The following is a 51,074-nucleotide window of genomic DNA, read 5'->3' as shown; positions in this document are numbered from 1 at the left end:
GTCTATGGTGTAATCCAGAGTCGAAAACCATATGATATGAACCATATTTGTAATGACCCAAGACAATTGAATTGAAATACTCAGGATTTTATTTGGTTTTTAATAGAGTATATAAACGGCAGAGGGAAAAGAAGTGGCTTTATGCCGTCCCTTTTCCGAGAAATATTTTGCGACGTTTAGCTTTCGGGAATATTGTATGAATATATACCATTCTCTTTTTCATAGTAGTACAGAATATTCACACTTAAACTATTTTCAAATGGTCGAATTCTGTTGCCTTGTATTCCAATTTCTTTCTTGAACGCTTAAGTTTTTCCTTCAATTGGGCCATGTCCTTGCTGATTTTCTTTTCAATGACCCTGGCATATTTTTGGGTCGTTGATAATTTTGTGTGGCCTAACATTTTTGAGACCGTTTCTATGGGAACATCGTTCAAAAGGGCTATCGTAGTGGCAAAGGTATGTCGCGCTACATGGAAAGTTAGGTTTTTCTCTATCTTACAGAGCTTGGCTATTTTCTTTAGGTATTGATTGATTTTTTGGTCACTGAATACCCGTAAAAGCGAATGGCCGTTTTCTTCACATGGATAATCGGCATATTTCTCCAGAATTTCCTTGGCTTCATCCAATAAAGGCAACTTTACGGGGGTATTGGACTTTTGCCTTCTGACCATTATCCATTGTTCCCCATCTACACCTGTAACAATATCATTTTTACTTAGGTTCTTTACTTCTATATAGCATAGCCCTGTATAGCATGAAAAAATGAATATATCCCTTACCAAGCGCATACTTTCAAGTGATATCGATAGATTGGTCATTGTGTCGAGTTCGTCCCGCTCTAAAAAGGGGCAATCAAATTCCTCGTACTTCAATTGGTACAGGGCGAATGGGTCGGCTTTAAGCCAGCCGTGTTTCAACGCCAATGTTGTAAACTTCTGTAAACGCTCCAAATGCTTCATGATACCGTTGTTGTTCAATGGCTGGGATTTTCTCAAAGGTGGGCAACAGCGGAGGTAGTCCTCGAAATTGACTATAAAGGAATAATCCATTTGCGCTAAGTAAACATCGTCAACCTTGAATTCCTTTTTAATAAAGCGGTCAACATATTTCTCCGTAGCACGATAGTTTTTGGCGGTTCCAGGAGCCAATTTTTTAAGTTCGTTTTCCCTATGGTAGCGCATAAGGTCCTTACAGGTCAAAATTGCCCTGTCTTTTCCCAAATATCTCAATTTGACCGTCTGGGCCGTAATGGGCCTACCTTCGTCCTTAAGCTGTTTATAAGCTTTCTTGATGCTGGAGTTTATTTCGTCCAGGGCATCGTTGATGCTCTTCGCATTTGTTGCCCTTGTCCTTACGCGGTTTGCCTTATCGCACCAATTGTTTTCCAAAACGGATTCTTTGGCACTAATATCAACGGGCATACTATCTATCCAGATACGTGCATAGATGGGAGTAGTTCCGTCCCTTTTGATTGATGCTTTTTTCAACCAAAAATGGACATTGAATGTGTGTGTTGTTGTCATCACTTTCGTTTAGGTTAAACATTTCCTTGAACGAAAGCCAAATCGCCTCGAAAGTCAAATACGGGCTGTGAACTGTAAATTTAGGAATTTCTTTCCTAAAAAATAGGACACGAAATAGGACACTAACGGATATGCCTTCAAATGGCAATAAAAAAAACCAGTAAAAATGTATTTTACTGGTTTTCATTAATTTACGTATTAAATGATTTTATTTAATACCCTATTTGTCGGGGTGGCAGGATTCGAACCTGCGACCTCCTGCTCCCAAAGCAGGCGCGATAACCGGGCTACGCTACACCCCGAAAATTTTGGAAAAAGCGGAGAGACTGGGACTCGAACCCAGGCAGCACTTACGCGCTGACAGATTAGCAATCTGCTCCGTTACCACTCCGGCACCTCTCCTATTATGTTCTATGAACGTGCACCCTAAAAATGCGGATGCAAATGTACCTTTTCAGATGTAAGATCGCAACTATTTTTTCACTTTTTTAATGGAACTTTTATAATACCCCTGCTATTCAGGATATTCCACACGCAAATGATAAATATTTGTAAGCTTTTGTTTGAGTACTTTCTTCACCATCTCAATCTCCTTTAGGGTAATATTGGCGTTCAAGTATTGATTGGCCTGCATTTGACCTTTTACGATTTTCTCCACGAACTCATCAATAATGGTAAATGTAGGATTCTTCAAACTTTTTGATGCTGCCTCAACGGCATCGGACATCATTAATATAGCTGTTTCCTTGGAAAAAGGTATGGGACCCGGATACTCAAAATCACTCCTATCCACATCCTGTTCCAACTCTTGCTGTTTTTTATAGAAATAGTAGACCAATGTTGTTCCATGGTGGGTTCTTATAAAATCTATCACCCTGTCGGGCAGCTTATTTTTTCTGGCAATCTCTATCCCATTGATCACGTGGTCAATAATGATTTTGGCGCTTTCCTTCGGAGGAAGGTCATCATGTGGGTTAACATTGGTGATTTGATTCTCCGTAAAGTAAGTAGGTCGCTCCATTTTACCAATATCATGATAAAGTGCACCTACCCTTACCAGCATGGCATTTGCCCCTATTTCGTTGGCAGCTGCTTCTGCTAGGTTTGCAACTTGCAAAGAATGATGAAAAGTTCCGGGCGCCTTGTCCGAAAGTTCTTTGAGCAATTTGGAGTTGGTGTCGGAAAGCTCCAATAAGGACACGTCGGACACAAGTCCAAAAATTTTCTCGAACATATATATCAACGGTTGTGCAAAAAGCGTCAGCAACCCATTTAGAACAAACACACCGAATAATATCCATTCAATGTTGTCCATATTACCTTCGTGTATCGCGTGGAAAGCGAAATAACCAACAATATATATCAAGGTTATCTGACCTACGGAAATAAACAGGTTCGCCCTCTTATAAAGCTCAGAGGCCGTTAATATGGTAACTATACCCGTGATTATCTGTAAAAAGATGTACTCAAAACTATTGGGCACTATAAAACCAAGGATAAGTACCGTTAGTACGTGTACAAAAAGCCCTAATCTAGCATCAAAAAAGTTTTTTAAGATCAATGGTAGAATGCACAACGGAACCATATAAATAAAATCCTCATAATGCTTGACCATCATCGTTGTGGCGACAACCATTAATAAGATGTTGAAGAAAATGAATGTTACCTTATTGTTGTTCTGAAAGATTTCGTTCCTGTAACGTTTTAAAAACAAAAACAACATAATCAACACCAAAGCCACCAAAATGGTATATCCCAATAAAATGAAATAGTAATTGCTACCCATCCACAGATCGGACTCATATTCATCCTTAAGGGAATTAAGGATTTTAAAGTCATCACTCTCTACAATTTCACCTTTGGAAATAATCAATTGGCCCTGATCGACCTCTCCTCGTGTGTAGGATATTTTAGAAAGTTCTTCGTTCAAGGCACTTTCCGTAAGCGTGTCATCATAAAAAAGATTTGCCTTGAGACTGCTCCTCAGTAAAGGCAGAACACGTTCCGCCCCATCTACCCCCACATCCGAGAAAAGCTCGGTCACCTTCTTTTTTGCCTGTTCAAGGCTCAAATAATCACTTGGAGAAATGGGCTGTACTTCATTGCTCTTGACCACCACGGTAGATTTTGATTGTGGCAGGTTTTGAAAAATACCGCGAACATATATTTCATCAATAACTTCTTCAGAAGCGTTTCTCAGGGATTGTCGTTCCGAAGAGGTGTAGTTTCCCGATTGCAGAAGTGCATTTAATCCTTCCCGTACTTCTTGCTTTACATCAGAAATCAAGGACGCATTGTAGGTATAATAATCTGTTTTGTTGGCTCTAATGGAAGACTGTTCCTCCTGTATTTCCTCTTGAGTCTTTTGTATGGAAAAATCTATTGGGGCATATAGGTTTTCATATTGCCAAGGTTTTCCTTTCTGGAACTCATACTTAAACTTGCCTCCTTTTGGAAAGAAAAAAACAATGAGTGCCACCGATACTACATACAGGAAATACTTGTAGACCAGTGATTGGTGTTTATATACATTATCCAAAGTTTTTCCCATTCCGTAAAACTGTTAGCTTCAAAAATAGAAAATTAATATATAAGAAGTGAGTTGCCCCAGCTCCTTATCGGTTTGCATTTAAATTTAGTATTTTCGCAGGAGTAAAAATGCACATATGAAAAAAGTAGTAATCGTTTCCGCAGCAAGAACACCGATAGGAAGTTTTATGGGAGCTTTGTCCTCTGTTCCCGCACCCAAATTAGGTGCCGTTGCCATTAAGGGAGCGTTGGATAAAATAGGCCTTAAGCCCGAACTTGTAGAAGAAGTTTTGATGGGAAATGTGGTACAAGCAGGTACCGGACAGGCACCCGCCAGACAGGCTGCAATATTTGCCGGAATACCCAATACCGTGCCCTGCACCACAGTGAACAAAGTATGTTCTTCCGGAATGAAAACGATTATGCAAGGGGCACAATCCATCGCCTTGGGCGAAAACTCGATTGTTGTTGCCGGAGGCATGGAAAACATGAGCCTCATTCCCCATTACGCCTACATGAGAAGTGGAACCAAGTTCGGCCCCGCTACTTTGGTGGATGGTATGCAGAAAGACGGCCTAGTGGATGCTTATGATCAAAATGCCATGGGAGTTTGTGCCGATGCATGTGCAACCGAATATAAATTTAGCAGGGAAGACCAGGATGCCTACGCCATACAGTCCTACAAAAGGTCTGCAGAAGCATGGAAAAGTGGAAAGTTTGATAATGAAGTTGTTCCTGTAGAGGTTCCCCAACGAAGAGGCGAACCCATTGTGGTAAGCGAGGACGAAGAGTATAAAAATGTAAAGTTGGAGAAGGTAGCGTCCTTAAGGCCCGCATTTTCCAAAGATGGTACGGTGACCGCAGCCAACGCCTCAACCATTAATGATGGTGCTGCTGCAGTTGTTTTAATGAGCGAAGAGAAAGCTAAAGAACTTGGTTTGACACCTTTGGCGACCATTAAAGGATATGCCGATGCCGCACATGAGCCAGAATGGTTCACGACCGCCCCGGCAAAGGCGCTTCCAAAAGCGTTGGACCGTGCAGGGGTATCCATCGAGGATATTGATTATTTTGAGTTCAACGAAGCGTTTTCGGTAGTGGGTCTGGCCAATATGAAAATCCTTGGCCTTAATGATTCAAATGTAAACGTTAACGGTGGTGCGGTTTCCTTGGGACATCCATTGGGTTGCTCAGGAGCAAGGATTACCATCACCCTCTTGAATATATTGGAGCAAAACAATGCCAAATTAGGAGCTGCGGCCATTTGTAATGGCGGTGGTGGAGCATCATCCATTGTTTTGGAAAGAAATTAGTGATTCAATCTGTACAGTAAATGCAATATGGAATTTGTCCTCTAAGTATTGTTCCCATTAGAACAAATCCGGACGATTGTGCCGAAATGTCTTCCCAATTATTATACGGGGAGCATTTTAAAGTTTTGGAGAGCAGGAAAAAATGGAGCAAGATCAGGTCGGCTTATGACAAATTTGAAGGTTGGATTCCCAATAACCAATTTCGATTTATCGCCGAGGAGGTCTATGACCAAATAGACAACCAGGTTTCACAAAAGATATCCTCTGACATTATTTCACATATCTGCACCAACGATGGCATGCTATTGCCCATCCTTTTGGGCTCTATGATAAATTCCTCTACCCTGCTCAACCATACTTTTGAAGGAAATGTATGCATGGATCAAAATCCAAAGGAAAGCTTGGTGGATATCGCTGTCATGTACCTTAAAGCACCATATTTAGCTGGAGGAAAAACTCCATTCGGAATCGACTGTTCCGGCTTTACACAAATGGTATATAAAATAAATGGCCATATGTTGGAACGTACAGCGGAAGGTCAGTCCAAGCAAGGAGAAGCATTGAGTTTTATTGAAGAAAGCGAACCTGGCGACTTGGCTTTTTTTGATGATAACGAGGGTGTTATAGACCATGTCGGCATCATTCTAAAGGATAATTACATCATCCATGTAAACGGCCACGTGCGAATTGACAGAATAGACCATACGGGCATATTCAATTCCGAAGAAAAACTGTACACCCATCAATTACGGGTCATCAAAAAAGTGATATAAAAAAAGCCCCGAATTATCGGGGCTCATTTTTTATAGGATGCGAAAGTGATTACTCCCCCAAAAGCTTTTTGATTCTCATGAAGTTTTCATTGTCTCCCAAAGCTCCATAAATATTTTTCAACTGGGTCAAGATGCTTTCGTTATCTGGGTTTGATTGCAAAGCATCCTCCAAAACAGCAGCTCCTTCTTTGAACAAACTATCTTTTTTCTCCTTAAGCTCATCGTACTTGGCGATATCGGCCTTGGAGGTTCCCAATGCGTTCATTTCATCAATAAGACCATTACCTTCGTTCACGTATGTAGTGGAAAGGTTCAATAGTGCATTGATATAACCTGGATCAATGGCCAACGCTTTCTTGTAAGCATCCCTTGCATCTTGCAAGTTTCCTTGCTCCATATTGATTACACCGATATTGTACAGTAAATCGGCATTGTCGGGAGCCATAGCAGAGGCTTGCCCCATCAATTCCTTGAATTTGTCCTTATCCCCGATGGCATAGTATAGGTTAGCTTCACCCAAAACTAGATTTACATCTTCTGGGTTTTCAGCTCTTGCATCAGCATACGCTTCAATTGCTTTTTCGTTCTCTCCCATTTGTTGGTAGATCAAAGCGATGTTCTTAACGATTTCCGGTTTTTTGGATGGGCTGACTTCCTCTTTAGGATCTTTGTGCGTACCTGCTTTTACATAAAGGTCACGGGTTGCCTTGTCCATGGTTTCAGTTTCACCGGACTCAACGTTTACAGCAGTATATGTTGTAGACTCACCATTGTAACCCAAATCTTTAAGCTCTTTGTAATATTTTAAGGCTTCTTCATAATTCTGACCGTTTACAGCACTACTGGCTGCATAGTATAGATACACGGTATCTTTAGGGCTTAGTTTGTAGCCCATATACAATTTCTCTGCTGCGTCACCGAACTTTTTGTTATTGTTGTCCTCAACGGCAGAGTTTACCAAATCAGCCGTCATTTGGCTCATTTTTTCTTGTGCAACAGAAGTGTATTTGGATTTTCCGTCCGCTTCTTCTATTTCAACTACTTTGTTGTATGCATCAACGGCTTCTTGAAATGCGGAAACCTCGCCTTTTTTGGCCAACTCATAGTTTGCATTTCCCAAAAGGGCATAATACTCGGCCTGATCTTTCTCCTTGGCCGAACCGATTGTGGAAGATGCACTTACCAAAGCAGCTTTTGCGGCTGCAGCATCACCATCCTTAAGAGCCTTTTCTGCCGTCTTCATCTCATCCTTCTGGGCAAATCCTATTGTAGACACCCCTACGGCCAATAGCATTAATATTCTTGTTCTCATGTTTAAAATTGAAATTATTTAGTGTTTATCGATTATTACTTAATATACTAATTATTCTTTTTCGTCCGTAGTATCATCAATAGCCGTGCCATCTTCCCCTTTGACCTCGATATCCAAGATATCATCTTCGTCCACTGGGTCGTCCTCTTTCATCACTTTTGCAACGGCAGCTATTGAATCACTATCCTTAAGGTTGATCAGGCGAACCCCTTGTGTGGCCCTTCCCATGACCCTAAGATTTTCAACTCCCATTCGGATGGCGATTCCCGACTTGTTGATGATCATTAAATCATCGGTATCGGTAACGTTTTTGATAGCTACAAGACCTCCTGTTTTCTCGGTAATGGAAATGGTTTTGACACCCTTTCCTCCCCTATTGGTTATCCTGTAATCTTCAATATTGGAACGTTTGCCATACCCTCTTTCAGATACTACAAGAATGTTGTCTTCAAAATTATGAACGGAAACCATGCCTACGACCTCATCATTGTCATCGGCCAGGGTTACACCTCTAACACCAGAAGCATTTCTTCCCATCGGTCGTGTCTTGGATTCTTCAAAACGAATGGCTTTACCAGATTTGAGCCCAAGGAATATTTGACTGGTTCCTGTGGTCAACTTAGCCTCTAAAAGCTCATCCCCGTCTTTTACCGTAATCGCATTGATACCATTTTGACGTGGTCTGGAATATTGTTCCAAGGAAGTTTTCTTGACCGTTCCCTTTTTGGTTGCCATAATGACATAGTGACTGTTCACATAGTCTTCGTCCTTAAGGTCTTGGGTACAGATAAAGGCCTTGACCTTATCATCCTGTTCTATATTGATCAGGTTTTGGATTGCTCTACCTTTAGATGTTCTACTTCCCTCCGGAATTTCGAACACACGCATCCAGAAACATTTTCCATTTTGGGTAAAGAACAACATGTATTGATGGTTGGTACCCACAAATAGGTGCTCCAAGAAATCTTCATTTCGGGTAGAAGATGCTTTTTGACCAACTCCTCCCCTGTTCTGCGTCTTGTACTCGGTAAGCGATGTTCTTTTGATATAGCCGGCATGTGAAATGGTAATCACCACTTGTTCATCCGGAATCATATCCTCGATGCTCAAATCACCGCCCGCGTAGTTAATTTCGGACCTTCTATCGTCACCGTACTTCTCCTTTACTTCAAGAAGCTCATCTTTGATGATTTGCATTCTACGCTCCTTCTTTTCAAGAATATCCTTCAAATCTTCGATAGTCTTCAAAAGTTCCGCATGTTCTTCACGCAATTTGTCCTGCTCCAGTCCGGTAAGCTGACGCAAACGCATTTCAACAATTGCCTTGGCCTGAACCTCGGTCAATTTGAAGCGCTCCATCAATTTGTTACGCGCCTCCTCAACATTGGAAGAACCTCTAATGATCGCGATTACCTCATCAATATTATCGGAAGCTATGATAAGTCCCTCCAAGATATGGGCACGGTCCTCAGCTTTTTTTAGCTCGAACCTGGTTCTACGAACCACAACCTCGTGCCTGTGCTCCACAAAATGGTGGATAATATCCTTAAGGTTCAACAATTCCGGCCTACCATTGACAAGCGCAATATTGTTGACACTAAAAGAGGATTGAAGTGCGGTGTACTTGTACAACATGTTAAGCACAATGTTCGGAATTGCATCACGCTTCAAAATGTAAACGATACGCATCCCGTTTCTATCGGACTCATCCCTAATAGTAGATATACCTTCTATCTTCTTTTCGTTCACAAGGTCGGCGGTCTTCTTGATCATGTCCGCCTTGTTTACTTGATAGGGGATTTCGGTAACAACGATACTTTCTTTCCCCTGAACTTCTTCTATAGTGGCCTTGGCACGCATCACAACACGGCCGCGTCCTGTATGAAAGGCTTCTTTTACGCCATCATAGCCATAAATGATTCCCCCCGTAGGGAAATCGGGTGCCTTAATGTGCGTTATAAGCTCATCTATTTCAATATCATGATTATCAATATAGGCTACGGTACCATCCACAACCTCACATAGGTTGTGTGGAGGCATATTGGTAGCCATACCCACAGCAATACCAGAGGCTCCGTTCACCAATAAATTGGGGATACGGGTCGGCAATACGGTAGGTTCCTGAATGGTATCATCAAAATTGAGTTGATGATCCACCGTATCCTTATCGATATCGGCCAACATCTCCTCTGCGATCTTGCGCATTTTGGCCTCGGTATAACGCATAGCCGCCGGGCTATCGCCATCCACAGAACCAAAGTTACCTTGACCATCCACCAACATGTACCTAAGGCTCCACTCCTGGGCCATACGCACCATGGTATCATATACGGAAGAATCACCATGTGGGTGATACTTACCCAAAACCTCACCCACGATACGGGCGGACTTTTTATGCGAACTATTGGACCTGACACCCAAATCGTGCATTCCGTAGAGCACTCTACGGTGAACAGGCTTTAAACCATCACGAACATCTGGCAGGGCACGTGACACAATGACCGACATTGAATAATCAATGTAGGCAGATTTCATCTCATCCTCAATATTAATGGGAATTAACTTTTCTCCTTCCGCCATGCTTATTTATTATAGATTTTTTGTGGTTAAATTATCATGGCAATATACAGAAAATAGCAGCCTTTATAACCCTTTGCGAATACTTTATTAAAAAAATTATCAACATTACAGGTATTATCAACAATGCGATAATAAAGCTTTGTTAAATACCCGGAAAACATGAATTATTCCGACATTTACCACTACTTTATCGAATTAGGGTACGGTATTTGACCACCATAACAATACTTTTATTAATTTTAATTGCTGAAAAAGAAACGTATGGACGACAATTTTTCCCCCCGCGTAAAGGACGTTATAGCATACAGCAAGGAAGAAGCCCTTAGACTGGGCCATGATTTTATTGGCACGGAGCACCTTATGCTAGGTCTTTTAAGAGACGGAAATGGCAAAGCCATAAATATATTGGATGCACTCGATGTGGATTTGGACCACCTACGTAGAAAGGTGGAAATCCTTAGCCCCGCGAATCCAAATACAGGAACGATGCAGAAGGACAAGAAAAATCTTCATTTGACCCGCCAAGCGGAAAGAGCATTGAAGACAACCTTTTTGGAAGCAAAGCTATTCCAGAGTTCTTCTATAAACACCGCACACCTGTTGCTTTGCATCCTAAGAAACGAGAATGATCCAACAACCAAGTTGTTGCACAAACTGAAAGTGGACTACGACAATGTCAAGGAACAGTTCAAATCCATGATCACCAGTGACGATGACTACATAGACACCCCACAAGCGGAATCTTTTCCAGGGGACACAGATGATATGGGAGATAGTAAAGAAGGTTCTTTCGGTTCCGGAAGCGCTGCACAAAAAGGAAACAAAAAATCCAAGACCCCTGTTCTAGACAATTTTGGACGCGACCTTACCCGTTTGGCCGAGGATAACAAATTGGACCCCGTTGTGGGAAGGGAAAAGGAAATTGAGCGCGTTTCCCAAATATTGAGCAGACGTAAAAAAAACAATCCACTGCTTATTGGTGAGCCAGGAGTTGGTAAAAGCGCCATTGCCGAAGGTCTGGCATTGCGTATTATCAACAAAAAGGTTTCCCGAATACTTTACAATAAACGAGTGGTGACTCTGGATCTTGCCTCTTTGGTGGCCGGTACAAAATATCGTGGCCAGTTCGAGGAGCGCATGAAAGCTGTAATGAACGAGCTGGAAAAGAACGATGATATCATCTTGTTCATTGATGAGATACACACTATTGTTGGCGCAGGTGGAGCAACCGGAAGCTTGGATGCCTCCAATATGTTCAAACCCGCCTTGGCAAGAGGTGAAATTCAATGTATCGGAGCCACAACGCTGGATGAGTACAGACAATACATAGAAAAAGACGGTGCCTTGGAGCGTCGCTTCCAAAAGGTAATGGTAGAACCCACTACCGTGGAAGAGACCATCGAAATATTGATGAACATTAAGGGCAAGTACGAAGAGCACCACAATGTTAATTATACGGACGAGGCAATTTTAGCCTGTGTAAAATTGACCAACCGTTACATGACGGATCGTTTTCTTCCAGACAAGGCCATTGACGCCTTGGATGAAGCTGGGTCAAGAGTACACATCGTCAACATGGATGTTCCCAAACAGATCTTGGAACTGGAAAGCCAGCTCGAAGATGTTCGAGAACTCAAAAACAGCGTTGTCAAAAAACAGAAATACGAAGAGGCCGCCAAGCTAAGAGACGATGAAAAACGTTTGGAAAAAGATTTGGCAACCGCTCAAGAACGCTGGGAAGAAGAAAGTAAACTTCATAGAGAAACCGTATCAGAGGACAATGTTGCCGATGTGGTTTCCATGATGAGTGGCATCCCTGTTAACAGAATAGCACAGACCGAAAGCAACAAATTGGCCGAACTGCCCAATCTTATCAAAGGATTTGTAATCGGTCAAGATGAAGCCGTATCCAAGGTAGCAAGGGCAATCCAACGTAACCGTGCCGGACTTAAAGACCCGAACAAACCCATTGGCTCATTCATTTTCTTGGGCCAAACTGGAGTTGGAAAAACCCAATTGGCAAAAATTTTGGCCAAGGAGCTATTTGATTCCGAAGATGCCTTGATCCGAATCGACATGAGCGAATACATGGAGAAATTCGCCATTTCAAGATTGGTAGGTGCACCTCCCGGATACGTGGGTTATGAAGAAGGTGGACAGCTGACCGAAAAAGTCCGCCGCAAACCTTACTCTGTGATTTTATTGGATGAAGTGGAGAAAGCTCATCCCGATGTATTCAATATGTTGCTTCAAGTATTGGATGATGGTTTCCTTACCGATAGCCTTGGGCGTAAAATCGACTTTAGGAATTCTATAATCATTATGACTTCCAATATCGGTGCAAGACAATTGAAGGATTTTGGACAAGGTGTCGGTTTTGGCACCGCAGCAAAAAAGGCACAGGCCGACGACCACCAGAAAAGCGTCATCGAAAATGCCTTGAAAAAAGCATTTGCACCGGAATTCTTGAACAGGATAGACGACGTAGTCGTTTTCAATGCCTTGGAAAGAGAGGATATCCACAAAATCATTGATATAGAACTGAACAAGCTCTACAAAAGAATCAAGGAAATCGGTTACGATTTAAATCTATCCGACAAGGCCAAGGACTATATTGCCGACAAAGGTTTTGACAAGCAATACGGAGCAAGGCCCCTAAAGAGAGCAATCCAAAAGTATATCGAGGATTCATTGGCAGAGGAAATCGTGAATTCCAAACTGGAGGAAGGTGACAGTATTTTTATGGACTTGGATGAGAGCAAAGAAGAGCTTACCATCAAAATTAAAAAAGCTGAAAAATCTCCAGAAGCTGAAAAATAATCATTGTGATAAATTAAGGATAAGCCGGCAATAGCCGGCTTTTTTTATGTTCAATCCACCCCATCCATACACTATAACCGACCATATAACACATACAAACCCACCACAATCCGTGTCTATGTCAAAAAAATCATAATTCGGTCAAACCGCTTGCCCATTGCCGAGTAAAAAATTATGTTTGGAATTTATTCGCGACTAATCAATGACCTATACACTAACCTACGAATCGGAAATCGTAAACCCAATGGACAGCCATGAGATGGGCCTTCTATTGGAGCAATCCCGAAACAACAACAAACGCGACAATATAACAGGTTGCCTTATTTACTACATGGGTGGATTTATCCAAGTTCTCGAAGGGGAAAAGACAAAAGTCCTTGACCTTTACGAGAAAATAAAGTTGGACGAACGCCACAAGAACGTACATATGTTTTCCGAAGATGACGATGTGGAAAGAAGCTTCCCTAATTGGGGGATGGCTTACTACCCTATTGACGCCAACACAACGAACAAAAGTGAGTTTGAACAGTTCAAGAGAAATTTATTGCTATTAGCCGATTTCACCGAACCAAAACACCTGACCGCAAAACTATTCTGGGACAGGACAAAGTTTTTGATCACAAATCCACCAGAAGACCTTTAAGCCAAATCTTAAAATATTACGCTAAAAAAAAGGTTTTTAAGATAGTGTTTTAAAACAGTCAAAGATTGTGCTAAACCATGTTTTATGTCTGGGATGTACCATACATAAGATATTTTAGCGTTTAATCTATTATTTTTCCACCAGCCTTCCCTCCCCTCTAATTTCGTAGACGAGACACTATAATTACACTTGGGGATGAAAATAACTTCTAAAAAGAAGACCGTGGTGGTACGCGAGTACCAGCTGGAGGTAGGGACCGTACAGGTTTATCAAAATTACATGGTTGCTTCCTTCAACGAGGGCGCCACAATTACATTGGAAAGAACATATCAAATCATCGGAATATCAGAGATTCACTTTAGAGACCGAGATTTTGGCTATATCAGCTTAAGAAAAAACTCCTACGCAATCGACCCCACCGTTTACAACTACCTTAGAGGTCTTGATAACCTAAAGGCCTTTGCCATAGTTTCCAAAAAGGAGATAGACATGCATAACTTCAATATTGAAAAAATGTTCTATAAAAAGCCCATGGAATTCTTTATTGAGTTTGATAACGCCCTGGCATGGGTCCAAAAAAGACTTAAGATCAATATAGGGGACAAAAAATCCTAATTGCCCTCATTCTGTTCCATTTCTGGTTGACGGAGCAAATCAGCATAGGCATCCCCAATACTATCTACCAAAATTGAGGCCTTTAAAGCTTCGTATCCTTTTTTGGAAGCTCCCACATCTCCTGCCAATCCGTGTAAATAAACGCCAAATATCGCTGCCTCAATAGGTGGATATCCCTGTGCCATAAGACCGGTTATCATTCCCGTTAGCACATCACCGCTTCCAGCAGTTGCCATACCGGGATTTCCGGTAGTGTTCACATAACCTTTGCCATTATATATAGTAATCGTATGGGCGCCTTTGATCACAATCACCAAATTATGCTGCAGCGCAAATGCTTTGGCCTTTTCCAACTTTTCAAAATCAGAATCCCAATGTCCTATCAACCGTTCCAGTTCCTTTGGATGGGGCGTCAACACGGATAATTGAGGAACATCTTTCAACATTTCTGGGTTTTGTGATAAAATATTCAACCCATCCGCATCGATGACCATAGGTGATTTAATCTTCTTTAAGAATGAAGAAAAAGCATCAATCGTATCATCATCCTGTCCAATACCAACTCCTATCCCCACAACCGATGGTTCAAAAGGAATTTCTATCCTTGAAATATTCTTGTCCCTGGAACCGGTGAGCACCATCACTTCGGGAACTGCTGTTTGCAAGGAATCATATCCGCACTTTGGAACAAAAGCGCTGACCAATCCGCTTCCTACACTCAAACAGGCACTGCTTGCCAATTGCACAGCTCCTATCTTGCCATAACTTCCTCCAACTATAACCGAATGCCCGTAGGTTCCCTTGTGGGAGAACTTTAACCTGGGGCGATACATGGGCAATACCTCGGGTCGCCCGATCAATTCAAAATCTGCTTCGGTATTGGTAATAAAATCTTGGTTCAACCCAATATCGAGTACTTCCCATTGATTTAGATATACCCCTGTTTCCGGCAAAAAGAAAACCAGTTTGGGTAATTGAAAACTTAATACATAACTCGCCTGTATCACATAAGAAGTATTCCATGGCGCTCTATCCACAGGCAAACCAGAAGGAACATCCACAGACAGCACAAATGCGCGAGAATCATTGATATGTCCTATCAATTTTCCGACCCAATCATCGGGAACCCGGTTCAGTCCAATACCAAAAATGGCATCCACTACAATATCATTTGGAGAAATTTCGGGCAAATCGCTTTCCTTATTGATAAAGTCCGGCCACACCTTAAGGTCCTTCAACCGTTCCAAGTTCAACAAGAAATCTTCTGAGCGCTTGTCACTGTAATTCACAACATGCACTTTAATGGAATAATCATGTTCGTTCAACATTCTGGCCAACGCCATTCCATCCCCCCCATTGTTACCGATGCCGCAGAACAGTTGAATACTCACTTGGGTACCCCGTAAACGGGAATGGAGCCATTCGAACAACTGGGCGGCCGCCCTTTCCATGAGTTCTTCGCTCTTTATCTGTTCTTTTTGTATTGTGGATTTATCAGCTTGATAGATTTGATCTGCAGAGAAAATTTTCATTCAGCAATAAAAAATGGTTATTTGTGATATTTTCGCAAAAAACAACACCAATGATTTGATGAAGCACACAAAAGTACTACTTTTATCATCTCATTACAGCGCAATGCAGATAAATCAAACGGATATTAACTTTATTTTGATGAATCCTTTTTCATCAACCTTCACTATCACCATTACAACCCCTTTGGGGTAATCTGCTATATATAATTCCGTCCGTTTTTTCAATCTATTTAGAATTTTTCACAACAATATTTCATCATGAAAGTCTTAAAATTTGGAGGCACTTCTGTTGCTAATCCAGAGAACATCAATAAGGTCAAATCCATTCTTGGCAATCAAGAAAAAAATCAAATTGCAGTCGTAGTTTCAGCTTTTGGAGGGGTAACCGACCTACTCCTCAACGCATCACGTTCCGCATCCAAACAAGATGTCGGCTACGCAGATAGTCTTAAGGAAATCGAGGACAGACATATTTCGGCCATTCGGGAATTAATCCCGGTAAAGTCGCAAAGTGCGGCCCTTAGCAAAGTAAAGAGCGAACTGAATATCTTAGAGACTTTGCTGGAAGGCGCCTTTTTAATCGGTGAACTTACACCCAAACTATCCGACAAAATTGTAAGCTATGGGGAACTCCTTTCTTCCTTTATCATAAGTGAATTCCTTAAATCAGAAGGCTTGGATGCCAGCTTCAAGGACAGCCGTGAACTTATCAAAACCGACAACAATTTTGGCAAGGCCAATGTGGACTTTAAAATGACCAATACCCTGTGTCAAGACTTTTTTGACTCCAACAAAAACCAAATAACCATACTACCGGGATTTGTGGCCTCCAGCAAAAGCGGCGACCTGACCACTCTGGGCAGAGGTGGTTCCGACTATACCGCGGCCATTATCGCTGCTGCCGTAGATGCGGAGATTTTGGAAATATGGACCGATGTCAGCGGTATGTACACCGCCAACCCAAAACTGGTAAAACAGGCCAAATGCGTAGCTAATATCAGCTATCAAGAAGCCATGGAACTATCCCATTTTGGTGCCAAAGTGCTTTATCCGCCCACCATTCAACCCGTACTGGGAAAAGAGATTCCCATTGCCATTAAAAATACGTTTGCCCCGGAAGAACCAGGAACATTGATTGCCAAAAACAATAATGGAAACGGAAAAACAGTGCGCGGAATAAGCCATGTGGGCAACATTAGCTTGCTTTCTTTGGAAGGCCCCGGAATGATAGGCATCCCCGGTATATCCAAACGGTTTTTCGAAACACTGTCCGTAAAAAACATCAGTATCGTGCTGATTACCCAAGCGTCTTCCGAACATTCCATTTGCGTTGGTATTGCAGATGAGGATGTGGATTTGGCGGCAGAAGCAGTTAACGAAACCTTTGAGTTCGAAATATCCACAAAAAAAATCAAGCCCGTCATTGTTGAAAAAGACTTGACGATAGTGGCCTTGGTCGGCGATAACATGAAAAGCCACCAAGGTCTGAGCGGAAAAATGTTCAGTACGTTGGGCAAAAACAATGTAAACATAAGGGCCATCGCCCAAGGAGCATCGGAGCGTAACATTTCGGCCGTAATCCAAAAAGACGATGTAAAAAAGGCGCTAAATTCCCTGCACGAAACCTTTTTCGAGGAAAACATCAAACAGCTCAACCTATTTGTAATGGGCGTCGGAAACGTGGGTTCCAAGTTTTTGCAACAGATACGTCAGCAAAAAAAATACTTAAAGGAAGAGCTTAAGCTCAACGTCCGTGTCATCGGTATCAGCAATTCTAGAAAAATGGCCTTTGATGAAAGTGGCATTTCGTTGAAAGACTGGGAAAATATTCTTGGCCAAGGAGAAGCTGCGGACAAAGAAGGCTTTTTTGACCGCATCATTTCCCTGAACTACCGCAATAGCATTTTTGTGGACAATACGGCCAATGCGGAAGTTTCCAAAAGCTATGCCAGCTATCTGAAAAACAGTATATCCGTGGTTACTTGCAATAAAATTGCGTCCTCTTCGGATTATTCATATTACAAGGAACTGAAGCAGTTGGCGAAGCAATATAATGCACCATATTTGTTCGAAACTAACGTTGGCGCGGGACTACCTATTCTTGACACTCTGAAACACCTAATTGCTTCCGGGGATAAAATCAGAAAGATTCAAGCAGTATTATCAGGCAGTTTGAATTTTGTCTTCAACACATTTGACGATTCCACTACCTTCCACGACGTGGTTAAACAGGCCCAACAGGAAGGTTACACCGAACCAGATCCAACCATTGACCTCAGTGGAGTGGACGTGATGCGAAAGATTCTGATTTTGGCTAGGGAGAGCGGTCATCAATTGGATATAGAGGATATCGAAAACGAATCCTTTCTGCCCAAGGAAAGCTTGGAGACCAAATCCAACGAAGCATTTTTTGAAAGCTTGAAAAAATATGAAGCCGACTTTCAAAAATTGTACAAGGAGGCCAGTGATGCCGATAGCAAACTAAAATATGTCGCCCAGTTCGAAGATGGAAAGGCCAAGGTAGGCTTACAGCAAATACCTAAGGGACACGATTTTTACAACTTGGAGGGAAGCGACAATATAGTGCTGTTCTTCACCGACCGTTATGTAAAGCACCCCTTGATCATAAAAGGTGCCGGGGCAGGTGCAGATGTTACCGCATCGGGTATCTTTGCGGATATAGTTCGAATCGGAAATTTTTAAGGGATGGAAGAAATCAAGGTATTTTGCCCGGCAACCATAGCCAATGTCTCCTGCGGATTTGACGTGCTCGGTTTGGCACTCGACTCCGTGGGCGACGAAATGATGGTTCGCAAAACTGCTAAAAAAGGCATTCATATCACGAAAATCGTTGGACAAAATCTTCCTTTGGAAGCCGATAAAAACGTGGCAGGAGTAGCTGGTCTGGCCCTATTGGCAAAAAGCGATTATGATGGTGGTTTTGAAATCGAAATCGATAAACGCATCAAACCAGGAAGTGGCATTGGTAGCAGTGCCGCAAGTTCCACGGGCGCTGTTTGGGCCATGAACGAATTGTTGGGCAGACCGTTTTCCAAACTGGAACTGGTCCAATTTGCCATGCAAGGGGAAAAATTGGCAAGCGATGTGGCCCATGCCGATAATGTGGCGCCAGCCATTTATGGAGGCTTCACTTTGGTTCGCAGTTACGAACCCCTCGACATTGTTCCCATACCTACACCCCCAGAGTTGTTTGCGACGGTGATCCATCCACAAATCGAGATCAAGACATCGGACTCCCGAAAAATATTGAAGACCACTATTTCCATGCAGCAGGGCATCCAGCAATGGGGCAATTTGGGTGGGTTGATTGCTGGGCTTTTCCAAAATGACTATGATCTTATCGGACGCTCACTGCACGACCATATCGTAGAGCCCATCCGTTCCATTTTGATTCCCGCTTTTGATGACATTAAGGCGAATGCTATGGAAGCAGGGGCTCTGGGAAGTGGGATTTCTGGCTCGGGCCCCTCTATTTTTGCCTTGAGCAAAGGCGAGGAAATCGCTAAACAGGTGGCCGAATCCATGAAAAATACCTATCAAAATATTGGAGTGGATTTCGACATCCATATTTCAAAAGTAAACAGTCAAGGCGTAAAGAAAATTGCTTGAATCCATGAAATTCTACAGTCTAAACAACCAAAACATAAAAGTTTCGTTCAAAAATGCCGTGATCGCAGGAATCGCTCCCGACAAGGGACTCTATTTTCCAGAGCACATCACTCCGCTATCAATTGATTATTTTGAACAGATCGAGCAGCTGTCCGATCACGAAATCGCCTTCCAGGCCATTCATCAATTTGTAAGCGAGGACATTCCAGATGAAGCTTTGAAACAAATCATCGCCAACACCCTGGATTTTGACTTTCCCGTGGTCGATATTGAAGAAAACGTGGGAACATTGGAACTTTTCCATGGCCCTACGATGGCTTTTAAAGATGTAGGTGCACGATTCATGGCAAACTGTCTTGGCTACTTTTCCCAAGGTGAAAAACAAGATGTAACGGTTCTCGTGGCCACTTCCGGAGACACGGGCGGTGCCGTTGCCAATGGCTTTTTGGGGGTTGATGGTGTAAAAGTGGTCATCCTCTACCCTAGCGGAAAGGTAAGCGAGATCCAAGAAAAACAGTTGACCACGCTTGGACAAAATATTGAAGCCATGGAAGTTGATGGCGTTTTTGATGATTGCCAACGTATGGTGAAGACAGCTTTTCTGGACACCGAAATTACCGACCACAAAAAACTGACCTCGGCCAACAGCATCAATGTGGCGAGGTGGTTGCCACAGTTGTTCTACTTCCTATTTGCATACAAACAGGCAAAATCTAAAGGAAAGGAAATTGTCTTTTCCGTACCATCGGGAAATTTTGGAAACATTTGTGCGGGGATGGTGGCCCAAAAATTAGGGATGCCCGTCAAACACTTCGTGGCCTCCACCAATGTGAACGATGTGGTACCAAAGTTTATGGAAAGCGGGGTCTACGAACCCATGCCGTCCGTGGCAACCATTTCCAATGCCATGGACGTGGGAGACCCCAGTAATTTCGTCCGCATCAGGCATTTGTATCAAGATGATATGGAAACGCTGCAAAAGAGTCTTTCCTCCCACTCCTTTACCGATGAAAACACCAAAGCAATCATGAAAGAGGTGTATTCCAAAACTGGTTACGTGATGGACCCCCATGGTGCCGTCGGCTATCTTGGACTAAAGGAATATCAGAAGTCCAACCCGAATACCTTTGGTATTTTCTTGGAAACCGCCCATCCCGTCAAATTTTTGGATGTTGTGGAGGACACCTTGGATATCAGCCCACAGATTCCGCCCCAGATCATGAAAGTGATGGACAAAGAGAAAAAATCCTATAAAATATCATCTTACGATGAGTTAAAACAATTTCTTCTTGATGATTAATCCAACTTGGGCAGTTTAAAACTGTCCAAGGGACTGGGTTGTTTCATTATTTTTTCGATTTCCTCAGCCTTTCGCGGTGCCATCCCAGAAAGATTGACGGGTCCATTCTCGCTAATCAAGATATCATCTTCGATCCTAACGGCAATGCCCCACCATTTTTCATCGCAATCACTGTTTTCAGGAATATAGATTCCGGGCTCTACGGTGATAACCTGGTTAGGTTTGAAAGTTTGATAAGTCCCAGGGTCGTGCACATCCAATCCCAAATAATGGGATGTCCCGTGCGGAAAATAGGTCCTGGCCTCTTTGGCGTCCTTGATAATGCCCAAATCCATCAATCCCTTTGTCACCACTTGCAAAGCAGCATTGTGCGGCTCACGAAAGGAAGCACCGACCACACTTGCTGCGATTCCAGCTTCTTGGGCGTTGTACACAATATCATAAATGGCTTTTTGCTCTGGTGAAAATTTCCCGTTGGCAGGTATGGTTCGGGTTACATCGGCGGTATAGCCATGATATTCCGCCCCCAAATCCATCAGCACCAAATCATCGCCGACCTTGATTTTATTATTTTCAATATAGTGGAGAATACAGCCATTGTGTCCGCCACCTACAATGGATGGGTAGCCTTCGTATTCGGCACCATATCTTTTATACACGTATTCGTGCACTCCTTGGATCTCGGTTTCTGACATATTGGGGTGCATGGCCTTCATCACCTCAATTTGGCCAACCGCAGAAATTTCAATGGCCTTTTTCAACAGCTTCATTTCCTCTGGGGTCTTATCTTGGCGCAATTCCGCCATTACCTTTGGTAAAATACTGGAATCCAAATTGGTGGAACGTTGAATCACCAGTACCTTGTTTTTGATTTCATCACGGATCTCATCATTATTGGCCTCTACAAAATCGTTTAAGATATCATCCTCTTGCAATTCTGGGTAACGCTCCATATAGCGTTCAATAGTTTCGGCCACATCGTTGTTGTTTTCGGGATTGGCGGTGGCTATTGTTTTATATAGACTGTTTCGTGTAGGATTATAATCCGACGGATAATTCGCCTTTATTTTAAAGGTTTTGATGAGATCAAATAAATCTGCTTTTCCGGATTTATCACGGTAATCATTCTGGAAATCAACAAATGAAACATTGTCAAAGGAGGTAAAATCCAATGGGAAGTTTTCAAATTCGCTTCCATTGTAGACCATATTGAATCCCAATTGTTCCTTCACTCCTTCTACGCCCAGTCTTTTTCCCGTCCATTGCTCTGCCCTTGCATCCCTTTCCTGAACATAGAAAATCTCATCAAAGGTATTTCCTGAGGCATCGGTCTGCTCTTCGGAAAAAATAACCAATACGGCATTAGGTTCCTTGTATCCCGTTAAATAATAAAAATTGGGATCTTGATGATATACGTAATCGACATCATTGGCGCGATTACGCTCTGCGTTGGCAAAAAGAACAACTGCGGTATTGGGGGGCAACTTCTCCCGAACAGCTTCCCTTCTATCTTTATGGAAATCGGCAGATAAATAGTCGGTCGGCAAATCCTGTGAAATTGCCATGGTGGCAAAAAACAAAGCCGATAAAAGGCTTGCGGTCAATTTTAACATGCTTCAAATTTTTTGTCAAAATACGAATTTCGAAGGTATTGCAACGACTGAAATGATTCAGTTTTAGCAAAATCATAATACCCTAAAGTGAGGGTATCCTTAATTAATTCTATAAATTTGCCCATCTTAAAAATAAAGTGGATGAAAAATACTGCACTTACAAAAACACATGAAGCTTTGGGGGCCAAAATGGTACCTTTTGCCGGTTATAATATGCCCGTTTCCTATGAAGGTGTGAATATTGAGCATGAAACCGTCCGCAAGGCGGTAGGTGTGTTCGATGTGTCCCACATGGGCGAGTTTTTGACCGAAGGGCCAAACGCTTTGGGGCTTATCCAAAAAGTGAGCACCAACGATGCTTCTAAATTGACCGTAGGTAAAGCGCAGTATAGTTGTATGCCCAACGAAACAGGGGGCATTGTGGACGACCTCATTATTTATAGAATCAAAGACGAAACCTATCTTTTGGTGGTAAATGCATCCAACATTGACAAAGACTGGGAGCACATCTCCAAATACAATGAAAGTATCGGCGCGGACATGCGCAACCTTTCCGATGACTATTCGCTGTTGGCGATCCAAGGACCAAAAGCAGTAGAGGCAATGCAATCTTTGACTTCTGTGGATTTGTCCTCCATCAAGTTCTACAACTTTGTTGTAGGTGATTTTGCGGGCATCGATCACGTCATCATTTCGGCAACGGGATATACGGGCTCAGGCGGTTTCGAAATCTACTGCAAGAATTCAGAAGTACAACAAGTGTGGGACAAAGTATTGGAAGCTGGTGCAGACTTTGGCATTAAGCCGATAGGGTTAGCGGCACGCGACACCTTGCGCTTGGAAATGGGCTATTGCCTCTACGGGAATGACATTGACGATACAACCTCCCCTTTTGAAGCAGGTTTAGGTTGGATCACGAAATTCACAAAGGAATTTGTAAACAGTGAAAATTTTTCCAAAGAAAAAGCCGAAGGCTCCAAAAGAAAGCTGGTTGCTTTCCAAATGGAGGAGCGCGGCATTCCAAGAGCGGGATACCCTATTTTGGATGCCGATGGCAACGTAATCGGAAAGGTAACATCGGGCACCATGTCACCATCCCTTTCCAAGGGAATTGGTTTGGGCTATGTGACCACGGAACACTCTAAGTTGGACACACCTATTTTCATTCAAATAAGAATCAACAAAGTTCCTGCAACGGTCGTAAAACTGCCATTTTATAAAAATACCTAGTTAGCCTTTGGATAAAAAAAAGATATTGATATTGGGAGCGAGTGGATTTGTGGGCAATGCCATATACAAAGAACTCTGCTCCTATTTTGATACCTACGGCACCTACTTCTCCAACCGTTCCTTTGCAACGAACAAACAATTTATTCGGTACGATTTGGAGGAGGATGATATTTTTCAGGTACTCGATCAAGTAAAACCCGATGTGATTATTTCATCACTCCGCGGAAATTTTCCTGCACAGATACAGGCCCATCAGCACTTGATGGAGTATTTGATAAAATCCAAGGCCAAATTATATTTTATCTCATCGGCCAATGTTTTTGATGCCTACAGCAAGTTTCCATCCTACGAACATGACAAAACCTTGTCGTTAAGTGTCTATGGAAGGTTAAAAATCAAGATCGAGAACATGATGATGCGGTTGCCCAAGGAGAAGACGGCCATTTTGAGGGTACCTATGGTATTTGGCAACTCGTCTCCGAGAATCAAGGAGATCAAGGAAAATATAGCGAACAACGAACCTATTGAAGTTTTTCCTAATTTGATCATTAACGTTACCAACGATGATCGGCTGACCCAACAAATCCACTACCTCATCAACAGGAACAAAACGGGTATTTACCATTTGGGAAGCAGTGACCTTATCCAGCATGAGGAATTCATCAAAGAGGTAATCGAACATCTGGGAAACTTCCATCCTATTTACAAGCGGGTCTACACCACCAATGAGGACCGATATTTAGCGGCTTTGCCCAAGGACAACCTCCTGCCCAAAAACTTGCGGATCAGTTGCCAAGAAATTATCGACCATCATCTCCCCGTATAGTTTTCTTTTACCTATTTAATTGCTTATCTTCTAGGAAAACATAGAAACATGAAGAAGATGAACACCAATGAAATAGAAGCAGCCCTCAAAAACCTAACAGGCTGGGAACTAAAAAATGATATGATCGAGAGGTCCTTCACCTTTAAAGATTTTAAAGAGGCCTTCTCCATGATGACGCGTATCGCATTTGAATGTGAAAAACAACAACACCATCCCAACTGGGAAAATGTCTACAACAATCTTACAGTTAAATTGAGCACGCACGATGCAAACGGCGTCACACAAAAGGACATCGACCTTGCCAAAACTATTGAAGATATTGTAGCGTAGGGTTGAAAACAATCAACTTGACACAGGTACTTTTTTTGCTAAATTTGCGCTCATCCAGAATTTAAGACTTTATGGGAAGAGCGTTCGAGTTTAGAAAGGCACGGAAAATGAAGCGTTGGGCCGCCATGTCCAAAGCGTTTACCAGAATTGGGAAGGATATTGTAATGGCCGTTAAGGAAGGTGGACCGGACCCCGATGCCAATGCCAAGCTTCGTGCGGTAATCCAGAACGCCAAGGCGGTCAACATGCCCAAGGACAACATTGAACGTGCCATTAAGAGGGCTTCGGACAAAAACCAAGGGGATTACAAAGAAGTGCTTTTTGAAGGTTATGCACCCCATGGAATTGCGGTTCTAATCGAGACCGCAACCGATAACAATACGCGTACAGTGGCGAACATCCGCAGTTATTTTAATAAATGTAATGGCAGTTTGGGCACTTCGGGATCGGTTGAGTTTATGTTCGACCACACCTGTAGTTTCACGATCAATGGTGAAGGATTGGACCCTGAGGAATTGGAGCTTGAACTTATCGATTTTGGTGCCGAAGAGGTCTTTGTGGATGAAGATGGGATCCACATTTATGCCCCTTTTGAAAACTTTGGCGCCATTCAAAAAGAATTGGAATCCCGGGACATTGAAATTATCTCATCCGGCTTTGACCGAATTCCGCAAGTAACCAAGGAATTGAGTGAAGAAGAGGTCGCCGATGTGGAGAAACTGCTGGAAAAAATAGAGGAAGATGATGATGTACAGAACGTGTTTCACAGCATGAAAGAGTAAGGTTGTACCTACATCTCAAAAAGTAATCACTTCATCTACTTTAGTTGCATTTTGGACTAAAAGTTAAGTACTTTTATTCTAACTTTAATTTGTTCCCCAATGAAGAACTCCATAAAGGCACTTGGTTTATCCGCATTATTCCTTATTATATTTTCCTGTAGCAGTTCTGAAGATGAAAACTCACCGGAAGTCATCCCAACGGGTCAACCTATAGAGTTTACTGGAGAATGGTCAGCAGAAAAAGCCGTATTTGACATTGAATTTGAAGACTTGACGGAAACAGCTGACTTTATAGCTGAAGGGGGTTCCATAAATCTGATTGTTGAAGAAAATGGAAGGTTTTCCATTCAATTTGTACTGGGGCAAAACTCAGAGAACATAACCGGTCAAATGAGTCTAAATGACGATTTGCTCACTATTGTTTTTGACTACTCCCCTTCCGATAGATCCTATTTTGAAGTCCATCATACAGATACCGTTCTTGAAATTGATGGAGGGCCGTTGGAATATGATTTTGACAACGATGGAACTCCGGAGCCCGCCTTGGTAAGCTTTAGGTTCACTTCTTAATCAATAGAATAGTAATTTCCCATCCTTATTAGAGGTTAATACGTAAATCTGGGAAATGAGAACAGGTTTTAAAAACGCAACATAAAAAAGGGATTACCGATTGGCAATCCCTTTTTTATTTTTTTCAATCAATAGGTTTTATTCAAATTTTGATGCATCCAAATTGAAGAAACGTACGGCATTATTAAAGAATATATCCCGCTTTTGCTCCTCTGATAGATAATTGGCGCTCTCAATAACCTGAATCGAGGTTTCAAATAGTTCTGGCCACATCATAAAATCGGTCCCGTATAAAATCCGTTTTCCAAAACCGGCCTGAACCAATCGTTTTAGGTAATCGTGGATCTCTTCCAAGGGATATGACCAGATAAATCCGGCCAAATCTACATACACATAGGCGTTGGCACCCATTAAGGCAATCATTTGGTCGGCCATTGGGTATCCGGCATGCATTACCCAAATCTTTAACTTCGGATGTCTGGCCAACATATCTTCCAACAAAAAGGGTTGTCCCAATGAGGCTCTATAGGCCGGTCTGGTAATATTAATGGTACCGTTGCCCCCCGTTCCCATGTGGATTCCAACTGGGATTCCCAACTCTTCGGCTACACCAAAGTACTCATCCAAGGACATATCGCTTGGGGACATTCCTTGATATTGAGGTGCTACCTCCCCCATCACTTTGTAAAATCCTGTGGACAACGAATCACGAAATGCCTCCACCGTCATTTGGTCAGCATTACTGATTGCCAATGATGGAATAATCTTATCGGGAGCAGCTTTATGCCACCTATGAATCACTTTAGCATCTCCACTTACCACCATTGTAATGTTCAACTCTTTATTGGCCCTAAGAATGGCAGCGTCCATTTCGGCATCACTTCTGGCGGGTTGCAATGGATTGATGCAATCAGTATCCATAAAAACAGGCGGTTCTTGATTTGGATCGCCCCCGGGCATATCCTTTAGGAACCACGGACACATGGGGGAACCATTCGGGTTCCCTCCCATGGCGTGTACATGTACATCGATAATGGGCAATCGTTTTTTAGTTTCCTGGGCGGTTGAAACAAAGACATAACAGAAAGATAAAAGACATGGAAAAATAACTCTACGCAATAATAGGTTGGTTGAAGGTTTCATATATAGTTTGTTTGTTAATAAGGTTTCAATTTAATGCTTTTACCTAAAATATGATTACTCAAAAACCGCTAAAAAAGCCAAGGGGCCTACAAAAATGCAGACCCCTCAGTCACCAAAATAACCCAACCTAAAACTTTCTTTTCTTTTATTACCACATATTTTGTGAGTAATTTCCTATACTTACGAAGAAACAGTTGAACCGGTTTGCTTTTTTTTAAATTTTTTTTTGAAATAAAAAAGGGTCCACTAAATGTGGACCCTAAAGACATCTAATTGACTTTCCCTAGCTTTGGATTTTCATATTTTAATTGTTGTATAGATACATGGAGGAAGATCCTGCCAAATCCATACTCCATGATGGGTAAACGTTTCCTTCCGATTCCAAGCTGTTCTCAAAACCAAGGACTTTTCCATTTCCGATTTCGGATATGTAAACGGTCTGTGTTTTGGCATCGTAGGCCACGTCGATTGGATTGCCCAATTCGGTATAAGACCCAGCAATACGCTTTTGACTGCTAAGAGCTATTACCCCACCATTCTCCGTATTGTTTATCAAGCTGGTAAAATTTGCCATAGTGTGTATACCTCCATCATCTGTTGTATTTGCCGCATCTCCTATATCCGTCATCACCAGTACATCATCAGAAACGCTATACGTAATGCCATGGGTTCTTACTATACCTTCAATGGTCACTCTTTTTGAGGCTGACAACATGGAATCTTCAGTATTTGAAAAAAAGTCAGCGAATATGGCCAAGTCACTGGAATTATCCACCACGGCCAAAAGATCATCCCCCATAAAAGTGATTCCCCAGACATCAAAATCAATATCAAACGTATTCATCAAAGTAAATGAGGAACCATTGTGGGCATACACATAAAAGGTATGGTTCATGTTGTCGGAAACCACTACTTTATTTCCGTACACGGCTATTTCCCTTGGGCTCATTAAATCAGCTGAGCTGGAAAAATCAATGTCCAACGTTACACCGTCACTGTTAAATCCAAAGCCTCCGTAATATTCCAAAGCAAGATTGGACCTTGAGGCTTGAATCATGTAATCGTTTAAGCCAGAATAATATATTCCTTCGGAAGTAGCCGAACCTGTGATTATTGTTTTTGAGGTGCCATTCATCAGATCGTATACAACCACATTTCCATTGGCCGTACTTGTTGTGTAAAGCTGGGTCATACCCATTTCACTGGAATCGCCCATATCTCCATCGGTCTCATCACTGGAAAAATAGATGGAGGAGGCCGCGGTCAAATCCACATTGAACGTTGGCGCAATATTACCGCCGCTACCTATGGATGAAAAACCAAGTACTTTGCTGGTTCCGATATCCGAGACATATACAACATCAGTTTCCGAATCGTAGGCCACATCAATTGGGTTGCCCATTAAGGTTGATGATCCTGCTACCCTGATTTGATTGTCAGTAGTAAGCACATCTCCATCGGAAAGGGCATCAAATTTTAGTGAAAAATCATTAATGATGTGAAAACCTCCATCATCATCGGTATTAGCCGCATCTCCAATGTCGGTCATGACCATTACATCATCGGAACCACTATAGGTTAGGCCGTGTGTTCTCACTATTCCCTCGATAGTAACTCGTTTGTCCGGGTACATTGTACCGTCCATAGCTTTGTCCAAAAAGTTGTAATAAACGGCCAGATCACTGGAAATATCCACAACGGCATACAAATCGCCCCCTTTAAAGGTTATCCCCCAAACTGGAAATGGAACATCCACTGTAGTTTGTAAGGAAAACATGGTTCCTGTTTTTTGATAAACAAAGAACCTATTGGAACCATTATCGGCAACCACATAGTAATCACCGTAGACGGCCAATTCACGAGGACTTTCCAAATCCGCATCACCATTGAAAGAAATATCCAAGCTAAGGTCTACGTCCAATAGGTCGGTTACATCAAAAGATTCCAACCAATTGTTCGATCTTGATGCCTGGATTACCAAATCTTCGGATGCATCATAATAGATACCTTCTGCTGCCGTAGAAGAAGTTCCAATGGTAAGTTGGGTGTCGTTGGTGATATCAAATTTGGTGATGTCGCCATTGTCATTGTTCGTTACGTACAGCTCTGCACGTCTGCCTTCCACCATTTCATCATCATCATCGTTGCCGCCCATATCATCGGGCATCATTGAGTTGTCGTCTTCACTACAGGATACCATGACCATAAACATGGACAGCAATCCCACTTTAAAAATTGAGGTTGTTAATGTGTGTTTCATATGACAATTTTTGATTAGTATTTTGCCATACTTACGGAAACATGTGTGGGAGGGTTTGGTTTTTATCGAAAAAACTACGGAGTAAAACTGTATTCAGGTATTTTTCCCTTTACCCCGCTGTAAAATCTATTGATTTTCTCAAAGTCGCTTTCTATACTGCCCGTTGCATAAAAAGGCTCTCCTATCTTGATTTCCTTTTTACCAAAATCAAAAGCGACCATCACAATGGGCACGTTGGCTTTTTGGGCAATATGATAAAATCCCGTACGAAGCTGTTCCACTTTTTTTCGGGTTCCTTCGGGGGCCAATGCCAAACGGAATACTCTTCTTGCATTGAAAATCCGAACAATATTGTCTACCGTGTTAGAGTTTTTGGAACGATCCACGGGAGCACCCCCAGTCCATCTAAAAAACCAGCCAAATGGAGGCTTGAACAAACTCTTTTTTCCAATATAATTGATTTCCTCGTTGATGACCTTTCGGATTAAAAGTCCTAAAAAAAAGTCGAGCCAATGTGTATGGGGAACCACAATCAATACACATTTATCCAAATTGGGAAAGTTACCCTTGAGTTTCCATCCCAATACTTTGTAGTAGATAAATTTGGACAGCGATTGCATTTTGCGGGTTCTGTTCTATTCTAAAAAGAACAAATCTTATATTTTTTTGTATAATGCCTGAAGACGTTCGGGCGTCATGATACTTTTCCAATCCTTGCCCAAGGCATTCTCCCAAAGCGGCTCCAATCCCAAGGAAATGTTCACCATAACGTCAAAATCGTTTTGCGTAAGATCGGCGCAAATGCCTTTTGGCAAGACTATTCCGTGTTTGTCCATCATTTTGTTGAAAAGTGAAACCCCTTCAGGATAAAACTCTTCCAAATGTTGGAATACCAAGCAGTTTCCTATACCATGCCTGACCCCCAAAAGATAGGACAGCCCATAGCTCATGGCATGTGCTATCCCAACTTGGGAATAGGCAATGCTCATACCTCCATGCCAAGAAGCCATCATCAATTTGTCACGCGATTCTTCTTCGGAAATATCGTCGAGAAACACCTCCTTACAAAGTTCCATGGACTTTTCTCCATAACTCTTACTGAAGGCGTTCAAATAGGTTCCCGTTAGCGATTCCACACAATGAATAAAACAATCCATTCCCGTGTAGAACCATTGCTCCTTAGGAACGGTTTTGCTGAAATCGGGGTCCAAAATTACTTGATCAAATGGCGTAAAATCTGAATTGATGCCCAACTTTTTTTCAGGTCCGAGCAGCACTGTGGTACGGGATACTTCGGCGCCAGTACCGCTGATAGTTGGTATACCTACATGATAAAGTGCCGGCTTATGCACCAAATCCCATCCTTGGTAGTCTTTGGCCAATCCTTTGTTGTTCAATAATATGGAAACGGCCTTGGCCAAATCAAGCAAGGTTCCGCCCCCCACTCCAATAATACCGGAGGGAAGCTCCCTGTACTTTTCCCGAATTCGGGCCACCAAAGCATCTACTTGGGCAGTTTTGGGCTCTTCATCTGCAGAAATGAATATGATTTCATCATTGAACATGAGAGGAACTTTTGCCATGAACTCTTCATTTTCAAAGAAATCGTCCACCAAAAATATAAAGGGTGCCTCCGAACTTTTACGCTGGGGCAATAAAATATCTCCCAATTGCGAAAAACATCCCGATCCAAACACTACTCTGGGTACCATGGGAAAGTTTTTATAAGAGGTTTTATGACTTGAGGCCGTTACTTCTTGCTTCTTCAAATTATTGTCTGTCTTCATTAGTTGTCCAAATACTTCAAAATATCTTTTAGGCCGTTCAATTTAAGATGATTGTTCTCCATTTCGTCTTCCGACACCATTTCATGGGCCCATGTGGTATGAAACGGTACATGTACCGCTTGCGCACCAATATTCAAGATAGGCAATACATCCGACTTTAAGGAGTTTCCTATCATTAAAAATTCGTTGACATCTATTTTTAAATGTTCCAACAAGTTCTTGTAATTGTTCTCTTTTTTGTCGCTCAATACTTCCACATGATGGAAATATTGTGACAATCCCGACCTTTCCAACTTTCTTTCCTGATCTAAAAGGTCTCCTTTGGTGAGCACGATCAATCGGTATCTGCCCATCAACTTGGAGAGAACCTCCTCCACACCATCCAGCAACTCTACCGGGTGAGAAATCATGCTTTTGCCAAGTTCCAAAATTTTGGCAATGGTTTCTTGGGAAACCTTGTTGTTGGATAGGTCCAGGGCAGATTCTATCATGGAGAGCATAAATCCTTTTATGCCATATCCATATATATCCAAATTGGCCATTTCCATCTTAAAAAGCTCTTGGTCTATCTTGTTCTTGGTCTCGTAACCTTCCAATAGCTCTGCAAACTTTTCCTCTGTATCACGGAAATAGGTCTCGTTTACCCAAAGGGTATCATCTGCATCAAAGCCGATAGTTTTTATGTTGGAAAAATCTACTTCCATACTTTTCTTGCTCGTTCTAGGTCCTCCGGCGTATCGATTTCGATACCGGTGACATGGGTTTCGACCATTTTAATTTTTTTACCGTATTCCAAAAATCGGATGGCTTCAATTTTTTCCTTGGCTTCCAAGGGCAACATGGGCAACTTTTTAAAATCCATCAATGCCCGCTTTCTGAACACATATACTCCCTTGTGCTTGTAATATATTGCATCTACTTTCTCATCTCTGGGATAGGGAATCGGTGACCTAGAAAAATACAGGGCAAAATCCTGATTGTCCACGATCACTTTTACTGTATTGGGATTGGCTATTTCTTCCCAATCGGTAATCGGGGTCATCAAGGAGCCCAGGTCAATCTCTTTCTCTGTGTCATTTTTAAATACCTTGATGATTTTTTCCAAGCTTTCAGCATCAATGAAGGGCTCATCTCCCTGGACATTGATCACAATATCAACATCCATATCCTCAACCGCTTCGGCGATTCTATCGCTTCCGCTTTCATGGGTATTTTTGCTCATGATCACCTTGCCCCCAATATTCTGAATCACTTCGGCAATTACCGGGCTGTCGGTTACCACATATACCTCGTTAAAAAGTCCTGTTTGTAGTGCCGCTTCGTAGGTCCTGACTATTACGGGCTTCCCACCCAGGTCCTGCATCAGTTTGGCAGGAAACCGTGAAGCTTGATAGCGAGCGGGAATCATGGAGATTATATTCACTTTATTCTTTTTGGTTGAATGATTTCTATTTTGACTTAGGTCTTATTTTTCTGTATATCCTGAAGATGACCACTAATATGATAATGACCAAAATTGCTGCTATCGGAGGTACCAGTATAGATGCTGTACTTACAGTGACGGCCGCACCGGTCTCCAGTGTGGACACCAAAGGATTGGCGAGCCCTCCAGTAGCGCCCGTAGAGGCCAATCTACCGGTTGCATTGGCTCCTTTTATAGCAGTTGCTGTTCCTCCTCCCGCTATAATGGCCAAGGTCCAAGTTATCACAGGGTCCAAATTGGCTGCCGTGGAAACAACCACCGCCGTACCTGCTATTCCCGCCAAGGGAATCGCAATACTGTCCAAAACATTGTCCACCCATGGGATAAAGTAGGCGAAAATCTCAACAACGGTGGCCACTCCCAACGTTATGAGTGCGGTGAGGCTGCCTATCCATTGCCAACTATCGTTCAATTCCCAAACTCCCATATATGCCGCAAAACTGAGGGCAAAAAGAGGAAGAAAAACCCGAAAGCCTACAGAAGCCGCCAATCCGATGCCGAGGAACAAACTTATTATGGTATCTGGTTCAATATTCATGTTGCAGTCTAAAATAGCCTTTTCCTAGTCAAGAAAAAAATCATCCTTAAAACCTATTAGATAGAGTTGTCGTTCCGCCCTGGTCACAGCGGTATATAGCCACCTTAAATAATCCTTGTCCACCCCGTTGGGCAAATAGGGTTGTTCCACAAAAACGGTATCCCACTGCCCTCCCTGCGATTTATGACAGGTTATGGCATAGGAGAATTTAACCTGAAGGGCGTTAAAAAACCTATTGTTCTTGACGCCCAAGAATTTTTTGTACTTGGATTTTTCGTGGGCATAATCCTTCATCACCTCTTGATACAATTTGTTTCCATCTTCATAAGAAAGCGAAGGGGTTTCCGCAGTAATGGTATCCAACAAAAGAACTGTCTCAAAAGGTTTCTGGTTGGGATAATCCACCATTTTCACCTTTACCTCTGCAAACTTGAATCCGTATAACTCTTTAATCGCAAAAAGCTCCAAGACCTCTATAATATCCCCGTTCGCTATAAAACCAGCTTCAGAGTTGGGTTTTAGCCAGAAATAATTGTTTTTCACGACCATCATATAGTCGCCAACGGAAATCTCATTGTCCAGAAACAAAATTCGTTCCCTTATATTTTGATTGTAGAGATTGGCCCTTTTATTGGAACGAACGATAATTGCCGTCTGTTCCTTTCCATTGTCGCTGTATGATGAATCTATGGCCTCTTGTATTTCGTTGCCATCGATCAAACGGACAATATCTTTATAATGATGGAGCTCAAATTTAAAATCTTCAAAAAACTCCGATTGTAATTGTTGCCTAAGGTTGGTGGCATTGTAAAGGATCCCTGAATCGTCGGATTGCCTCATTACCTCGTCCAGCTCCAAACACTCCACTTCCTTATCATAATTTAAGGACAAACGATTTTCGTCCAAAGCAGGGCTCAGTTCCAGTTTTACTGGTGGTAACTGTGCAGTGTCCCCGATCAATATCAACTTACAGTTATGGCCAGAGTGGACATAAAACATTAAATCGTCCAACAAAGAACCGTTCTCGAACAATTTGGAATCGGCAGGTGTATCGGGAATCATGGATGCTTCGTCAACGATAAAAACAGTGTTTCGATGTTTATTGGGGGCCAAAACAAATTGAATCCCCCCTCCCGATTGTTTTTTGGGAAAATAGATCTTTTTGTGAATGGTAAATGCCTTGTTCCCCGAATAAACGGACATGACCTTGGCCGCTCTACCCGTCGGTGCCATTAAAACAGAGCTCATCTTTACTTTCCAGAGGCTGCTCACCAAAGTGGCCACCAAGGTGGTTTTTCCGGTTCCGGCAAACCCCTTTAACAGGAACACATCGTCCTTTTTCCCTTCTAAAACAAAGTTAGCCAGTCTATTAAGAGCCTCTCCCTGTTTTAAGGTAGGTGTATGGGGAAATTTTTCGGTTAAAATCTTTAAAAATCCAGGTGCGTTAAAATCCTTCATGAGCGCTAAATATAGTGGTCTTTTTTAAAGCAAAAAGTTTCGCAATAAAAAAAATATTGTAGATTTGTCTGTAACCACTAAATTAACTTTGAAAGACAGTAGCAGATATGTTAAATTTAATTCTTATTGTTGTTTTAATATGCCTTGTGACCGTAGGGCTAGTTTTCTTGATCGATAGATTTTTACCTCAAAAAGTAAAGCCTGTTTTAGTAATTCTATTTGGAATTCTGAGCATTTACCTTGGATATAAAATCTATGATTCGATCAACGCCCCCATAGAGTTCAACAAGGTAAGAAATGAAAGATTTACCCAGGTCATCAACAAACTTAAGGACATCAGGGATTCACAAGAAGCTTATAAAACCGTTAACGGTAAGTACGCTGGCAATTTTGAAAGCCTGATTCAATTTATTGACACTGGAAGCTACACCATTACAACGCAGCGTGATTCCTCTTTCATGAGATATGACAGAGCTTATCAAATCGATATGCAGCAAGACACTATCATCATCGACACTTTGGGTACCGTAAAGGTCAAAGATTCACTTTTTGGAGCAGATGATCGTTACAAAACCATGATGAATGTGCCTTTCGCCCAAAACAATGAGAAGTTTGAAATGAAGGCCGATATCATCGACAAGAGCGGATATAAAGCACCAGTTTTCGAAGCTAAAGTTAAGAAAGAGGTCGTACTATATGACCAGCCACAAGACCTTCTTGAAAAAGAAAAGTCTTATCAAAGTGTTGAAGAGGTAAACGGTACTGAAATAAAAGTTGGTTCATTGACCGATGTTAGCACCAACGGTAACTGGCCACCTATCTACGATAGAAAAAAGAAAAACTAGCTATAGCACAGAACGTACAAAATAGCACGTATAGAAAACTGTCCATTCAAGCTGGCTTGAATGGACTTTCTTTTTGTGTAGTGGACACCATTACCAACAAAATTGTTGCTTTTGAGAGGGTAAGTTTCAAAACCCAGCTCACCCCATATCTGATGCTCAAAGAGCTAAAGGAAAAGTTGGGCAATCAAAATCAAATCGGGAAAGACTTTTCCGAGGTATTGGTCATCCACAAGAACAACATGTTCGGTTTGGTGCCAAAGCCACTTTTCAACAAGGAAGAATTGCCAAACTATCTTAAGTTCAACGCCAAGATCATGGCCAGCGATCTTATAGCATACGATGAAATCCCCAATCAGGATATCGTAAATGTTTATATTCCCTATACCAATATCAACAACTACATTTTTGAGCTATTTGGGGAGTTTGAGTTCAAACACAGCGGAACAGTTCTCATAAATGCATTGCTTAACCACAACAGAACTTCATCCGAGCCCACATGCTACGTACAGGTATCCGAAAGAGAGATGGAGATGTTGGTGGTATCGGAGAAAAAACTGCTCTTTTATAATCAATTTGCGTTCAAGAACAAGGAAGATTTTCTCTACTATTTGTTGTTCAGTTTGGAGCAATTGGACATGGACCTGGAAAAAATACAGCTCAAATTATTCGGTGTTATTGAAGAGGACGATCCTATTTACGAGCTCTGTTACCAATACGTAAAAAACATATCCGTTTTTGTTCCCAGCAATCCCTCCTTCACTTTGGAACAGTTGGAAAACGAAAGCATTGACTTTTCCATATTAAGCGCACTTTAAATGCGGATCATTTCAGGAAAATATAAGGGCAAAAGATTGACGGCTCCTAAAAAGTTGCCCGTACGCCCGACCACGGATATGGCCAAAGAGGCCCTGTTCAACATCTTGAACAACCGTTTCTATTTTGATGAATTAAAGGTGTTGGACCTATTTTCCGGCACTGGAAATATAAGCTACGAATTTGCATCCCGTGGAGCTAAAAACATTACCGCCGTTGATGGTTTTCCTGGATGTGTCCGATACATTTCGAAGACCGCTCAGGAGCTTGAATTTTCAATTTCCCCCGTCAAATCCGATGTCTTTAAGTTTCTGGAAGCCACACCTGAAAAGTTTGACCTTATTTTTGCCGACCCTCCCTATGATTTTAGCACCGAGCAGTTCTTAAAAATTGCCGACTTAGTTTTTGAAAAGCAACTCCTTTTGGATGATGGTGTTTTGATCATTGAACATTCTGACCAAAGCAATCTTTCCGAGCATCATCAATTTTCAGAACAACGCAAATACGGTGGAAGTATATTCAGTTTTTTTGAAATAGAATAAAAAGCAGGCCATAAGCCGGATTCTGTGCACCCCAAATTAAATTGGGGACTCCTTATCATTTATCTAGACAAATGGTTGCCCAAGTGTTCCAACCGCCTACCCTCCAACTCGGGCGTGCAGCCCTCGAACATTGGTTTACATGACGTTTCACCGCATAGAGTTTACCTGATTTCACTACAGCCGAACTGTACTTGCTTTCTGTTGCACTGGTCCTCGCCTCTCGGCGGACGGGCGTTACCCGCTATGCCGCACTATGGTGTCCGGACTTTCCTCTTCAAGTTTGGTTGCCCATACTTGCAGCGATAAGGTGGCCTGCTGGGCGCAAAGGTAATCCAATTGTTAATAAAAAAAGTGGTAACTCCCGTATTGGGTTCAACTTTCGCCAATGCTATTTTTATATTTGTATGAAATCTATTTTTTCAGCGTATTGGAACCCTTTATTGTATCAGCAAGAAAATATAGGCCCCAAACATTCAAGGATGTCGTGGGACAATCATCCATTACCAATACGTTGCTGAACGCCATCGAGAACAACCATTTGGCACAGGCCTTACTGTTCTGCGGACCAAGAGGTGTCGGAAAAACCACCTGCGCACGTATCTTGGCCAAAAAAATCAATCAAGACGGAACCGAACGGGAGGACGAGGATTTTGCCTTCAATATTTTTGAGCTGGATGCCGCTTCCAACAACTCCGTTGATGATATCCGTAGTTTGATTGACCAAGTGCGCATTCCTCCACAAACAGGAAAGTACAAGGTTTACATCATCGACGAGGTCCATATGCTCTCTCAATCGGCATTCAATGCCTTTTTGAAGACGCTGGAGGAGCCGCCAAAACACGCCATTTTTATTTTGGCGACAACGGAAAAGCACAAAATTATCCCGACCATACTCTCCAGATGTCAAATATTCGACTTTAAGAGAATAACGGTAAAGGATGCCTCTGAATATCTGAAGTACATAGCCGAACAGCAAGGCATACAAGCCGAGGAAAGTGCATTGCATATTATAGCCCAAAAGGCGGATGGCGCCATGCGGGATGCTTTGTCCATTTTTGATCGCGTAGTGAGCTTCTCGGGAAAAGAATTGACCAGAAAGGCCGTAACGGAAAACCTCAACGTTCTAGATTACGACATTTATTTTTCTGCAACCGATTTGATTCTTGGGAACAACATCCCTGAACTATTGCTCTTGTTCAACAAAACCCTCTCACTTGGTTTTGACGGCCACCACTTTATCACGGGTCTGGCTTCCCACTTTAGGGATTTAATGGTTTGCCAGCATCCCGATACCTTAAACTTGCTTGAGGTTGGAGAGGATGTTGAAAAACACTACCAAGAGCAAGCCAAGAAGACTTCGAAACAGTTCTTGTTAAAAGCCATTGATATGGCCAACGATTGTGACCTGCAATACAAGAGCAGTAAAAATCAACGGCTCCTTGTAGAGCTCACCCTTATGAAATTAGCGTCCATCACTTATGATGGAGAAAAAAAAAACTCTAGTTTCATAATCCCAGCATCCTTTTTCAAGGAAAAAAACATCAATACAAACGGAACCAAAGCTCCAGAAAGCAGGGTTGTCAAGACCCTGCAATCCACATCGCCAGTCGAGGAAGAGAAAGAAACAACACCCTCGGAAACTAAACCAACGTCCACCGAAGAAGTTTCCATTCCCAAAGAAAAAGTTGAAAAAGAATTGGTCAGTGAACCCAAGGAACCTTATCAACCCAAAAAAATACAAATTAAGGGGTCCGAAAAAAGGGTTTCGGGGCTTTCGTTATCTAGTATCAAGGTAAAAAAGGCTCATGAGAACACAAAATCAACGAACATAGACGAGAAAGATCTTCCCAAAGATGCTTTTGAAGAATCGGAAATGCAACAACATTGGGACGATTTTGTACATGAATTAGAAAGACAGGGGAGAAAAATATTGGCCAGTAACCTTCAAACAGATGTTCCAAAACTTAAAAATGACCATGTAATCTGGATAGAGCTTCCCAATGGCACCATGAAAAAGGAGATTGAACGGGAACAAAGTTTAATGCTGGATTACCTCAAGCAAAAACTGAACAACTATTCTATTTCCCTTTACATCACAGTAAATGAGGAGGTTGCCAAAAAGTTTGCCTTTACGCCAGAGGAAAAATACCAAAAATTGAAAGAAAAAAATCCCAACATCGAGCTCCTGCGCAAGGAGTTTGACCTGGATTTTTAACATACCGTAGTTTCCAGTTATCTTTGCACCCATAATATCAAAAAAACATATTCATGCTAGGCCTAAAGCTTCCAACGGACCCGAGATGGGTGAACATTGTAGAAAAGAACATCGAGGAAATTTTGACAGACCATGCCTATTGTGAACAGAAGGCTGCCAGCACCGCCATTTCGTTGATTATTGGTTTCCCTGAAAAATCAGAGCTGGTAAAGGAAATGACCGCCCTTGCCCGCGAAGAAATGGGACATTTTAATATGGTCCATGATAAAATTTTGAAGCGCGGATGGGTCTTGGGCCGCGAACGCAAGGATGAATATGTAATCCAGTTGATGAAATTTTTCCCTAAAGGCGGAAGTAGGGATACACATTTGGTTCACAAACTTTTATACGCCGCTTTGATTGAGGCCCGAAGCTGCGAACGCTTTAGATTACTCTCCGAAGAAATAGACGATGAAGAACTGTCCGAATTTTACAGGAACCTAATGGTAAGCGAAGCCAACCATTATACCATGTTCCTAAAGTTTGCACGGAAATACGGCAATACGGAAGAGGTAAACCAAAAATGGGAAGACCTCTTGGAATATGAGGCCCAACTCATGAGGGATCTTGGCAAAAAGGAAACCATGCACGGATAAACCGAAGCATGTTTCATTTAATTTTCCAATTTCTTTTTATAGTAGTCGTACATTTCAAATTGCGACCTTAGTTCGGGTTGACCTTTCAACTTTTTCCTGTAGGCGTTGTCCTGCTTTTCGGAAAATATCCTTGCCTTGGAATTATCCTTCCACGATATCTCGAACGTATCGAGCAGTTCTTGCCTAATATCCGGGTCGTAAATGGGACAGCCAACCTCTACCCTAAAATCGAGATTACGTGTCATCCAATCCGCTGAAGAAATATAGATTTTTGGGTCTCCATCATTACCAAAAATGAACAGTCTGGGGTGTTCCAAAAATTTATCCACTATACTAATGGCCTCAATATTTTCACTCATGCCTTCAACTCCGGGAATCAAACAGCAAATACCCCGAACGATCATTTTAATCTTTACTCCCGCTCTACTGGCCTCGTACAACTTATCCACCATTTTATAGGAAGTAAGGCTGTTCATCTTTATTTTGATGCAGGCCTCTTTGCCTGCTTTGGCCAATGCGATCTCTTTATCGATCAACTTGGTAAAAGTCGATTTGGTATAATGCGGGGAAACAATCAGGTGCTTATACTTGTTGATTTTATAGTTGGTCTCGAAAAACCCGAACACTTTGCTCATATCCTTAAGAATACCCTGATGAGCCGTAAATAAGGTATAATCGGTATAGATTTTCGCCGTTGACTCATTGAAGTTACCGGTACTGATGAATCCATAACGCTTGATACCTTCTTCCTCTTCCCGTTCCACCAAGCAGATTTTACTGTGGACCTTGAGACCGGGCACGCCAAAAATTAGGTTTACGCCTTCATCTTGCAAGTAATTGGCATACTCAATGTTGTTCTGTTCATCAAAGCGAGCTTGCAACTCAATCTGTACGGTAACCTGCTTACCGTTCTTTACGGCATTTACCAAAGCGGACGCAATCTGGCTGTCGCTTGCCAATCGATAAATTGTAATCTGTATTCTACGAACTTTTGGGTCCAAAGCGGCCTCTCGCAAGAACTTGGTCACATAACTGAAGGTATGATAAGGCGCATAGATCATATAATCTTTGTGGGCGATCATATCCAACAAACTACCCTTCATACTGAGTCCCTTGACCGGTAGGGGCTCAATTTTATCGTACATGAGGTCATGTCTCCCCAAGCTCGGGAAGCCCATGTAATCCCTTCTGTTATGATAACGGCCACCAGGAATCACACTATCCGTGCCCATAATGTCCATTTTTTCCTTTAGGAACTGTAGCGTATCCTTATCGATGCTTTTATCGTATACAAAACGTACAGGATCACTTATTTTTCTGTGCTCTACACTGGAAGATATTTTCTCGATGAAACTCTTGCTCAAATCGTTATCGATATCCAGTTCTGCATCCCTTGTTATCTTGATCATGTGGGCGGAAATGGATTCGAAATCGAACATGGTAAATACACTGTCCAGGCAAAAGCGAATCAAATCATCCAACATGATCACATAGTCCTTATCCCCTTCTTTGGGCAACACAACGAAACGGTCGATACCTTTGGGAATCTCGATCAATGCATATCGGTTGTGCTTTTTTCGGGCGGTTCCGTTTTTCATCACCACTTTAACGGCCAAATAGGCTGCTGTGTCCTTTAGAAGAGGAAACTCGGTAAGGTCGTTTAGTATGATGGTCATCAATTCCTGGTTCACCTTTTTAAAGAAATAGTCCCGAATAAACTCGGCCTGACTTTCATTTACCTCGGTCTCCCTGATGATGAAAATATTCTTTTCCCGCAGCTCCTTATCTATCTGTTTAAAAATTTCAAGGCTACGTGTCTGCTGGTTGATTACAATTTTGGTGATCTCCTCCAAAAGATCCTTGGCCCTTTCACCTCCCAGAACACTTTTACCCGTTTTTCCAGCATCTACAATCCGCTTTACCGTTGCGTACCTTACTTTAAAAAACTCATCCAGATTATTACTGAAAATCCCTAAAAAGCGAAGTCGGTCTATCAGTGGGACCCGAGGGTCCTTGCTCTCTTGCAACACCCTTGCATTAAAATGCAACCAACTGATTTCCCGATTTATATATTCGTTCTTTGTTTTAATCATTTATTTCTTCAAGTGTTTTGGAAAGACCATTTGTTTAGTGGTTCCTTCTAATATTTTAGACCATTCATCCACACCAAATGTAATATGGACAAGTCCGGCAGTGGGAACGTTCTCAATATACTGATCTCCCCAAGTATTTGCAAGCGACGTAAAAGCATAATTGTGTCCGAATATAGCAACGGTCGATAAACGATTGTCGAGCTTTTTCACAAATTGCGCTACACTGTTGCCCGAAAAATCGTAAAGTTGATTGGTCACGTTAAATTTTGAAAGATCAAATTCAAGGTTCCTCACAAAAATCATACTGGTGTGCAAGGCCCTATTGGCGGGACTCGAATATATAAAATCGATTGAAGGTGCATGTAGTCCAAAGGTCTTGGCAACCATGTGGGCGTCATTAATGCCTCTCTCCTTTAATGGGCGGTCCTTGTCGGAGACATCGTAATCCCAGGAGGATTTTCCGTGCCTCATCAATATGATTTGTTTCATTGTCGTGGGTTTTTAGGGTGCCAATCGTTCTATTTTCCAATCAAAATCTTCTTGCAGGGAATATCTAATTCTATCATGTAACCTGTTGGGGCGTCCCTGCCAAAATTCAATGGAAATAGGCCGTACGAGATATCCTCCCCAATATTCAGGCCTAGGCACTTCCTTATTATTGTATTTTTGTTCAAGGTCCATTAACTTATCCTCTAAATATTCGCGGGACGGAACCACTTCACTCTGGTCGGAGACCACCGCACCCAATTGACTGCCATGGGGACGGGATTCAAAATAACCGTCCGAAAGGTTTGGTGCGATTTTTTCGGCCTTGCCCTTTATAATGACCTGACGTTCCATATTCGGCCAAAAAAATGACAGGCAAACTGCTGGGTTCGCTTCAATGGCCCTGCCTTTTTCACTATGGTAATTGGTGTAAAAAATAAAACCTTCAAAAGTGAATTTTTTCATCAACACCACCCTACTTTTGGGGAAGCCGTCCAAGCCTATGGTGGAAACCGTCATAGCGTTTGGCTCATCAACTCCATCGGAAGCCTCTGTCTCATAGAACCATTTTTGAAATTGTTCCATAGGGTTTTCCTTTACTGATGCTTCGGTCAGTTCGCTTTTTTCGTAAGATTTCCTGTAATCGCCAAGGTCTTTTTGCATAATGTGAAGTTCGGCAAAAATAGGGTCACCTCAAAGCAACGGATTTGTAAAAGTTTGGTAATTTTTTCAGAGATCAAAATCGAACACCTTGCCATCGTCTGCCAATTCTACAACCGGAAAAACTTCTTGCGCCTCTTTTTTGAACAGTTCTATGGATTTGTAGCGCGTTGAATAGTGCCCGAGTATCAAAAGCTTTGCATTGGCCTTTTCTGCAATCAGTGCCGCCTGTTTGGATGTAGAGTGCTTTGTTTTCTCGCACAGATGTACCTCAGAATCTAAAAAAGTGGATTCATGGTACAGCACGGTAACATCCTTAATAATGGGCAAAACAGCTTCGTTATAAACCGTATCGCTGCAAAAAGCATAGCTTTTGGGTTCGGGAGGGTCTAAAGTGAGCTTTTTATTGGGTATTACTGTTCCATAGCCATCGACGCCGTCAACCCCTTTTTTAATATTGTTGAACTGGCTCTTGTCCACACCAAATTTTCTCGCTGCCTCCACGTTCAATGTACGGGGTGCTTCCTTTTCTTCAAAATAATATCCGTTGGTGTAAACCCTATGTATCAAGGGAACTGTTCGCACGGTGACCTTTTCATCTTCAAAAACAAGTTCGGATTCCTTGGATTCCAGTTCATGGAATATTAAAGGATAATTGGTCCAGGAATCACCTAGTTTTAAAAATAAGGTAATGGCTTGCTTGATTCCTTTGGGACCATAAATGTGAAGCTCCTTGTCCCTACCCAATAATCTAAAAGTTGATATGAGCCCTGGAAGCCCAAAAAAATGGTCTCCGTGGAGATGGGAAATAAAAATATGGTTGATCCTGGAAAACTTGACCCTATACTTTCTAAGTTGCACTTGGGTCCCTTCACCGCAATCAATCAAAAAAAGATGGTTCTTTATTTCGAGTACCTGGGAGGTGGGATTGGTAAATGTTCGTGGTGTCGCGGCATAACAACCAAGTACGGTCAATTTCATATTCCTAGGTCGCGTTCAATTTCCTCCATTTCGATAAGGTCCTTGGCCTCTTGCAGGGTAGGTACCACGCTGATCTCGTCGGGAACTTCATCATAACTTAACTTATCGGTCACCAAAACGAAGGATTGACCACCAGCTTTATGGGTGTTGGAAAGCTCCAAAAATTCCAAGACATCGTTGACCTTCAGTTTGTCAAATGAAAAAAGGTTGATTACAATGTTGTCGTGCTTTATTTTGGGATAAGCCTTATTGAGGTTCTCCAAAAATCCCGATAGTGTGGTTTTTTCCTGAAAAACAATGGTTGTTGTCCCGTCTTTGTCGAAAATCATGTTACTTAATTTTTGATGCCAATAGGTAAAGTACGGCCATTCGCACGGCCACTCCGTTTTCCACCTGATGCAATATGATGGACTGGTCGGAATCGGCCACATCACTTGTAATTTCCACGCCTCGGTTGATAGGGCCCGGGTGCATGATCACAATTTGTTTGTCCAGACTGTTCAGCAGTTCCTTGTTGACCCCGAATTGCTGGGTGTACTCACGAGTGGACGGAAAATAGCTGATATCCATCCGTTCGTTCTGCACACGGAGCATGTTGGCCACATCGCACCATTCCAAGGCTTTTCTTAGGTTCGTTTCCACTCCGACGCCCAAGGATTCAATATGTTTGGGAATAAGGGTTTTTGGACCGCAGACTTTTACATTGGCGCCTTGCAATTTAAGTGCAAAAATATTGGAAAGGGCTACTCTGGAATGCAGGATATCCCCAACGATCACCACATTTTTTCCACCTACATCACCTAATTTTTCCCGTATGGAAAAGGAATCCAACAAAGCCTGTGTGGGATGCTCATGGGCACCATCACCTGCATTTACAATAGATGCCTTCACGTGTTGGGACAAGAATATTCCAGCTCCTGGATTGGGATGCCGCATCACCACCACATCCACCTTCATGGACAGGATATTGTTCACGGTATCGATAAGGGTCTCTCCCTTCTTCACGGAGGATTGCCCTGCCGAAAAGTTCACCACATCGGCAGAAAGCCGTTTTTCCGCGAGTTCAAAAGAGAGCTTGGTACGGGTACTGTTCTCAAAAAAGATATTGGCTATGGTTATGTCCCGTAGCGTGGGCACTTTTTTAATGGAACGGTTGATCACTTCTTTAAAATGGTCTGCCGTTTCAAAAATGAGCGATATATCCTTTTTGTTCAGATATTTTATTCCCAACAAGTGATTTACACTTAACTCGCTCATTTTCTATTATTTGCTTACTAAATATACTTTATCTTCACCGTCGTTTTCTTCCCACATTACCTTGACTTTTTCCTCGTTTATGGCATCCACCTGTCTACCGCGATAGGTTGGCTGTATGGGCAAATGTCGGCTAAATCGCCTATCGATCAAGGTCAAGAGTTCTATGTTGCTCGGTCTTCCAAAGGATTGGATGGCCGTAAGGGCCGCCCTGATGCTTCTTCCCGTGTAAAGTACATCATCAATGAACACGACTTTTTTGTCCTCCACCAAAAAATTCATCTGTGTGGAATTGGCCTTGAGGATTTCCCCTCGTCCAAAATCGTCCCTAAAAAAAGTGATGTCCAAGAAACCAAGATCAATATGCTTGATCTTGTATTCCTTTTTGAGAATCTTTACCAATCGTTCTGCCAAAAAAACACCTCTGGGCTGAATACCGATCAATGCGGTATGGGTAAAGTCCAAATGATTTTCCATTAGTTGACAGGCCAACCGGTGCAGTATGATGTTGATTTCCTTTGAAGTAAGCAGAACTTTTTGACTCATATGCTATGTGCGACCAACTCGGTTGAATACAAAAGTAAGGAATTCTTTAAATTTTCGGGACATAAAAAAGCCCCGTCTGTTTCCAGCGGGGCTTTGTATCATTGAAAAGTCTGATTACTTTTTCTTGGAATCAGCTTCCATCTTGTCTTTCAATGCTTGCAACTGTGAGTTGGCATCTCCAAGGGTCGGAGCAGCTTCATCACTAGATGCAGCTCTTTTCTTGGCAGCAGCCTTCACATTTCTATCTTCTTGCTCTCTAAAGATGGCAGTGTGGCTGGCCACAACTCTCTTGAAATCTTTGTTGAACTCGATGATCTTGAATTCGGCCTCTTCTCCTTTTTGAAGCTTCTTGCCGTCTTCTTTTTCCATGTGACGTTGTGGAACAAACCCAACGATGTCCTCGTTAAAGTTGATAGTAGCTCCTTTGTCAACAACCTCTGCGATTGCAGCAGTGTGCACTGTGCCTTCAGCGAACTCATCGGAATATTTGTCCCAAGGATTCTCTGTGGTCTGCTTGTGACCAAGGCTCAATTTGCGTCCTTCTACGTCCAATTCCAATACTTCCACTTCCAACGTGTCACCTACGGTAACAAATTCGGATGGGTGCTTGATTTTCTTTGTCCAAGAAAGGTCGGAGATATAGATCAAACCGTCGATTCCTTCTTCCAACTCTACGAATACACCAAAGTTGGTAAAGTTTCTAACGATTCCTTTGTGTCTTGATCCAACAGGATATTTAGAAGTGATATCGGTCCATGGGTCTGGAGTCAATTGCTTGATACCCAACGACATTTTACGATCTTCCCTATCCAAGGTCAGCACAACAGCTTCAACCTCATCACCTACATTTACGAAATCCTGGGCAGATCTAAGGTGAGTGCTCCAAGACATTTCAGAAACGTGGATCAATCCTTCAACACCTTCTGCAACTTCGATAAATGCACCATAATCAGCGATTACAACTACTTTACCTTTTACCTTGTCACCAACTTTGATCTCATCACCTAGGGCATCCCATGGGTGCTTCTCCAATTGCTTAAGACCCAACTGGATTCTTGATTTGTTATCATCAAAATCAAGGATAACAACGTTCAATTTCTGGTCTAGGTCCACAACCTCGTTCGGGTGGTTGATACGGCTCCAAGAAAGGTCGGTAATGTGTACCAATCCATCCACACCTCCAAGGTCGATAAATACCCCGTAAGATGTAATGTTCTTGACGACACCTTCCAATACTTGACCTTTTTCCAACTGGCCGATGATCTCTTTTTTCTGTTCTTCGATGTCCGCTTCGATCAAAGCTTTGTGAGATACCACTACGTTCTTGAACTCGTGGTTGATCTTCACTACTTTGAACTCCATGGTCTTGCCTACGTACTGATCGTAATCACGGATAGGCTTCACATCGATTTGAGAACCTGGCAAGAATGCCTCGATGCCGAATACGTCAACGATCATACCTCCTTTGGTACGACATTTTACGAATCCAGTTACGATTTCTTCTTTGTCGTGGGCGTTGTTAACACGCTCCCACGCCTTAATGGTTCTTGCTTTTCTGTGAGACAATACCAATTGACCGGTCTTGTCTTCACGGATATCAATAAGCACCTCAACTTTATCTCCAACTTTCAGGTCTGGATTGTATCGGAACTCATTCAAGGAAATTACACCTTCGGACTTGGCATTGATGTCAATGATGGCCTCACGGTCCGTCATGTGGACAACTTCTCCTTCCACTACTTCCTCATCGGCAGTGTCCACAAAGTTTTCCTCTACAAGTGTTTCGAATTCCTTAAGCTTAGTATCGTCTACGCGCTCAATTCCTTCTTCGTACTTGTCCCAATCAAAATTTTCAAGAAATTCCTTTGGATCTTGTTGGGGTTGTGTTTCTTCTTTTACTGGTGCTGCGGTAGTTTCTTCTACCTCAACGTTTTGCTTTTCTTCAGCCATGCTTTGCTGATTAAAATTTGTATTCCACGTTTTTACAAGAGTTGAACAATTACCGCGGAAGTGGTTTTAAATTGATTTTCTAAATTCCCTTTTTTCTCTTGCCTCCTTGCCAAAAGGGGTGCAAAAATACAATTAAATTATTGATATACAAAGTATACAAGCAAGGTTTCCGCAAAAAAAGTATTACAATTATTTAATGGCAAAATAAAGCCAGATTGATTATCTTGAGAGTTCTAATTTATTAACTATAAAAAAGTACCCTTATGAGTGTAAAAGCAAAGTATCAACCTGTATTGGACCTAGGTGAGAAATTGGAAGTGAAAAACGGCGATGTAAACGTTGAAGGCGACGTTTTAAAAATAAAGGGAATGACCAAGACCCAGTATGAAAAAAACTTGCTGTGGGACAAAATCAAAGAAATAGGTGGCGAAAACCCTTCGGACATTAAAGCAAATATAACGGTGGAGGATGATTCCGTATATGCATACCACACTGTAAAAAGTGGGGAATCTTTAAGCAAGATTTCCAAGCATTACTACGGGGACCCGATGAAATACAATAAAATATTCGAATCGAACACCGATCAATTAAAGAATCCCGATGTTATACATCCGGACCAAGTGTTGAAGATTCCGAATTTGTAAGAGACTTAAAAACTAAACTATTTGAAAAGCGCCCTTTGGGCGTTTTTTTTGTTTTTGAGGTTATAACAAAAACTAGCGAAATTCCTTACCTCTACCGAATCGTTCTTAAGTTGTTGGATATCGCTTTATCTATTGGTTTCCATTTGAGTTTGCAACACTCAAGAAAAAATACCGTCTTTGAATTAATTCATCTCCTAAAACCATTAAATAATGCGTAAAATCAAATTCAGCTTCATTGTAATTTTCTTTTTGACATTGGCATGCAATTCCGATAAAAAAAAGAAAATCGTCAATTCCTCAATAGCAGAAGAATCCTTGATACAATCAAGGATTGAAAACAACATTTACAAAATAGACGAAAATGGCAAGAATGATTCCATAGCCACTACCCTTGAATCAAGAATGGAAGCCTTAAATGTACCTGGGGTCAGCATTACGGTTTTTGACAACAATAAAATCCTTTGGTCAAAAGGCTACGGTAAAAAAAATAAGGAAACAGGGAAAAATGTAAACGAAAGCACTCTCTTTCAAGCAGCTTCGATTTCTAAACCAGTTGCCAGTGTTGCGGCATTTAAATTGATAGAAAAAAACAAGTTTTCCCTCAATGAAAATGTAAACTCAAAATTAGATAGATGGCAAGTACCCGATAATCAATTTACCAAAATAGAAAAAGTAACACCTCGTAGAATTATGAGCCATACTTCTGGTTTAAGCACATCCGGTTTCCAAGGTTACAACAAAAAAGATTCGATCCCAACGCTTTTGGAAATAGTACAAGGAAGTGATATGACGAATTCAGAACCTGTTCGTGTTGTCCAAAAACCTGGGGAGTCCGAATTATATTCGGGTGGTGGAATGGAAGTGTTGCAAATGTTGATGGAAGATGTAACCGGAGAAGCGTTTCCCCAACTACTAAACACTTTGGTACTCAATCCAACTGAAATGAAGAACAGTTCCTTTGCTTATCCACTACCAGAAAGGTTGGATAGTTTAACTGCAAATGGCTACAATGAAAATGGAAAAGTTGTGGATGGCGGTTATCATATCTACCCCGAAAAGGCAGCAGCCGGGCTTTGGACCAATCCAACCGATTTAGCCCTGTTTATGATAGCACTGGGAAAATCATATCGTGGAGAAGATAGTAGTTTGCTGAGCCAAGAATCAGCAAGGACAATGATGACCAGGGTACCCAATGCGGGTGGCATCGGAATTGGGATAGATGGAGATGGGGACGCTTTTCGTTTTAGGCACACAGGAGGAAATGCAGGATTTGTTTGCTATGCAGTATCCTTCGCCAACAAGGGTCGTGGAGCGGTAATTATGACAAATTCCGACAATGGTTTCCCTTTGGTCCATGAAATAGTACGAGCCATTTCTAGAGAATATAATTGGCCCGCCATGTGGATGCGTGAATGAAAAAGATTTCGTGGGAGTATCTTTTTGTAGGATTAACGGTTAAAAAGCATGATCTTTTCTTAATTGTTCAACACAAAACAATTTTCCATGCTCACCGACATTAATCCGAAACTTCCGATGCGAGATAAAAAAACGACACGTGATTTCTATTGCGGTCAATTAGGCTTCAACATATTTGGAAACGCCGATTATGATGGTTATCTAATGTTGGAAAAAGATCAGGTCCAAATCCATTTTTTTGAATTCCGGGACATCGACCCCAAAGAAAACTACGGCCAAGTCTACATACGCACGAACAACATCGATGAGCTTTATCAATCCTTGCTGGCAAAAAATACCAAAATACACCCGAACGGAAAATTAGAGGTAAAACCCTGGGGGCAGAAAGAGTTCTCCCTTTTGGATCCGGACAACAATTTGTTGACTTTTGGACAACATCATCAGTAAGGGTCCGCACAATAATACATTCCCTTAAAAGCAAACCAAAAATTCAATTTCATAAAGAAAAGTTGTAAAATAATTTTGCGAAACCAAATAGTTGCATATATTTGCAACCAATCGGTTTCATTTAAAATTATGAGAAGAGATGTGTTTCAGGCGATTGCAGACCCCAAACGAAGGGCAATTATCGCACTTATTGCGGTACAGGCCATGACACCTAATGCCATTGCGGAAAATTTCAATACCTCACGCCAATCCATTTCCAAGCATCTGAAAATACTATCAGAATGCGACCTGGTAAAACAAGAACAGCAAGGAAGGGAGATTCATTATTCTCTCAAAATAGAGAAACTGCAGGAGGTGGATGCATGGATCGAACAATATCGACAAATATGGGAGTCACGATTCGATCAACTTGACAATGTATTATCAAATCTAAAAAAGGATAAAAAATGAAAAACAATTTGCTCTTTGACTTTAAGGTAGACAAGAAAACCAAAACAGTATTTGTGGACAAAGAATTTGCAGCAGACCTTTCGTTGGTCTGGGATGCTTTTACCAAAAAAGAACTGCTGGACCAATGGTGGGCCCCAAAACCTTATATATCCAAAACAAAACAGATGGATTTTCGCGAAGGTGGTATGCGGTTCTATGTCATGGTGGGACCTGAAGGTCAAGAACATTGGGCCATTCAAAAGTACAAATCCATAACCCCTAAATCCAATTTTACCTATCTGAATGCTTTTGCTGATAAAGACGCAAATCCTAACCTTCCCGGCTCAGATTGGGATTTGAGCTTTAGCGAACAGAATGGTAAAACAACCGTAAATATTGTTATAGTGTAGATACCCCGATCTTTAGGACAGGTTTTCTACAAAACTAATATAATTATCAAGCTGCTCTTTTAAATAGATCAATGGGTCTTTCATAGTCGATGGACTGATGTCTTCTTTCGTGGTTG

At 42.0% G+C, this 51,074-nt stretch carries 45 protein-coding genes, 2 tRNA genes and 1 other RNA gene; 23 read left to right on the top strand and 25 right to left on the bottom strand.

Going from position 1 to position 51,074, the window contains the following annotated elements; all coding sequences use genetic code 11:
- Positions 1-244: 244 nt before the first annotated feature.
- The 4 genes from J0656_RS19295 to J0656_RS19280 form a co-directional block, all read right to left on the bottom strand.
- The gene (locus J0656_RS19295) at positions 245-1,525 is read right to left on the bottom strand and encodes a site-specific integrase (RefSeq protein WP_207036804.1); all 1,281 of its coding nucleotides are present in this window, start codon (positions 1,523-1,525) and stop codon (positions 245-247) included.
- Positions 1,526-1,752: 227 nt separating this feature from the next.
- Positions 1,753-1,827: transfer RNA gene (locus J0656_RS19290), tRNA-Pro, on the bottom strand.
- A gap of 16 nt (positions 1,828-1,843) precedes the next feature.
- Positions 1,844-1,927: transfer RNA gene (locus tag J0656_RS19285), tRNA-Ser, on the bottom strand.
- Positions 1,928-2,039: 112 nt separating this feature from the next.
- Positions 2,040-4,076, bottom strand: a complete 2,037-nt coding sequence (locus tag J0656_RS19280) for an HD family phosphohydrolase (RefSeq protein ID WP_207036801.1) — start codon at positions 4,074-4,076, stop codon at positions 2,040-2,042.
- Between the two features lie 115 nt (positions 4,077-4,191).
- Between J0656_RS19280 and J0656_RS19275 the strand changes: the two genes are divergently transcribed.
- Complete coding sequence (locus J0656_RS19275) at positions 4,192-5,367, top strand: acetyl-CoA C-acyltransferase (protein WP_207036800.1); 1,176 nt, start codon at positions 4,192-4,194, stop codon at positions 5,365-5,367.
- A 20-nt stretch (positions 5,368-5,387) separates the two neighbouring features.
- Complete coding sequence (locus J0656_RS19270; RefSeq protein WP_207036798.1) at positions 5,388-6,140, top strand: C40 family peptidase; 753 nt, start codon at positions 5,388-5,390, stop codon at positions 6,138-6,140.
- A 49-nt stretch (positions 6,141-6,189) separates the two neighbouring features.
- Here J0656_RS19270 and J0656_RS19265 read toward each other — a convergent pair whose 3' ends face one another.
- The gene (locus tag J0656_RS19265) at positions 6,190-7,452 is read right to left on the bottom strand and encodes a tetratricopeptide repeat protein (protein WP_207036796.1); all 1,263 of its coding nucleotides are present in this window, start codon (positions 7,450-7,452) and stop codon (positions 6,190-6,192) included.
- A gap of 51 nt (positions 7,453-7,503) precedes the next feature.
- Positions 7,504-10,032, bottom strand: a complete 2,529-nt coding sequence (gene gyrA / locus J0656_RS19260; RefSeq protein ID WP_207036794.1) for a DNA gyrase subunit A — start codon at positions 10,030-10,032, stop codon at positions 7,504-7,506.
- A 261-nt stretch (positions 10,033-10,293) separates the two neighbouring features.
- On the opposite strand from gyrA, the gene J0656_RS19255 reads away from it, so the two are divergent.
- The 3 genes from J0656_RS19255 (at position 10,294) to J0656_RS19245 (ending at position 14,110) form a co-directional block, all read left to right on the top strand.
- On the top strand, positions 10,294-12,852 hold the full coding sequence (locus J0656_RS19255) for an ATP-dependent Clp protease ATP-binding subunit (protein ID WP_207036792.1): 2,559 nt from the start codon (positions 10,294-10,296) through the stop codon (positions 12,850-12,852).
- A gap of 202 nt (positions 12,853-13,054) precedes the next feature.
- Entirely contained in the window at positions 13,055-13,495 is a 441-nt protein-coding gene (locus J0656_RS19250) for a BLUF domain-containing protein (protein ID WP_207036790.1), read from the top strand.
- A gap of 195 nt (positions 13,496-13,690) precedes the next feature.
- Positions 13,691-14,110, top strand: coding sequence for an STAS/SEC14 domain-containing protein (locus J0656_RS19245; protein WP_207036788.1), 420 nt, complete (start codon positions 13,691-13,693; stop codon positions 14,108-14,110).
- Here J0656_RS19245 and J0656_RS19240 read toward each other — a convergent pair.
- Positions 14,107-15,642 carry an NAD(P)H-hydrate dehydratase gene (locus tag J0656_RS19240; RefSeq protein ID WP_207036786.1) on the bottom strand — a complete coding sequence of 512 codons (1,536 nt, stop codon included), beginning with the start codon at positions 15,640-15,642 and terminating at the stop codon, positions 14,107-14,109. The genes J0656_RS19245 and J0656_RS19240 overlap by 4 nt on opposite strands.
- Positions 15,643-15,900: 258 nt before the next feature.
- Here J0656_RS19240 and thrA point away from each other — a divergent pair, with 258 nt between their 5' ends.
- The 3 genes from thrA to thrC are packed head-to-tail and all read left to right on the top strand — an operon-like array spanning position 15,901 to position 20,572.
- Positions 15,901-18,345: a bifunctional aspartate kinase/homoserine dehydrogenase I gene (gene thrA, locus J0656_RS19235; RefSeq protein ID WP_207036784.1), complete on the top strand. Its 2,445-nt coding sequence runs from the start codon at positions 15,901-15,903 to the stop codon at positions 18,343-18,345.
- Between the two features lie 3 nt (positions 18,346-18,348).
- The gene (locus J0656_RS19230; protein WP_207036782.1) at positions 18,349-19,272 is read left to right on the top strand and encodes a homoserine kinase; all 924 of its coding nucleotides are present in this window, start codon (positions 18,349-18,351) and stop codon (positions 19,270-19,272) included.
- Between the two features lie 4 nt (positions 19,273-19,276).
- Positions 19,277-20,572, top strand: coding sequence for a threonine synthase (gene thrC / locus J0656_RS19225; RefSeq protein WP_207036780.1), 1,296 nt, complete (start codon positions 19,277-19,279; stop codon positions 20,570-20,572).
- Here the strand turns inward: thrC and J0656_RS19220 are convergent.
- Positions 20,569-22,185, bottom strand: coding sequence for an aminopeptidase P family protein (locus J0656_RS19220; protein ID WP_207036778.1), 1,617 nt, complete (start codon positions 22,183-22,185; stop codon positions 20,569-20,571). The genes thrC and J0656_RS19220 overlap by 4 nt on opposite strands.
- Before the next feature lie 141 nt (positions 22,186-22,326).
- Here J0656_RS19220 and gcvT point away from each other — a divergent pair, with 141 nt between their 5' ends.
- The 5 genes from gcvT to J0656_RS19195 all read left to right on the top strand — a co-directional run bounded on the left by gcvT (position 22,327) and on the right by J0656_RS19195 (position 25,923).
- Positions 22,327-23,415: a glycine cleavage system aminomethyltransferase GcvT gene (gcvT, locus tag J0656_RS19215; RefSeq protein ID WP_207036776.1), complete on the top strand. Its 1,089-nt coding sequence runs from the start codon at positions 22,327-22,329 to the stop codon at positions 23,413-23,415.
- A 7-nt stretch (positions 23,416-23,422) separates the two neighbouring features.
- Entirely contained in the window at positions 23,423-24,241 is an 819-nt protein-coding gene (locus J0656_RS19210; protein ID WP_207036774.1) for a sugar nucleotide-binding protein, read from the top strand.
- 48 nt (positions 24,242-24,289) lie between these two features.
- A complete protein-coding gene (locus J0656_RS19205) occupies positions 24,290-24,571 on the top strand; it encodes a 4a-hydroxytetrahydrobiopterin dehydratase (RefSeq protein ID WP_207036772.1) in 282 nt (93 codons plus the stop codon).
- A 71-nt stretch (positions 24,572-24,642) separates the two neighbouring features.
- A complete protein-coding gene (locus J0656_RS19200) occupies positions 24,643-25,353 on the top strand; it encodes a YebC/PmpR family DNA-binding transcriptional regulator (RefSeq protein WP_207036770.1) in 711 nt (236 codons plus the stop codon).
- A 99-nt stretch (positions 25,354-25,452) separates the two neighbouring features.
- Positions 25,453-25,923, top strand: coding sequence for a hypothetical protein (locus tag J0656_RS19195; RefSeq protein WP_207036768.1), 471 nt, complete (start codon positions 25,453-25,455; stop codon positions 25,921-25,923).
- A gap of 138 nt (positions 25,924-26,061) precedes the next feature.
- On the opposite strand, the gene J0656_RS19190 is transcribed toward J0656_RS19195, so the two are convergent.
- From J0656_RS19190 to J0656_RS19155, 8 genes are all read right to left on the bottom strand, one after another.
- On the bottom strand, positions 26,062-27,066 hold the full coding sequence (locus J0656_RS19190) for an amidohydrolase family protein (RefSeq protein ID WP_207036766.1): 1,005 nt from the start codon (positions 27,064-27,066) through the stop codon (positions 26,062-26,064).
- A 304-nt stretch (positions 27,067-27,370) separates the two neighbouring features.
- Positions 27,371-29,326 carry an autotransporter outer membrane beta-barrel domain-containing protein gene (locus tag J0656_RS19185; protein WP_207036764.1) on the bottom strand — a complete coding sequence of 652 codons (1,956 nt, stop codon included), beginning with the start codon at positions 29,324-29,326 and terminating at the stop codon, positions 27,371-27,373.
- A 74-nt stretch (positions 29,327-29,400) separates the two neighbouring features.
- Positions 29,401-29,946, bottom strand: coding sequence for a lysophospholipid acyltransferase family protein (locus J0656_RS19180; RefSeq protein WP_207036762.1), 546 nt, complete (start codon positions 29,944-29,946; stop codon positions 29,401-29,403).
- Between the two features lie 36 nt (positions 29,947-29,982).
- A complete protein-coding gene (locus tag J0656_RS19175; RefSeq protein ID WP_207036760.1) occupies positions 29,983-31,113 on the bottom strand; it encodes an iron-containing alcohol dehydrogenase family protein in 1,131 nt (376 codons plus the stop codon).
- Positions 31,113-31,817, bottom strand: a complete 705-nt coding sequence (locus J0656_RS19170; protein ID WP_207036758.1) for an HAD family hydrolase — start codon at positions 31,815-31,817, stop codon at positions 31,113-31,115. The genes J0656_RS19175 and J0656_RS19170 overlap by 1 nt, the downstream gene beginning before the upstream one ends.
- Positions 31,808-32,521, bottom strand: coding sequence for a 3-deoxy-manno-octulosonate cytidylyltransferase (gene kdsB / locus J0656_RS19165; RefSeq protein WP_207036812.1), 714 nt, complete (start codon positions 32,519-32,521; stop codon positions 31,808-31,810). Before kdsB ends, J0656_RS19170 begins: the two co-directional genes overlap by 10 nt.
- A gap of 40 nt (positions 32,522-32,561) precedes the next feature.
- Complete coding sequence (locus tag J0656_RS19160) at positions 32,562-33,128, bottom strand: DUF4126 domain-containing protein (RefSeq protein WP_207036810.1); 567 nt, start codon at positions 33,126-33,128, stop codon at positions 32,562-32,564.
- Between the two features lie 30 nt (positions 33,129-33,158).
- Complete coding sequence (locus tag J0656_RS19155; RefSeq protein ID WP_207036756.1) at positions 33,159-34,592, bottom strand: ATP-dependent DNA helicase; 1,434 nt, start codon at positions 34,590-34,592, stop codon at positions 33,159-33,161.
- Positions 34,593-34,699: 107 nt separating this feature from the next.
- Here J0656_RS19155 and J0656_RS19150 point away from each other — a divergent pair, with 107 nt between their 5' ends.
- The 3 genes from J0656_RS19150 to J0656_RS19140 are packed head-to-tail and all read left to right on the top strand — an operon-like array spanning position 34,700 to position 36,792.
- Positions 34,700-35,437 carry a hypothetical protein gene (locus J0656_RS19150; protein WP_108245033.1) on the top strand — a complete coding sequence of 246 codons (738 nt, stop codon included), beginning with the start codon at positions 34,700-34,702 and terminating at the stop codon, positions 35,435-35,437.
- Positions 35,438-35,493: 56 nt separating this feature from the next.
- Positions 35,494-36,252, top strand: a complete 759-nt coding sequence (locus J0656_RS19145; protein ID WP_237688997.1) for a DUF3822 family protein — start codon at positions 35,494-35,496, stop codon at positions 36,250-36,252.
- On the top strand, positions 36,253-36,792 hold the full coding sequence (locus J0656_RS19140; protein ID WP_207036754.1) for an RsmD family RNA methyltransferase: 540 nt from the start codon (positions 36,253-36,255) through the stop codon (positions 36,790-36,792).
- Here the strand turns inward: J0656_RS19140 and rnpB are convergent.
- Positions 36,789-37,111, bottom strand: an RNA gene (rnpB, locus tag J0656_RS19135) — RNase P RNA component class A. The genes J0656_RS19140 and rnpB overlap by 4 nt on opposite strands.
- A 66-nt stretch (positions 37,112-37,177) precedes the next feature.
- Here rnpB and J0656_RS19130 point away from each other — a divergent pair.
- A complete protein-coding gene (locus J0656_RS19130) occupies positions 37,178-39,007 on the top strand; it encodes a DNA polymerase III subunit gamma/tau (protein WP_237688996.1) in 1,830 nt (609 codons plus the stop codon).
- A gap of 53 nt (positions 39,008-39,060) precedes the next feature.
- Positions 39,061-39,642 carry a MiaE family protein gene (locus J0656_RS19125; protein WP_207036752.1) on the top strand — a complete coding sequence of 194 codons (582 nt, stop codon included), beginning with the start codon at positions 39,061-39,063 and terminating at the stop codon, positions 39,640-39,642.
- Positions 39,643-39,659: 17 nt separating this feature from the next.
- Here the strand turns inward: J0656_RS19125 and ppk1 are convergent, their stop codons facing one another.
- The 8 genes from ppk1 to rpsA all read right to left on the bottom strand — a co-directional run bounded on the left by ppk1 (position 39,660) and on the right by rpsA (position 47,612).
- The gene (ppk1, locus tag J0656_RS19120) at positions 39,660-41,735 is read right to left on the bottom strand and encodes a polyphosphate kinase 1 (RefSeq protein ID WP_207036750.1); all 2,076 of its coding nucleotides are present in this window, start codon (positions 41,733-41,735) and stop codon (positions 39,660-39,662) included.
- On the bottom strand, positions 41,736-42,224 hold the full coding sequence (locus J0656_RS19115) for a SixA phosphatase family protein (protein WP_207036748.1): 489 nt from the start codon (positions 42,222-42,224) through the stop codon (positions 41,736-41,738).
- 12 nt (positions 42,225-42,236) lie between these two features.
- Positions 42,237-42,884 carry a pyridoxamine 5'-phosphate oxidase gene (gene pdxH, locus J0656_RS19110; protein ID WP_207036746.1) on the bottom strand — a complete coding sequence of 216 codons (648 nt, stop codon included), beginning with the start codon at positions 42,882-42,884 and terminating at the stop codon, positions 42,237-42,239.
- Between the two features lie 66 nt (positions 42,885-42,950).
- A complete protein-coding gene (locus J0656_RS19105; protein WP_207036744.1) occupies positions 42,951-43,862 on the bottom strand; it encodes a ribonuclease Z in 912 nt (303 codons plus the stop codon).
- Positions 43,859-44,191, bottom strand: coding sequence for a ribonuclease Z (locus J0656_RS19100; RefSeq protein ID WP_207036742.1), 333 nt, complete (start codon positions 44,189-44,191; stop codon positions 43,859-43,861). The genes J0656_RS19105 and J0656_RS19100 overlap by 4 nt, the downstream gene beginning before the upstream one ends.
- A gap of 1 nt (position 44,192) precedes the next feature.
- Positions 44,193-45,119, bottom strand: a complete 927-nt coding sequence (locus J0656_RS19095; RefSeq protein ID WP_207036740.1) for an aspartate carbamoyltransferase catalytic subunit — start codon at positions 45,117-45,119, stop codon at positions 44,193-44,195.
- 6 nt (positions 45,120-45,125) lie between these two features.
- Positions 45,126-45,662 carry a bifunctional pyr operon transcriptional regulator/uracil phosphoribosyltransferase PyrR gene (gene pyrR, locus J0656_RS19090; RefSeq protein WP_207036738.1) on the bottom strand — a complete coding sequence of 179 codons (537 nt, stop codon included), beginning with the start codon at positions 45,660-45,662 and terminating at the stop codon, positions 45,126-45,128.
- A gap of 114 nt (positions 45,663-45,776) precedes the next feature.
- A complete protein-coding gene (gene rpsA / locus J0656_RS19085) occupies positions 45,777-47,612 on the bottom strand; it encodes a 30S ribosomal protein S1 (RefSeq protein ID WP_207036736.1) in 1,836 nt (611 codons plus the stop codon).
- A gap of 263 nt (positions 47,613-47,875) precedes the next feature.
- Between rpsA and J0656_RS19080 the strand changes: the two genes are divergently transcribed.
- The 5 genes from J0656_RS19080 to J0656_RS19060 all read left to right on the top strand — a co-directional run bounded on the left by J0656_RS19080 (position 47,876) and on the right by J0656_RS19060 (position 50,958).
- Positions 47,876-48,256 carry a LysM peptidoglycan-binding domain-containing protein gene (locus J0656_RS19080; protein ID WP_207036734.1) on the top strand — a complete coding sequence of 127 codons (381 nt, stop codon included), beginning with the start codon at positions 47,876-47,878 and terminating at the stop codon, positions 48,254-48,256.
- Positions 48,257-48,466: 210 nt separating this feature from the next.
- Complete coding sequence (locus J0656_RS19075) at positions 48,467-49,672, top strand: serine hydrolase domain-containing protein (RefSeq protein ID WP_207036732.1); 1,206 nt, start codon at positions 48,467-48,469, stop codon at positions 49,670-49,672.
- A gap of 87 nt (positions 49,673-49,759) precedes the next feature.
- A complete protein-coding gene (locus tag J0656_RS19070) occupies positions 49,760-50,119 on the top strand; it encodes a bleomycin resistance protein (RefSeq protein ID WP_207036730.1) in 360 nt (119 codons plus the stop codon).
- 129 nt (positions 50,120-50,248) lie between these two features.
- Positions 50,249-50,569 (top strand): ArsR/SmtB family transcription factor, encoded by a 321-nt coding sequence (locus J0656_RS19065; protein ID WP_207036728.1) that lies wholly within the window; start codon positions 50,249-50,251, stop codon positions 50,567-50,569.
- The gene (locus J0656_RS19060; protein ID WP_207036726.1) at positions 50,566-50,958 is read left to right on the top strand and encodes an SRPBCC family protein; all 393 of its coding nucleotides are present in this window, start codon (positions 50,566-50,568) and stop codon (positions 50,956-50,958) included. Before J0656_RS19065 ends, J0656_RS19060 begins: the two co-directional genes overlap by 4 nt.
- Positions 50,959-51,074: the final 116 nt, after the last annotated feature.

The sequence above is a fragment of the Flagellimonas aurea genome (genome assembly GCF_017313785.1).
Lineage (GTDB): Bacteria > Bacteroidota > Bacteroidia > Flavobacteriales > Flavobacteriaceae > Flagellimonas > Flagellimonas aurea.
Note: the sequence above shows the minus strand (reverse complement) of the source record. Positions and strands in the feature narration are given on the sequence as shown.

What these genes read in the sequence shown, in the direction of transcription:
- J0656_RS19295 (WP_207036804.1), bottom strand. Translation starts at nt 1,525, where the DNA reads ATGACAACAACACACACATTCAATGTCCATTTTTGGTTGAAAAAAGCA.
- J0656_RS19280 (WP_207036801.1), bottom strand. Translation starts at nt 4,076, where the DNA reads ATGGGAAAAACTTTGGATAATGTATATAAACACCAATCACTGGTCTAC.
- J0656_RS19275 (WP_207036800.1), top strand. Translation starts at nt 4,192, where the DNA reads ATGAAAAAAGTAGTAATCGTTTCCGCAGCAAGAACACCGATAGGAAGT.
- J0656_RS19270 (WP_207036798.1), top strand. Translation starts at nt 5,388, where the DNA reads ATGCAATATGGAATTTGTCCTCTAAGTATTGTTCCCATTAGAACAAAT.
- J0656_RS19265 (WP_207036796.1), bottom strand. Translation starts at nt 7,452, where the DNA reads ATGAGAACAAGAATATTAATGCTATTGGCCGTAGGGGTGTCTACAATA.
- gyrA (WP_207036794.1), bottom strand. Translation starts at nt 10,032, where the DNA reads ATGGCGGAAGGAGAAAAGTTAATTCCCATTAATATTGAGGATGAGATG.
- J0656_RS19255 (WP_207036792.1), top strand. Translation starts at nt 10,294, where the DNA reads ATGGACGACAATTTTTCCCCCCGCGTAAAGGACGTTATAGCATACAGC.
- J0656_RS19250 (WP_207036790.1), top strand. Translation starts at nt 13,055, where the DNA reads ATGACCTATACACTAACCTACGAATCGGAAATCGTAAACCCAATGGAC.
- J0656_RS19245 (WP_207036788.1), top strand. Translation starts at nt 13,691, where the DNA reads ATGAAAATAACTTCTAAAAAGAAGACCGTGGTGGTACGCGAGTACCAG.
- J0656_RS19240 (WP_207036786.1), bottom strand. Translation starts at nt 15,642, where the DNA reads ATGAAAATTTTCTCTGCAGATCAAATCTATCAAGCTGATAAATCCACA.
- thrA (WP_207036784.1), top strand. Translation starts at nt 15,901, where the DNA reads ATGAAAGTCTTAAAATTTGGAGGCACTTCTGTTGCTAATCCAGAGAAC.
- J0656_RS19230 (WP_207036782.1), top strand. Translation starts at nt 18,349, where the DNA reads ATGGAAGAAATCAAGGTATTTTGCCCGGCAACCATAGCCAATGTCTCC.
- thrC (WP_207036780.1), top strand. Translation starts at nt 19,277, where the DNA reads ATGAAATTCTACAGTCTAAACAACCAAAACATAAAAGTTTCGTTCAAA.
- J0656_RS19220 (WP_207036778.1), bottom strand. Translation starts at nt 22,185, where the DNA reads ATGTTAAAATTGACCGCAAGCCTTTTATCGGCTTTGTTTTTTGCCACC.
- gcvT (WP_207036776.1), top strand. Translation starts at nt 22,327, where the DNA reads ATGAAAAATACTGCACTTACAAAAACACATGAAGCTTTGGGGGCCAAA.
- J0656_RS19205 (WP_207036772.1), top strand. Translation starts at nt 24,290, where the DNA reads ATGAAGAAGATGAACACCAATGAAATAGAAGCAGCCCTCAAAAACCTA.
- J0656_RS19200 (WP_207036770.1), top strand. Translation starts at nt 24,643, where the DNA reads ATGGGAAGAGCGTTCGAGTTTAGAAAGGCACGGAAAATGAAGCGTTGG.
- J0656_RS19195 (WP_207036768.1), top strand. Translation starts at nt 25,453, where the DNA reads ATGAAGAACTCCATAAAGGCACTTGGTTTATCCGCATTATTCCTTATT.
- J0656_RS19190 (WP_207036766.1), bottom strand. Translation starts at nt 27,066, where the DNA reads ATGAAACCTTCAACCAACCTATTATTGCGTAGAGTTATTTTTCCATGT.
- J0656_RS19185 (WP_207036764.1), bottom strand. Translation starts at nt 29,326, where the DNA reads ATGAAACACACATTAACAACCTCAATTTTTAAAGTGGGATTGCTGTCC.
- J0656_RS19180 (WP_207036762.1), bottom strand. Translation starts at nt 29,946, where the DNA reads ATGCAATCGCTGTCCAAATTTATCTACTACAAAGTATTGGGATGGAAA.
- J0656_RS19175 (WP_207036760.1), bottom strand. Translation starts at nt 31,113, where the DNA reads ATGAAGACAGACAATAATTTGAAGAAGCAAGAAGTAACGGCCTCAAGT.
- J0656_RS19170 (WP_207036758.1), bottom strand. Translation starts at nt 31,817, where the DNA reads ATGGAAGTAGATTTTTCCAACATAAAAACTATCGGCTTTGATGCAGAT.
- kdsB (WP_207036812.1), bottom strand. Translation starts at nt 32,521, where the DNA reads ATGATTCCCGCTCGCTATCAAGCTTCACGGTTTCCTGCCAAACTGATG.
- J0656_RS19155 (WP_207036756.1), bottom strand. Translation starts at nt 34,592, where the DNA reads ATGAAGGATTTTAACGCACCTGGATTTTTAAAGATTTTAACCGAAAAA.
- J0656_RS19150 (WP_108245033.1), top strand. Translation starts at nt 34,700, where the DNA reads ATGTTAAATTTAATTCTTATTGTTGTTTTAATATGCCTTGTGACCGTA.
- J0656_RS19140 (WP_207036754.1), top strand. Translation starts at nt 36,253, where the DNA reads ATGCGGATCATTTCAGGAAAATATAAGGGCAAAAGATTGACGGCTCCT.
- J0656_RS19130 (WP_237688996.1), top strand. Translation starts at nt 37,178, where the DNA reads ATGCTATTTTTATATTTGTATGAAATCTATTTTTTCAGCGTATTGGAA.
- J0656_RS19125 (WP_207036752.1), top strand. Translation starts at nt 39,061, where the DNA reads ATGCTAGGCCTAAAGCTTCCAACGGACCCGAGATGGGTGAACATTGTA.
- ppk1 (WP_207036750.1), bottom strand. Translation starts at nt 41,735, where the DNA reads ATGATTAAAACAAAGAACGAATATATAAATCGGGAAATCAGTTGGTTG.
- J0656_RS19115 (WP_207036748.1), bottom strand. Translation starts at nt 42,224, where the DNA reads ATGAAACAAATCATATTGATGAGGCACGGAAAATCCTCCTGGGATTAC.
- pdxH (WP_207036746.1), bottom strand. Translation starts at nt 42,884, where the DNA reads ATGCAAAAAGACCTTGGCGATTACAGGAAATCTTACGAAAAAAGCGAA.
- J0656_RS19105 (WP_207036744.1), bottom strand. Translation starts at nt 43,862, where the DNA reads ATGAAATTGACCGTACTTGGTTGTTATGCCGCGACACCACGAACATTT.
- J0656_RS19100 (WP_207036742.1), bottom strand. Translation starts at nt 44,191, where the DNA reads ATGATTTTCGACAAAGACGGGACAACAACCATTGTTTTTCAGGAAAAA.
- J0656_RS19095 (WP_207036740.1), bottom strand. Translation starts at nt 45,119, where the DNA reads ATGAGCGAGTTAAGTGTAAATCACTTGTTGGGAATAAAATATCTGAAC.
- pyrR (WP_207036738.1), bottom strand. Translation starts at nt 45,662, where the DNA reads ATGAGTCAAAAAGTTCTGCTTACTTCAAAGGAAATCAACATCATACTG.
- rpsA (WP_207036736.1), bottom strand. Translation starts at nt 47,612, where the DNA reads ATGGCTGAAGAAAAGCAAAACGTTGAGGTAGAAGAAACTACCGCAGCA.
- J0656_RS19080 (WP_207036734.1), top strand. Translation starts at nt 47,876, where the DNA reads ATGAGTGTAAAAGCAAAGTATCAACCTGTATTGGACCTAGGTGAGAAA.
- J0656_RS19075 (WP_207036732.1), top strand. Translation starts at nt 48,467, where the DNA reads ATGCGTAAAATCAAATTCAGCTTCATTGTAATTTTCTTTTTGACATTG.
- J0656_RS19070 (WP_207036730.1), top strand. Translation starts at nt 49,760, where the DNA reads ATGCTCACCGACATTAATCCGAAACTTCCGATGCGAGATAAAAAAACG.
- J0656_RS19065 (WP_207036728.1), top strand. Translation starts at nt 50,249, where the DNA reads ATGAGAAGAGATGTGTTTCAGGCGATTGCAGACCCCAAACGAAGGGCA.
- J0656_RS19060 (WP_207036726.1), top strand. Translation starts at nt 50,566, where the DNA reads ATGAAAAACAATTTGCTCTTTGACTTTAAGGTAGACAAGAAAACCAAA.